52 protein-coding genes, 1 tRNA gene and 2 pseudogenes (2 of these 55 only partly in view) are annotated in these 57,139 nt (G+C 54.5%); 22 read left to right on the top strand and 33 right to left on the bottom strand.

What is annotated here, in order from left to right:
• Positions 1 to 331, bottom strand: the 5' portion of a protein-coding gene (locus BS640_RS09930) for an SDR family NAD(P)-dependent oxidoreductase (protein ID WP_084912494.1). Its footprint begins 467 nt before the window's first position; the window shows 331 of its 798 coding nt (coding positions 1–331); the start codon lies at positions 329 to 331; its stop codon lies off the left edge, out of view.
• Between the two features lie 98 nt (positions 332 to 429).
• Here BS640_RS09930 and BS640_RS09925 point away from each other — a divergent pair, with 98 nt between their 5' ends.
• A complete protein-coding gene (locus tag BS640_RS09925) occupies positions 430 to 798 on the top strand; it encodes a MerR family transcriptional regulator (RefSeq protein WP_084912493.1) in 369 nt (122 codons plus the stop codon).
• 1 nt (position 799) lies between these two features.
• Here BS640_RS09925 and BS640_RS09920 read toward each other — a convergent pair whose 3' ends face one another.
• The 4 genes from BS640_RS09920 to BS640_RS09905 are packed head-to-tail and all read right to left on the bottom strand — an operon-like array spanning position 800 to position 5,071.
• Positions 800 to 1,738, bottom strand: coding sequence for an ROK family protein (locus BS640_RS09920; RefSeq protein WP_084912492.1), 939 nt, complete (start codon positions 1,736 to 1,738; stop codon positions 800 to 802).
• Positions 1,735 to 2,601, bottom strand: a complete 867-nt coding sequence (locus BS640_RS09915) for an ABC transporter permease (protein WP_017490155.1) — start codon at positions 2,599 to 2,601, stop codon at positions 1,735 to 1,737. Before BS640_RS09915 ends, BS640_RS09920 begins: the two co-directional genes overlap by 4 nt.
• The gene (locus tag BS640_RS09910) at positions 2,601 to 3,521 is read right to left on the bottom strand and encodes an ABC transporter permease (RefSeq protein ID WP_017490156.1); all 921 of its coding nucleotides are present in this window, start codon (positions 3,519 to 3,521) and stop codon (positions 2,601 to 2,603) included. The genes BS640_RS09915 and BS640_RS09910 overlap by 1 nt, the downstream gene beginning before the upstream one ends.
• 8 nt (positions 3,522 to 3,529) lie before the next feature.
• On the bottom strand, positions 3,530 to 5,071 hold the full coding sequence (locus tag BS640_RS09905) for an ABC transporter substrate-binding protein (RefSeq protein WP_017490157.1): 1,542 nt from the start codon (positions 5,069 to 5,071) through the stop codon (positions 3,530 to 3,532).
• Between the two features lie 198 nt (positions 5,072 to 5,269).
• Here BS640_RS09905 and BS640_RS09900 point away from each other — a divergent pair, with 198 nt between their 5' ends.
• The 4 genes from BS640_RS09900 (at position 5,270) to hemB (ending at position 10,823) form a co-directional block, all read left to right on the top strand.
• Positions 5,270 to 6,409 (top strand): ROK family transcriptional regulator, encoded by a 1,140-nt coding sequence (locus BS640_RS09900; protein WP_084912491.1) that lies wholly within the window; start codon positions 5,270 to 5,272, stop codon positions 6,407 to 6,409.
• 9 nt (positions 6,410 to 6,418) lie between these two features.
• Positions 6,419 to 7,858: a M81 family metallopeptidase gene (locus BS640_RS09895; protein WP_084912490.1), complete on the top strand. Its 1,440-nt coding sequence runs from the start codon at positions 6,419 to 6,421 to the stop codon at positions 7,856 to 7,858.
• Positions 7,859 to 7,874: 16 nt separating this feature from the next.
• Positions 7,875 to 9,686: an ABC transporter ATP-binding protein gene (locus BS640_RS09890; protein ID WP_084912489.1), complete on the top strand. Its 1,812-nt coding sequence runs from the start codon at positions 7,875 to 7,877 to the stop codon at positions 9,684 to 9,686.
• 159 nt (positions 9,687 to 9,845) lie between these two features.
• Positions 9,846 to 10,823: a porphobilinogen synthase gene (gene hemB, locus BS640_RS09885; RefSeq protein WP_084912488.1), complete on the top strand. Its 978-nt coding sequence runs from the start codon at positions 9,846 to 9,848 to the stop codon at positions 10,821 to 10,823.
• A gap of 63 nt (positions 10,824 to 10,886) precedes the next feature.
• Here the strand turns inward: hemB and BS640_RS09880 are convergent, their stop codons facing one another.
• Entirely contained in the window at positions 10,887 to 11,441 is a 555-nt protein-coding gene (locus tag BS640_RS09880) for a shikimate kinase (RefSeq protein ID WP_017490162.1), read from the bottom strand.
• Between the two features lie 122 nt (positions 11,442 to 11,563).
• Here BS640_RS09880 and BS640_RS09875 point away from each other — a divergent pair, with 122 nt between their 5' ends.
• A complete protein-coding gene (locus BS640_RS09875) occupies positions 11,564 to 12,199 on the top strand; it encodes a hypothetical protein (RefSeq protein ID WP_084912487.1) in 636 nt (211 codons plus the stop codon).
• 67 nt (positions 12,200 to 12,266) lie between these two features.
• Here the strand turns inward: BS640_RS09875 and BS640_RS09870 are convergent, their stop codons facing one another.
• The 3 genes from BS640_RS09870 to dalD all read right to left on the bottom strand — a co-directional run bounded on the left by BS640_RS09870 (position 12,267) and on the right by dalD (position 16,514).
• On the bottom strand, positions 12,267 to 13,550 hold the full coding sequence (locus BS640_RS09870; RefSeq protein WP_017490164.1) for an MFS transporter: 1,284 nt from the start codon (positions 13,548 to 13,550) through the stop codon (positions 12,267 to 12,269).
• Positions 13,551 to 13,649: 99 nt separating this feature from the next.
• Positions 13,650 to 15,110 (bottom strand): xylulokinase, encoded by a 1,461-nt coding sequence (gene xylB / locus BS640_RS09865; RefSeq protein WP_084912486.1) that lies wholly within the window; start codon positions 15,108 to 15,110, stop codon positions 13,650 to 13,652.
• Between the two features lie 12 nt (positions 15,111 to 15,122).
• Positions 15,123 to 16,514, bottom strand: coding sequence for a D-arabinitol 4-dehydrogenase (gene dalD / locus BS640_RS09860; protein WP_084912485.1), 1,392 nt, complete (start codon positions 16,512 to 16,514; stop codon positions 15,123 to 15,125).
• A gap of 206 nt (positions 16,515 to 16,720) precedes the next feature.
• Between dalD and BS640_RS09855 the strand changes: the two genes are divergently transcribed.
• From BS640_RS09855 to kdpC, 5 genes are all read left to right on the top strand, one after another.
• Entirely contained in the window at positions 16,721 to 17,665 is a 945-nt protein-coding gene (locus BS640_RS09855) for a sugar-binding transcriptional regulator (RefSeq protein WP_084912484.1), read from the top strand.
• 452 nt (positions 17,666 to 18,117) lie between these two features.
• Positions 18,118 to 18,201, top strand: a complete 84-nt coding sequence (locus tag BS640_RS22370) for a potassium-transporting ATPase subunit F (RefSeq protein WP_139802805.1) — start codon at positions 18,118 to 18,120, stop codon at positions 18,199 to 18,201.
• Between the two features lie 45 nt (positions 18,202 to 18,246).
• The gene (gene kdpA, locus BS640_RS09850) at positions 18,247 to 19,974 is read left to right on the top strand and encodes a potassium-transporting ATPase subunit KdpA (RefSeq protein WP_084912483.1); all 1,728 of its coding nucleotides are present in this window, start codon (positions 18,247 to 18,249) and stop codon (positions 19,972 to 19,974) included.
• Between the two features lie 32 nt (positions 19,975 to 20,006).
• Positions 20,007 to 22,076 (top strand): potassium-transporting ATPase subunit KdpB, encoded by a 2,070-nt coding sequence (gene kdpB, locus BS640_RS09845; protein WP_139802802.1) that lies wholly within the window; start codon positions 20,007 to 20,009, stop codon positions 22,074 to 22,076.
• An 11-nt stretch (positions 22,077 to 22,087) separates the two neighbouring features.
• Positions 22,088 to 22,720, top strand: coding sequence for a potassium-transporting ATPase subunit KdpC (kdpC, locus tag BS640_RS09840; protein ID WP_017490171.1), 633 nt, complete (start codon positions 22,088 to 22,090; stop codon positions 22,718 to 22,720).
• Between the two features lie 84 nt (positions 22,721 to 22,804).
• On the opposite strand, the gene BS640_RS09835 is transcribed toward kdpC, so the two are convergent.
• Both BS640_RS09835 and BS640_RS09830 read right to left on the bottom strand, forming a co-directional pair.
• Complete coding sequence (locus BS640_RS09835) at positions 22,805 to 24,016, bottom strand: sugar transporter (RefSeq protein ID WP_376783531.1); 1,212 nt, start codon at positions 24,014 to 24,016, stop codon at positions 22,805 to 22,807.
• A 380-nt stretch (positions 24,017 to 24,396) separates the two neighbouring features.
• Positions 24,397 to 25,005, bottom strand: a complete 609-nt coding sequence (locus BS640_RS09830; protein WP_017490173.1) for a glutathione S-transferase — start codon at positions 25,003 to 25,005, stop codon at positions 24,397 to 24,399.
• Positions 25,006 to 25,194: 189 nt separating this feature from the next.
• Here BS640_RS09830 and gcvA point away from each other — a divergent pair, with 189 nt between their 5' ends.
• A complete protein-coding gene (gene gcvA, locus BS640_RS09825) occupies positions 25,195 to 26,082 on the top strand; it encodes a transcriptional regulator GcvA (RefSeq protein ID WP_084912482.1) in 888 nt (295 codons plus the stop codon).
• A gap of 80 nt (positions 26,083 to 26,162) precedes the next feature.
• Here gcvA and BS640_RS09820 read toward each other — a convergent pair whose 3' ends face one another.
• The 4 genes and pseudogenes from BS640_RS09820 to BS640_RS09805 form a co-directional block, all read right to left on the bottom strand.
• Complete coding sequence (locus tag BS640_RS09820; RefSeq protein WP_084912481.1) at positions 26,163 to 27,191, bottom strand: substrate-binding domain-containing protein; 1,029 nt, start codon at positions 27,189 to 27,191, stop codon at positions 26,163 to 26,165.
• 30 nt (positions 27,192 to 27,221) lie between these two features.
• Positions 27,222 to 28,631: a sucrose-6-phosphate hydrolase gene (locus BS640_RS09815; RefSeq protein WP_084912480.1), complete on the bottom strand. Its 1,410-nt coding sequence runs from the start codon at positions 28,629 to 28,631 to the stop codon at positions 27,222 to 27,224.
• The gene (locus BS640_RS09810; RefSeq protein ID WP_084912479.1) at positions 28,628 to 30,001 is read right to left on the bottom strand and encodes a sucrose-specific PTS transporter subunit IIBC; all 1,374 of its coding nucleotides are present in this window, start codon (positions 29,999 to 30,001) and stop codon (positions 28,628 to 28,630) included. The genes BS640_RS09815 and BS640_RS09810 overlap by 4 nt, the downstream gene beginning before the upstream one ends.
• A 76-nt stretch (positions 30,002 to 30,077) precedes the next feature.
• A pseudogene (locus BS640_RS09805) lies at positions 30,078 to 31,650 on the bottom strand (carbohydrate porin).
• Positions 31,651 to 31,900: 250 nt separating this feature from the next.
• On the opposite strand from BS640_RS09805, the gene BS640_RS09800 reads away from it, so the two are divergent.
• From BS640_RS09800 to BS640_RS09785, 4 genes are all read left to right on the top strand, one after another.
• Positions 31,901 to 32,842: an aminoimidazole riboside kinase gene (locus tag BS640_RS09800; protein WP_084912478.1), complete on the top strand. Its 942-nt coding sequence runs from the start codon at positions 31,901 to 31,903 to the stop codon at positions 32,840 to 32,842.
• A 92-nt stretch (positions 32,843 to 32,934) separates the two neighbouring features.
• Positions 32,935 to 34,037, top strand: a protein-coding gene (locus tag BS640_RS09795) for an IS3 family transposase (RefSeq protein ID WP_139802801.1) whose coding sequence is annotated in 2 segments (ribosomal slippage) — positions 32,935 to 33,196 and positions 33,196 to 34,037 — 1,104 coding nt in all. Because the reading frame shifts where the segments join, the coding sequence is not laid out codon by codon here.
• Positions 34,028 to 34,270: a hypothetical protein gene (locus BS640_RS09790; protein WP_017494208.1), complete on the top strand. Its 243-nt coding sequence runs from the start codon at positions 34,028 to 34,030 to the stop codon at positions 34,268 to 34,270. The genes BS640_RS09795 and BS640_RS09790 overlap by 10 nt, the downstream gene beginning before the upstream one ends.
• Entirely contained in the window at positions 34,267 to 34,542 is a 276-nt protein-coding gene (locus BS640_RS09785) for a hypothetical protein (protein WP_017494481.1), read from the top strand. Before BS640_RS09790 ends, BS640_RS09785 begins: the two co-directional genes overlap by 4 nt.
• Before the next feature lie 288 nt (positions 34,543 to 34,830).
• On the opposite strand, the pseudogene BS640_RS09780 reads toward BS640_RS09785, so the two are convergent.
• The 5 genes and pseudogenes from BS640_RS09780 to BS640_RS09760 form a co-directional block, all read right to left on the bottom strand.
• Positions 34,831 to 35,995, bottom strand: a pseudogene (locus BS640_RS09780) (IS3 family transposase).
• 149 nt (positions 35,996 to 36,144) lie between these two features.
• A complete protein-coding gene (locus BS640_RS09775) occupies positions 36,145 to 36,435 on the bottom strand; it encodes a hypothetical protein (RefSeq protein ID WP_017494405.1) in 291 nt (96 codons plus the stop codon).
• 16 nt (positions 36,436 to 36,451) lie between these two features.
• Positions 36,452 to 36,970, bottom strand: a complete 519-nt coding sequence (locus tag BS640_RS09770; RefSeq protein WP_084912477.1) for an S-type pyocin domain-containing protein — start codon at positions 36,968 to 36,970, stop codon at positions 36,452 to 36,454.
• 542 nt (positions 36,971 to 37,512) lie between these two features.
• A tRNA-Asn gene (locus tag BS640_RS09765) sits at positions 37,513 to 37,588 on the bottom strand.
• A gap of 213 nt (positions 37,589 to 37,801) precedes the next feature.
• On the bottom strand, positions 37,802 to 39,010 hold the full coding sequence (locus BS640_RS09760) for an aminotransferase class I/II-fold pyridoxal phosphate-dependent enzyme (protein ID WP_084912476.1): 1,209 nt from the start codon (positions 39,008 to 39,010) through the stop codon (positions 37,802 to 37,804).
• Between the two features lie 236 nt (positions 39,011 to 39,246).
• Here BS640_RS09760 and BS640_RS09755 point away from each other — a divergent pair, with 236 nt between their 5' ends.
• The gene (locus tag BS640_RS09755; RefSeq protein WP_206600923.1) at positions 39,247 to 40,449 is read left to right on the top strand and encodes a glutamine amidotransferase-related protein; all 1,203 of its coding nucleotides are present in this window, start codon (positions 39,247 to 39,249) and stop codon (positions 40,447 to 40,449) included.
• Between the two features lie 60 nt (positions 40,450 to 40,509).
• Here BS640_RS09755 and BS640_RS09750 read toward each other — a convergent pair whose 3' ends face one another.
• The 7 genes from BS640_RS09750 to BS640_RS09720 form a co-directional block, all read right to left on the bottom strand.
• On the bottom strand, positions 40,510 to 41,430 hold the full coding sequence (locus tag BS640_RS09750) for a dihydrodipicolinate synthase family protein (protein WP_084912474.1): 921 nt from the start codon (positions 41,428 to 41,430) through the stop codon (positions 40,510 to 40,512).
• Between the two features lie 30 nt (positions 41,431 to 41,460).
• Complete coding sequence (locus tag BS640_RS09745; RefSeq protein WP_038328010.1) at positions 41,461 to 42,645, bottom strand: M24 family metallopeptidase; 1,185 nt, start codon at positions 42,643 to 42,645, stop codon at positions 41,461 to 41,463.
• Between the two features lie 34 nt (positions 42,646 to 42,679).
• Entirely contained in the window at positions 42,680 to 43,777 is a 1,098-nt protein-coding gene (locus tag BS640_RS09740) for a mandelate racemase/muconate lactonizing enzyme family protein (RefSeq protein WP_017491831.1), read from the bottom strand.
• 4 nt (positions 43,778 to 43,781) lie between these two features.
• On the bottom strand, positions 43,782 to 44,948 hold the full coding sequence (locus tag BS640_RS09735) for a M20 family metallopeptidase (protein WP_084912473.1): 1,167 nt from the start codon (positions 44,946 to 44,948) through the stop codon (positions 43,782 to 43,784).
• Positions 44,949 to 44,994: 46 nt separating this feature from the next.
• A complete protein-coding gene (locus BS640_RS09730) occupies positions 44,995 to 45,738 on the bottom strand; it encodes an amino acid ABC transporter ATP-binding protein (protein WP_017491833.1) in 744 nt (247 codons plus the stop codon).
• Between the two features lie 10 nt (positions 45,739 to 45,748).
• Positions 45,749 to 46,462: an amino acid ABC transporter permease gene (locus BS640_RS09725; RefSeq protein ID WP_017491834.1), complete on the bottom strand. Its 714-nt coding sequence runs from the start codon at positions 46,460 to 46,462 to the stop codon at positions 45,749 to 45,751.
• Positions 46,463 to 46,546: 84 nt separating this feature from the next.
• Positions 46,547 to 47,365 (bottom strand): ABC transporter substrate-binding protein, encoded by an 819-nt coding sequence (locus BS640_RS09720; RefSeq protein ID WP_084912472.1) that lies wholly within the window; start codon positions 47,363 to 47,365, stop codon positions 46,547 to 46,549.
• A 188-nt stretch (positions 47,366 to 47,553) separates the two neighbouring features.
• On the opposite strand from BS640_RS09720, the gene BS640_RS09715 reads away from it, so the two are divergent.
• The 3 genes from BS640_RS09715 (at position 47,554) to nac (ending at position 50,519) form a co-directional block, all read left to right on the top strand.
• A complete protein-coding gene (locus BS640_RS09715; protein WP_017491836.1) occupies positions 47,554 to 48,465 on the top strand; it encodes a GntR family transcriptional regulator in 912 nt (303 codons plus the stop codon).
• Complete coding sequence (locus tag BS640_RS09710; protein ID WP_017491837.1) at positions 48,465 to 49,250, top strand: SDR family oxidoreductase; 786 nt, start codon at positions 48,465 to 48,467, stop codon at positions 49,248 to 49,250. The genes BS640_RS09715 and BS640_RS09710 overlap by 1 nt, the downstream gene beginning before the upstream one ends.
• A gap of 339 nt (positions 49,251 to 49,589) precedes the next feature.
• Positions 49,590 to 50,519, top strand: coding sequence for a nitrogen assimilation transcriptional regulator NAC (nac, locus tag BS640_RS09705; protein WP_017491838.1), 930 nt, complete (start codon positions 49,590 to 49,592; stop codon positions 50,517 to 50,519).
• A 1-nt stretch (position 50,520) separates the two neighbouring features.
• Here the strand turns inward: nac and lsrK are convergent, their stop codons facing one another.
• Positions 50,521 to 52,113 carry an autoinducer-2 kinase gene (gene lsrK / locus BS640_RS09700; protein ID WP_084912471.1) on the bottom strand — a complete coding sequence of 531 codons (1,593 nt, stop codon included), beginning with the start codon at positions 52,111 to 52,113 and terminating at the stop codon, positions 50,521 to 50,523.
• Between the two features lie 193 nt (positions 52,114 to 52,306).
• Here lsrK and lsrG point away from each other — a divergent pair, with 193 nt between their 5' ends.
• Together lsrG and BS640_RS09690 are read left to right on the top strand one after the other, a co-directional pair.
• A complete protein-coding gene (gene lsrG / locus BS640_RS09695; protein ID WP_017491840.1) occupies positions 52,307 to 52,600 on the top strand; it encodes a (4S)-4-hydroxy-5-phosphonooxypentane-2,3-dione isomerase in 294 nt (97 codons plus the stop codon).
• A 105-nt stretch (positions 52,601 to 52,705) separates the two neighbouring features.
• Positions 52,706 to 53,233: a DUF2867 domain-containing protein gene (locus BS640_RS09690; RefSeq protein ID WP_084912470.1), complete on the top strand. Its 528-nt coding sequence runs from the start codon at positions 52,706 to 52,708 to the stop codon at positions 53,231 to 53,233.
• Between the two features lie 22 nt (positions 53,234 to 53,255).
• On the opposite strand, the gene BS640_RS09685 is transcribed toward BS640_RS09690, so the two are convergent.
• The 5 genes from BS640_RS09685 to BS640_RS09665 form a co-directional block, all read right to left on the bottom strand.
• Entirely contained in the window at positions 53,256 to 54,485 is a 1,230-nt protein-coding gene (locus BS640_RS09685; RefSeq protein WP_084912469.1) for an MFS transporter, read from the bottom strand.
• 27 nt (positions 54,486 to 54,512) lie between these two features.
• Positions 54,513 to 54,947, bottom strand: coding sequence for a MarR family winged helix-turn-helix transcriptional regulator (locus BS640_RS09680; protein WP_017491843.1), 435 nt, complete (start codon positions 54,945 to 54,947; stop codon positions 54,513 to 54,515).
• Positions 54,948 to 55,220: 273 nt separating this feature from the next.
• Positions 55,221 to 56,066, bottom strand: a complete 846-nt coding sequence (locus BS640_RS09675; RefSeq protein ID WP_084912468.1) for an amino acid ABC transporter ATP-binding protein — start codon at positions 56,064 to 56,066, stop codon at positions 55,221 to 55,223.
• A gap of 15 nt (positions 56,067 to 56,081) precedes the next feature.
• Complete coding sequence (locus BS640_RS09670; protein WP_017491845.1) at positions 56,082 to 56,996, bottom strand: amino acid ABC transporter permease; 915 nt, start codon at positions 56,994 to 56,996, stop codon at positions 56,082 to 56,084.
• Positions 56,989 to 57,139, bottom strand: the final stretch of a protein-coding gene (locus BS640_RS09665) for a GNAT family N-acetyltransferase (RefSeq protein WP_017491846.1). It continues 398 nt past the right edge of the window; the window shows 151 of its 549 coding nt (coding positions 399–549); its start codon lies off the right edge, out of view; its stop codon occupies positions 56,989 to 56,991. Before BS640_RS09665 ends, BS640_RS09670 begins: the two co-directional genes overlap by 8 nt.

The following is a 57,139-nucleotide window of genomic DNA, read 5'->3' as shown; positions in this document are numbered from 1 at the left end:
GTTGGCGGTCCAGAGAAAGCGCATCGAATACGCCGTAGGTGGCAAAACCAGCGTTATTGATCAGAATGTCGGGGAAAATTTTGGCTTCATGCAGTTGACCCATGATGGTGGCAGTGGCGTCCACGGCGCTGAGATCTTGTGCAATCACCCGCGTTGTCACGCCATGCTGCTGCGTCAGCCTGTTGGCCAGCGCTTGCAGCTTGTTCTGGGTCCGCGCAACCAGAACGAGACTCACGCCACGAGCGGCAAGCTGTTCGGCAAATTCCAGCCCAATCCCTGAGGATGCTCCAGTAATGAGCGCCGTTTTTTCTGAATAATTGAAAGATTTCATGCCCGTTTTCCTGTTTGAGGTTATGCTGCAAACAGGGTAAACCGTGGACTTAGGTCTACGGTCAAGTCCATTTTAACCTTTCATCGGAGAGCTGAACGATGCGCATTGGAGAGTTGTGTGCCAAAGCTGGCGTCCCGCGCGATACGGTACGTTACTACGAGCGGCAGGGGCTGCTCGAACAGGCCTCACAGCCTAACGGCAGCAACAACTATAAAGTCTATTCGGCGGTTGACCTGCAGCGGCTGAAGATGATCAAGCATGCAAAAATGTTGGGCTTCACGCTCAGTGAAATCGCCGAGGTACTTGCGGTCTGGGTTGACAGCCAATTTTCTGTCGAACAGAAGAAGGCCAGCCTGCAACGCAAGCTGGTACAGATTGAAGAGAAAGAGCGGGCGCTGGCCGAGCTGCGCGTGGGGATAATCAACGCGTTGAATAAGGTCGGCCAGCCGTGTGACGATGCGTTTTGACTCAGCGCTGGCGGCCTAAAACCGAGGCACCGACCAGCCCGCCCTGATTCACGAATTTTCCGGGGACCACCAGCGGCTGCGGATACTTGTGCAGCGTAGACTCACGCACTCGCTGGTCGAGCGCGGCAATCAGCGGGATGACGCTGGCAAGTCCGCCGCCGACCACCACGCGGGTTGCCCCGAGAATGTTGACCATCAGGGTAAGAGGTTCGCTTACCAGCGCCAGCCATGCGTTGAGGGTCTGCACCGCCTGAAAGCTTCCCGCCTGCCAGCCCTCGATAATCTGATGACTGGTCAGCGTTTGCTGGTGCAGCTCGAAATGCAGGCGCTCGATGCCACGGGCGCCGCCGAGCATGTCAAGGCATCCGCTCTGACCGCAACCGCAAAGCAGACGAGGCACTCTGACCAATTTGTTGTCCAGCAGCAGCTCGGTGCGGGTAATCGCCCCATGACCCCATTCACCGGTGACGCCGCCGTGGCCGCGCACCAGTTGTCCGTTAAATACCAGCCCGCCGCCGACGCCGGTGCCGAGAATAATGCCGACTACAATCGGCAGTCCCAGACCTTCGCCGACGTGCGCCTCGGCCAGCGCAAAGCAGTCGGCGTCATTCGCCACGCTGACTTTGCGTTTGAGTATTTGCGTGAGTTCGGCGGCAAGATTGTGCCCGGCAAAGCTCGGAATATTGGTCGCCATTACCTCACCGGACTGTGGCGAAACCAGTCCGGCAGTCGAGATGGCCAACGGGGCATCCGCAGCAACCTCTGCGCCGTGCTCGTTCAGCAGCATCTGCATCGCCAGCACAAACTCGTCCCAGGACTGGGTTGGGGTGGCGACCTTCGCTAATACGGTAACCTCGCCCTGCTGGCGGGAGAGGCCAAATTTGATAAATGAACCGCCGATATCGGCACAAAAAACCGCAGTGCCTGTGTTTACCATCATGAACGCTTGTCCAGTAAGTCGCGCAGCCCATCGCCCAGTACGTTAAAACCGAGCACGGTCAGCATGATTGCCAGACCCGGGAACAGCGAGAGATAGATATTAATGCCGAGAAAGTTTCGACCATCACTCATCATTGTACCCCATTCAGGCATGGGCGGCTGCACGCCGAGGCCGAGAAATGACAGGCTGGCGGCGGCGAGAATGACGGTTCCGGCGGTCAGCGTCGACTGCACGATGATAGGCCCAACGGCATTGCGCAAAATGTAGTGCACCACGATGCGATACCACGACAGGCCCAGCGCCTGCGCTGCCTCTACGTATTCCATGCGCTTGAGGCCGAGCGTCAGGTTACGGCTTAGCCGTGCATAAACCGGAATGGCAAACAAAGAAATAGCGATCAGCAGATTAATCAGACCGCCGCCCAGAATGCTGACCACCAGAATCGCCAGAACGATACCGGGAAACGCAAACAGCATGTCCATCACCCACATAATTACCAGGTCAATGTAGCGACCGGCCATCCCCGAAATGACGCCGAGCGGGATGCCAATCAGCATCGCCAGCCCCACGCTCAGCACCACCTCGACAATCGAGATACGCGCGCCGTAAATCACCCGGGCGAAGATGTCGCGTCCATAGTCGTCGGTGCCGAACAGATGGTCAGCCGAGGGGGAAAGCAGGGTATTGAGCAGATCCTGAGTGTAGGGGTCGTGGCCGGTTATCCAGGGTGCAAGCAGTCCGGCGATGACGATAGCGGCAATGATTGCGCCGCCAAAGGTGATGCCAGCATGACGCCATAACCAGCGAAACACCTGGGCAGTTCGGCTCTTTTTGCGCGCAGAGAGTGCGGTTAGGGTGCTCATCATTCAAACCTTATTTTCGGGTTGAGCAGGGCTATCAGCAGTTCACCGAGCAGGTTCATGATAACCACGCCGCAGACCGCGACCAGCGCGACGCCCTGAATGACCGGATAATCGCGATAGCGCACGGAGTCGACCAACAGTCGGCCAATGCCCGGCCAGTTGAATACCGACTCGGTGACCACCGCGCCACCGACCAGGCTGCCGAAGTTCAGCGCCACAATGGTGACAATCGGGATAAGCGCATTGCGAAACGCATGGCTACAGTAGATGCTCATCGCCGACAGCCCTTTGGCCCGCGCGGTGCGGATATAGTCCTCGGAAAGCACGTCGAGCATGCTCGAACGGGTCATCCTTGCCATCACCGCCATCGGCAAAACCGCCAGCGTGACCGACGGCAGAATGTAGCTTTTCCATGACGATGCACCGAGCAGCGGCAGCCAGCCGAGCTCCACCGAGAAGGTGTTCATCGCCATCAGCCCCAGCCAGAAGTTCGCCACCGACGCACCCGCAATAGCCAACAGCATCACGCCATAATCGGGCCAGCGGTTGCGGTAAATCGCCCCCATCATGCCCGCCGGAACCCCAATCACAATCGCCAGAAAATAGGCCAGCACCGCCAGCGCCAGCGTGTAGGGCAGCCGCTCGCCAATCTCCTGGGTGACCGGCTGCTGCGACTGGAGCGAAAGCCCGAGATTGCCGTGCAGCACGTCGCGGGCGAAATGCGCATACTGGGTGACCAGCGGCAGGTCCAGTCCAAGGCGCGTACGCATATGATCGACGGCCTCCTGCGTCGCCTCGGGGCCAGCCATCATGCGCGCCGGATCCCCCGGCAGTGCGCGGATCGACACAAAAATCAGCAGCGATACGCCAATCAGGATGACCGGAAAGGCCAGCAGTTTTTTGGCTAGATAGGCTTTCATGCCGCTTCCTACTGTTTATGGGCGTCTTTGACTATCACGTTTCCACCGGGGATCATCCAGACGTTGGAGATGTTGGCCCCGGTGGCATAAAGATCGTTCTGGTAATACAGCAGCACCTGAGGCGCCTGTAGGTTAATCTCCTGCTGGGCCTGCACGTAGAGCTGATTGCGGGCGTTTTCGTCCAGCGTAGAGGCCGCGGTATCAAGCAGCTTGTCGAGTTTGGCATCGCTGAAGAACCCGAGGTTGGCCCCGGTTGGCGCAAAGCTGCCCGAGTAATAAAGCGGTCGTAGCTGCAAGTCGGCCCCGCTGACGCCGGAAGACCAGGAGGCCAGAATAGCGCCGGTGCCGTCGGCTTTTTTACCGGCCGGATCGGCGAAAGCGGCTTTGGTCCAGACGCCGCTTTCCATTTGACGCACGTCAAGCTTCACGCCAATTTTGGCCCACATGCTTTGCAGTACCTGACCAATACGCGCGTCTGCGCCCTGTACGGCGATAGACATTGAGAAACCGTTGGCATACCCGGCCTCTTTTAGCAGTGCCTTGGCTTTCTCGATATTCAGTGGGTAAGGGTTAAGCGATTTGTCATAACCGGGAGTGATGGGTGCCAGCGGGGAGTTGGCCGGTGTGGCGAAACCAGACATGATGGCGCGCACCAGCCCATCGCGGTCGGTCGCGAAGTTAAGCGCCTGGCGGACGCGCACGTCGTCCAGCGGTTTTAACTGGGTATTCAGCGCGACCCAGAACACTGACGCCCCTGGGCTTTCATGCAATACGAATTTAGGGTTGTTTTTCAGCATGCGGGCGAACTGCGGCGGAACGGGATTGATAACGTCGGCTTCACCCGCCTGCAGCGCCATATTCATGACCGAAGACTCCGAACTCCAGGTCCATTTGATGTCTTCGGGGCCGTCTGACTTGCCCCAGTAGCCCGGATTTTTCTCTTCCAGCACGTATTCACCGGTCTTGTACTGCACCATCTTGTAGGGGCCGGTGCCTACCGCTTTGCTGTCCAGTGTGCCGGCCTTGTCGGCGGTCGGGCTGACCATCAGGCAAGCTCCCGTGGTCAGCAGATTCAGAAACGCCGGGTAGGGTTTCTTCAGTTTGAACACCACCGTGCGGTCATCGACCTTGGTGACGCTGTCGATAAAGGTGCGCAGACGACCGCTAGCCGCCAGACCGCGTTTCACGTCCAGATGGCGGGCAAAGTTGGAGACGACTGCGTCGGCGTTAAACGGCGTGCCGTCGTGAAACGTTACGCCGCTGCGCAGCGTAAAGGTCCATACCAGCCCACTGGCGTCGCTGCTCCACGAGGTCGCGAGCGCCGGTTCGAGCTTCAGCGCGGGCGACATTTTCAGCAGCCCTTCGTACATCGGATCCAACACCGTGGCCGTGAAGGTTGCGGTCTGGTTGCCCGGATCCATGCTGCGCGGCGCCTCGTTTTGCATCACCGTCAACGTGGCTGAGTACGCGGGGGAAGCCAGTGCGCCGAGCAGCGCACAGCCAAGCAACGTTAAACGTCCCGGACAGCCGATGGTTCTGAAACCTTTCATAGATTTTCCTCTGCCAATGTTGCGGTGATGGCGAAAATTGCCTTTGTGGCATTTTCTACAATCTCTGGGTATTTATTTCATATGAAATGCTTATGTTTCATTATTTAGTAAATTTTGTGAACTAATTGGCATTGATATATTCATTTTATAAGTTTAATGTCAAGGCAGATTAGCCAAAAATGAGAGCGCGAAAACGGAATGCTGAGTTCACTACAACGGCAAATATTAGGGGCGATCAACTCTGCCGCAGGGCTGAGCCGTACCGAACTGGCGCAGGTGTGCGGCATGAGCAAGGCAGCCATAGGTGGCGTGGTCAGGGAGATGATCGACGCGGGCTATTTGCATGAGTCAGAAACCGTTAACGGGCCGGGGCAGGGGCGGCCATCCGTCAGGCTGATGCTGCGGCCCGAAGGGGCTTATTTCATCGGCGTTTCGCTGCTGCAAACGCCGGCGCAGATGGCGCTAATTAATTTACAAGGTGAAATTATTGCCCGCGCCGGTTTCACGCTTTCTCGAGAGCCTGAGGCGCTGGCGCAGAACATCGCCCACGCGTTACCCGACTTGTTGGAAGGGCACACTGACGCTGCCGCAAGACTCATTGGCATGGGGGTCACGCTCTCCGGTTTTATTGATGAAAACCAGTCAACCTGTGTGCAATCGGCGCTGTTGGGCTGGCGCGATGTGCCGCTGGCAAGTCTGGTCGCGGCGGCTACCGGCCTTGAGGTGTTTATCGAAAATGACGCCAAGGCGTTGGCGGTCAGTGAAAAACGCTTTGGGCAAGCGCGAGACCTCGACACCTTTACGCTGGTCAGCCACGGCGCTGGCATTGGCAGCGCGCATTTTATTGCCGGCAGGCTGCACCGAGGTCTGCACGGCGGCGCGGGGGAGATTGCCCACTGCACGCTGGAGCTAAACGGGACACCGTGCCGCTGCGGCAAGCGCGGCTGTCTCGACACCATCGCCTCGCTGAATGCCATCATGGAGATGGCGCGCGAAGAAAATCTTGGCCTGAGCAGTCTGGCGGAGCTGGAGCAGCTGGCGTCCGGCGGTTCGGCGGCGGCTATCCGCATCCTGCACCGTGCAGGCACGGCGCTGGGACTGGCTATCGCCCAGCTGATCCAGATTCTCGACCCCAGCCTGATACTCATTGCCCATCAGGCGGGTGCCTTCGGCGGGCTGCTCGGCACGGTGGTACAGCAGTCGATCGAAACTAACGTATTGCCCGGTTTTGCCGGATTGACGCCGGTGAGAACTTTCCCCATCGATGAAGATACCTGGGTGCGTGCAGCGGCAAGCATTGCGGCCCATCGTTTTCTTGATGGCCCTGACAACCCGTAGAGGTAGAAGATGCGTATAGCCGTTGGCGGTATTCATATCGAATGCAGCACTTATAATCCTGTTCTTAATGAAGAAAAAGATTTCCGCGTGGTGCGCAACGATGCGTTGCTGGCGGCACCGTATTTTGCCTTTCTGCAGGACTATCCTGCGACCTTTTTACCCACGGTTCATGCCCGGGCCATCGCCGGAGGGCCGGTATCCCGCGCCACCTACGACGCGTTCAAGGCGGAGATGCTGGCAGGGCTCGAGGCGCACAAACCCTACGACGGCGTTTATCTGGCGATGCACGGTGCGATGTACGTCGAGGGCATGGAAGACGCCGAGGGTGACTGGATTAGCGCCGCGCGCGAGGTCGTCGGGCCTGATATTCCGATTAGCGTCAGCTATGACCTGCACGGCAACGTTTCACAGAAAATCATCGACGCCATCGACCTGTTTTCGACCTACCGTACCGCGCCGCACATCGACGTCGAAGAGACCATGCGCCGTTCGATTTCCATGCTGGTCAAGAGCCTGCAAACCGGCGTCAGGCCGACCCTGCTTTGGGTGCCGATCCCGGTCGTGCTGCCGGGCGAACGGACCAGTACCGAGGATGAACCGGCGAAAAGTCTCTATGCCTGTCTGCCCGCGCTCGACCAGATTGAGGGCGTGTGGGATAGCTCGCTGATGGTCGGCTACGTTTGGGCCGACGAGCCGCGTGCCACGGCGGCGGCTATTTTTACCGGTACCGATCGCCCGCTGCTTGAACGCGAGGCCATCAAACTGGCGCAGGCGTATTGGGACGCGCGTGAAGACTTTGTCTTTGGCTGCAAAACGGACATGCCAGAAGCCTGCGTGCGCGACGCTATTGCCAGCCAGACGCACCCGGTGGTGCTGGCCGATTCTGGCGATAATCCCACCGGCGGTGGCGTAGGCGACCGCGCCGACCTTCTGGCCGAGTTACTCAAACAGGGCGCGACGGGCGTCATTGTTGCCGGTATTACCGACCAGCCTGCGACCGAGGCCGCCTTCGAGGCGGGCGTCGACGCGCGGATAACGTTATCCGTGGGTGCCTCTCTCGATCCGTCCAGTCCGCAGGTGCACGCCGAATTTACCGTGCTGCGTTTGCTAGATGCACCGAACCAGGCTGAACGACAGGCGGTGCTGCACGTCAACGGCATCGACGTGGTGGTCTCCGCTCGCCGCAGGCCTTATCACTATATTGCCGACTTTACGCAGCTCGGCCTCGACCCGCAGCAGGCCAACGTCGTCGTGGTGAAATCCGGCTATCTGTCTCCTGAGCTGGCGCCGATTGCGCGACCTAATCTGATGGCGCTCTCCGACGGCGTGGTCGATCAGTTCGTGGAGCGACTGCCGCGAAAGCGTAAAACGGTGCCGACTTTTCCGTTCGATAAAGATTTCACCTTTACCCCTGAAGTCAAAGTCTCTGCCCGTTCAACTTCTCTTTAATTAAAGGATAAAAAAGATGGCCACTGCGCAGCCGGTTTTAAAGGTAGAGAACCTGACCACCTCCTTTCAGGGGGACGACGACTGGCTGCCCGTGGTGCGCAACTTATCTTTTGAAGTCTATCCCGGTGAAACGCTGGCCATCGTGGGGGAGTCCGGCTCGGGGAAAAGCGTCACCTCGCTGTCGGTGATGCGCCTGCTCAAGGCGCGAACCAGCAAGATTGAAGGCAGTGTTACTCTCAACCAGCGCGGACTGCTCGGGCTTTCTGAAAAGCAGATGCGCGAGGTGCGTGGCAACGAGGTGGCAATGATTTTTCAGGAGCCGATGACCTCGCTTAACCCGACCTTTACCCTCGGCCGCCAGATTGCAGAAACGCTGAAAACGCATCGCGGCATGGGCAGCAAGGCCGCCCGCGAAGAGACGCTGCGACTGCTGGAAAAGGTCAGAATTCCCAACGCTAGCGCACGCTTTGACGAGTACCCCCATCAGTTTTCCGGCGGTATGCGTCAACGGGTTATGATTGCCATGGCGCTGGCGCTTAAGCCCAAGCTGCTGATAGCCGACGAACCTACTACCGCGCTCGACGTGACTATTCAGGGCCAAATCCTTGACCTCATCAAGACGCTGCAAGAGGAAGAGGGCATGGCGGTACTGTTCATTACTCACGACATGGGCGTGGTCGCGGAAATTGCCGATCGTACGCTGGTGATGTATCGCGGCGAAGTGGTTGAAAGCGGGGATACGGCAGATTTGTTCCGTGACCCACAGCATCCCTACACCCGCGCGCTGCTGGCGGCGGTCCCGCGTTTGGGGTCGATGCGCGGCCGCAGCCGTCCGCTGCGTTTCCCGACGATAGACAGGCAAACTGGGCTGGCGAACGAACCGCGCGAAAGTGCCATTCAGGTTGACGCCCGGCAAACGCCGCTGCTATCGGTCAAGAATCTTAGCGCACGTTTTCCGGTGCGCGGCGGCATTTTGGGACGACCGGTTGGCGCGGTGCACGCGGTGGAAAATATCAGCTTCGACCTGTTCGCGGGTGAGACGCTATCGCTGGTGGGTGAATCAGGCTGCGGGAAATCGACCACCGGCCGCGCCGTCACCCGACTGCTGAAGCCTTACGGCGGGCAGATCGACTTTGATGGCTTCGACGTCATGAATCTGAGCAAAACGGATCTGCGCGCCATGCGCCAGCGGATACAGATGATCTTTCAGGATCCCTTCGCCAGTCTGAATCCACGTATGAAAATTGGTGACGCGCTGATTGAGCCGATATTACAACACCGTCTGGCGAATAAGGCTGAGGCGCTTGAGAAGGCCGCCGCGTTGATGGACAAGGTAGGGCTGTCGCCGGACATGATGCGCCGCTATCCGCACGAGTTTTCCGGCGGTCAGCGGCAGCGAATCTGTATTGCGCGTGCGTTGACGTTGGATCCCAAGGTGATTGTTGCTGACGAATCCGTTTCGGCGCTAGACGTGTCGGTGAAGGCGCAGGTGGTCAATCTGCTGCTCGACCTGCAGGAGAGCATGAATCTGTCCTATCTGTTTATTTCACATGACATGGCGGTGGTTGAGCGGGTTAGCCATCGGGTGGCGGTGATGTATCTGGGGGAAATCGTCGAAATTGGGCCGCGCGCCGCGATTTTTGATAATCCGCAGCACGATTATACCCGCAAGCTGATTGCCTCGGTGCCGGTACCCGATCCCGCGCGGCGCGGCATTAAGCGCCACATTAAGGCAGACGAGCTGAAGAGCCCGGTGCGGCCGCTTGGCTATCAGCCCTCAACCCGCAACTATCGTCAGGTCAGCGAGGGACATTGGGTGCTGACGTAATATTTGTTGATAAACTTGCTACGTAAAGATAAATAATTCGTTTTGAGTTCAGATAAAATACTCCGCAGTTATTTTTGGTAGGTACTTCTTGTACCAACACCGTTTGCGAGCTTTTATAGCCGCAGAGAGTCTAGAAATCGCTTTTTTGCTGGAGTAGTCATGTCACAGTTCCCTAATTTACGCCCTCGTCGTTTAAGACAGTCTGATTCTTTGCGCGCGCTGTTTCAGGAAACCGAGTTCAGCGTTAACGATCTTGTATTGCCAATCTTTGTAGAAGAAGAGACTTCCGAATACGCGGTAATCGAGACCATGCCCGGTGTACTGCGTATTCCTGAGTCAAAACTGGCTTATGAAATTGAGCGTTATGCCAAAGCCGGTATTCGTTCGGTGATGACTTTCGGTATTTCGCATCACATGGATGCGACCGGCAGCGACACCTGGAATGAAAATGGCCTGGTGGCGCGTATGGCGCGTATTTGTAAAGACACCGTGCCGGAAATGATCGTCATGTCCGACACCTGTTTCTGCGAATATACTTCCCACGGTCACTGCGGCGTGCTGCACGACCACGGCGTGGATAACGATGCAACGCTGAAAAATCTGGGCCGTCAGGCCGTGGTTGCCGCCGCAGCCGGTGCCGATTTCATTGCACCTTCTGCTGCTATGGACGGTCAGGTGCAGGCAATTCGCAGTGCGCTCGATGAAGTCGGTTTTATCGATACCTCCATCATGGCGTACTCGACCAAGTTTGCCTCCTCACTGTACGGGCCATTCCGTGAAGCGGGCGGCAGTGTGCTGCAGGGTAATCGTAAAAACTATCAAATGAACCCGATGAACCGCCGTGAAGCAATTCGTGAATCCTTGATGGATGAGCAGGAAGGTGCCGATGCGCTGATGGTGAAACCTGCCGGGGCTTATCTGGATGTGATCAGCGACATTCGCGCCGCATCCCGTCTGCCGCTGGCGGCCTATCAGGTGAGCGGCGAGTACGCGATGATCAAGTTTGCCGCACAGGCCGGTGCCATCGACGAACGTAAAGTGGTGCGCGAGACCCTGGGTGCAATCAAACGTGCCGGTGCTGACATCATCCTGTCTTACTTCGCGATGGATATCGCCGAGAACGGCGTCGATTACTAAGCATTCCTGACGCCGTCTTCTTGCGCTTAGCGAGACGTACCGATAAAAAACCTGACTTTTATGTCAGGTTTTTTTTGCTGCGGCGTTTTGCAACCCGAGAGAGTCGATAAACGCCCGGGCCTGTTTGTGTGAACGCAGGCGAACAAACTGCACTTGGCTATTGGGCGGACTGATCATCATCTTTTGATACTGACGGCGGTTTTTATAGAACGTTTTCAGCGTCCACAGGATGATTGACTCGCGGCTAAAAAAGCTCTGGCGAAAAGTTTCACGATTACCGGTTCCGGCCCATAATTCTTGACCGTGGCTAGCCCGTTGCAGTGCGCGTTTGACCGCCTGATACAGCGTGCGGCCAAAGCTGTAATCCACCCAGATAATGATATCGACATCGCGCCATTTAATCGGCTGCGAGCGCTTATAGTTGCCATCCAGCACCCAGGACGGTTGGGAAATCGCCTGTTCGAGTTTTTCAAATAATTCTGCATCACTGCTTCCGGTCCAATGAGGTTTCCAGAACAGCGTATCCATCTCGATATAAGGAATAGCTAATTGCTGCGCCAGCGCTTTGGCAAAGGTGGATTTACCGCTTCCACTGGTGCCAATGACGTTAATTTTCACTGAAGCTCCCAACGTTTATTGATCGCGAAGAGTAGAATTTGATTGAAATCTTATAGATTAAAAAACGGCGCGAGTTATGTTACTGGCATCCTGATTATAATTAAATAAATTGAGGGAACGCTATGGATAATCGTCTGAACAATGCTGACGCTTCGCCGAGAATAACGAAATGGATCCCAGTTAACTTGCCGTGCGAGCAGACTAAAAATCCCGTTGCTATTACCAGTATCATGAATACCCCTCGGCTGCCGCAGAGCCTGTCGTTGGCCCGACCGGTTCGTCGCTGTCGCCTGCAAAAGCCTGAAATCACGCAACCTGTAGCAGATAGCGAGAGGCAATTAACTGCACGATCCACGACACAATCCACGACAGAATCCACCGCACAATATAGTGCCTTAACAGGCAGTACGCCCTATCTTGTCGTCGACGTCGTTAGCAGCTTTAATAAAGGCTATGCCGAAATTTTTCTTAATTTATCGCGGGAGAATCGCCAGCGGATATATAGGCAATTACAGATAGAGATCCAGGATTTTAAGGCGCGGCAGGGAGCAGGAAATATTGCTGTTAGCGATGAGGTGCGCCTTATTGGCGTGGCCTATGGAATGGGGATGCCGTTTTATGACCCGCGCGTGCTGCGAGATATGGGCGAGCATAACAAGGTTAATTTTGAAAAGTTAAGGAGCGCAGCGTGCCATTTTCTTCATGCCCTTCACCGGCGGCCGGAGTTTGTCATCCCCGACGGGTGGCAGCCGCGTTAAATCAGCGTAAGGCTTCACCGAGGGTCAAGGTCAAGAACCTTGTCTTGACCTTGACCCGTCAGAGGACTTAATACGGCTCTGACTCAATCTTGTGCTGTGTGGCAACCGGCACTTTACTGTGCCCCGGTTGGTCGACTTTCACTAGCAGCGTTAACACTGCCGCCACTAAATACAGTGCCGTATAGACCCAGACTACGCCGACGATGTCAAAAAATGGCAGCACCATTGAGGCGATAGCCGGTGCTACGAAGTTGCTCAAACCGGCCGAGAGGTTGTAAATCGAAATCGCTGCGCCTTTATGTTTGGGTTCGAGTACCGGGAACACGGCGGTCATTGGCACGAAGGCGGCAACGGTGATGCCTAGCATCACGGCGGGCACCAGCGCCATCCCGACGTTGTGCCCGAAATGCATCGGTAAATAATAAAATGCCAGGCTAGAAATGGCGCAGCCGATGCAACCAAACCAACGCACCTGACGCAGCCAGCCAATTTTCTCGCCAAGAATTCCCCACATGATGTTGGTAAAAATGGTCACAAAGAAGAATACCGCCCAGATTTGCAGCCATTCCGACATGCTAAACCCGAGACGCCCAACGAACAGCATTGGCATGATCACGGCGAAGCCAAACAGCGAAATCGTGTTGATAATGCGGATCAGGCACGACATAAAGATGTGCGGGTTGGTGAACAGGATAGTCACCGCGCGAGAAAGTTCGGTCAGTTTCTCTTTCGGCGTGAGGTTGGCCTTTTCACTAGGTGTGCCCACGTTACGCAGCAAGGTCAGGGCCATCATGCCGCCGACGCCGACCCAGGCAATCGCAAACCACAGCGTACCGGTTTCACCAAACAGTGGAATGGTAAAACTCGGCAGGTAGCTGCCGATACAGCCGATACCGATGGAGTACATTGCCCAGAACCAGCCCATCGCCGAGGAGAGCTGCTGTTTCGGCACCGTCTGCACTACCAGCATAACAAAGGAGTAGATGAACAACGGATAGGCAAGGCCGCGAATACCGTAAAACAGCAGCATCAGCGGATAGTTTTTCATGCCTAAGCCAAACAGCATAAACAGGGTATGCATCACCAGCCACAGAATAAAGCCGATGCGCATGGCCTTCTGTGGAGTGATGATTTCAGCCACTACGCCGGAGCTCCACGCCGCTACCGCCGCCGCTAGCCCATAGACCGTGAATACCAGCGCGGACTCGGCAGGGCTGAACCCCATATCGGTAATATGTTTCGACAGAAACGCCATTTCAAAGCCGTCACCGCTCATGAACACGGCGATGGCGATATATCCCCACAGCAGATTGAGCGGTAAACCAAACCAGTGGGCCTGTTTTTTTTGCATAGCATGCTCCTCTGGGGGAGCGTGGCTCCCTCAGTTTTTGGTTATCAATGAGGTGAATGGGGCGTGGCCGCCCTCGGGTTTTATTGTGATGTCAGGGGGTTATCGTCTTAGCTCTACCTGCTGTTGATACAGTTTGCGCCAGGTCGCCAGTCGGGACTGCAACACCTGATGGCGTGCGGTGTCCGGCGAGAAAGTCTTTTTTGTCAGAGGCTTGCGGCAGACCTTGCTTTGTTCACCGCCTGCGGCCAGCCAACCAAGACGGGCTGCGCCCAGTGCCCCCCCGGCCTCGCCGTCCTGATGGGTGGTGATGGTCAGATTAAGCGCGTCGGCAATCAGCTGCGCCCATTCGTCGCTGCGTGCACCGCCACCGACCAGCGAACACTGGCTCAGCTGAGTGCCCGACTGTTTGAGCACGCTCAGCCCGTCGGCCATGCCGAAGGCCACGCCTTCCAGTACGGCATACCCCAGCGCCGCGCGCTGCGTGCTGTGCGTCATGCCGTGAAAAGCCCCGACCGCCAAAGGGTCGTTGTGGGGCGTGCGCTCTCCCGACAAGTAGGGGAGAAACAGCGGTGCCTGCCTTTTTTCGGCCTGAGTGAGTTGGGCCACCTCTGCCAGCAGCGTCGTTTCATGGCTGCCAATCAGCTGGCAATACCAACGCAGCGCGCTCGCCGCCGTCAGCATGACGCTCATCTGATGCCAGCGGTCGGGCAGGGCGTGACAAAAGGCGTGCACCGCGCTGTTTGGATTAGGGCTAAAGCTTGGGTTTACCGCAAACAGTACGCCCGAGGTACCCAGCGAGATAAACGCATCGCCCGGCTCTACTGCACCAATACCTATGGCGCTGGCGGCATTGTCGCCCCCGCCACCGGCAATAATCACCTCACTGTTTAACCCCCACGCGCGGGCAATATCGCGATTGAGCACGCCCGAAACTGCGCTGCCTTCGACTAGCCGCGGCATCTGGTCGCGCGAAAGTCCACAGGCGTCGAGCAGGGTATCTGACCAGTCACGTTTGGCGACGTCGAGCCACAGTGTCCCCGCCGCATCCGACATATCGGAAACCTTGTCGCCGCTCATCTTCCAGCGTAGATAGTCTTTTGGCAGCAGTACCGTGGCTATCTGGCTAAAAATTTCGGGTTCATGACGCGCAACCCACAGCAGCTTTGGCGCAGTGAATCCCGGCATTGCCAGATTACCCGCTAACTGATGTAGCTGCGGGGCTGCTTGCGTTAGCAGCTCGCACTCTCTGGCGCTGCGCGTGTCGTTCCACAGAATAGCGGGGCGCAGCACCTCTCCCTCGCGGCCCAGCAGCACCGCGCCGTGCATTTGCCCGGAAAGGCCGATAGCAACAATGTTTGCCCACGCCTGAGGCACCTGGTCGCGCAGTCTGGCGACCACCTTTTGCGTCGCCTTCCACCAGTCGTCGGGACGTTGCTCCGACCAGTGCGGGCGCGGGCGCTGCACCTCCAGCGCTTCGCCCGCGCTGGCTATCACCTTGCCCTCGGCATCCAGCACCAACGCCTTGATTTCCGAGGTCCCTAAATCCAGTCCTAAATACATGCGCGACTCCTGTTAGCCCTGCTTCGCAGACTCAAGCCATTGATAAACGCCCGCAATCGATTCACGCAGCAGCGTCTCAAATTCGGGTTTAGACGCCAACTCACCGAAAAGTTTACTGTCATGCGCATACTCGGCGATGGGATCTTTGGCGGAAAACATCTGTTTTACGGCCTGAGAATCTAAAATGCCATCCTGATATTCGTAGGGCAGTTGATTCTGTGCCCAGCGTTGCATAAACACGAAGAACAACGCCGGCAGCTGGCTGGTGGCGCGGGGGACATCACCGCGCTGATAACACTCGACCAGGGTTGGGGTGATGAATCCTGGGATTTTCGAGAATCCGTCTGCCGCAACGCGTTGATTGGTGTCCTGAATATGTGGGTTGCTGAACCGCTCAAGGACCACGTCACGGTAGTCTTTCAGGTCAAGCGGGCTAGGGGAGAGGCTCGGAATCACGTCTTCGGTGACGTAGCGGTATGCCATCTGACAAATTGACTCGGTTTGAGTGCTCTGATGAATATACCGCTGTCCGAGAAGCGTACCGGCCCAGGCAATGCAGCTGTGGCTGGCATTGAGGATGCGGATTTTTGCTTCCTCATAAGGCACTACCGATTTCACCATCTCAACGCCTACCTTCTCCAGCGCAGGGCGACCGGCGATAAAGTCATCCTCAACGACCCATTGGATAAACGCTTCGGCCATCACCGGTGCCTTATCATCCTTACCGGTCTGCTCTTTGACGCGCACGGCGACCTCGGGTGATGGGCGTGGAGTGATGCGGTCGACCATGGTATTGGGACAGCGAGCGTTGTCGGCAATCCACTGCAACAACGCCGGTTGTTGTCTCAGGGTTAAAAACTGCTGTAGGCCATGATGGAAGCGGTCGCCGTTGTGGCGCAGGTTATCGCAGTTGAGCAGCGTGACGGGCCCGCCGTTGCTGCGCTGGCGCTGCTGCAAAATATGGCTGATAGCACCATAAACAGTGCGGCAGCCACCCTGTAGGTCGGCGCAAATGTCGGCGTTGTTCTGGTCAAGATTAAACTGGTTATCGAGATAATAGCCGCTTTCGGTGACGGTAAAGGAGATAACCCGCGTCGCGGATTTCTCGCCCTGCGCAATCAGCTGCGAGAGCTCTGCGTCCCAGGGGATGATTTTCTTGACTGAGGTAATGGTTTCATAGGCGCGCTCTCCCGCTGGGGTCACCGTTTCCAACACGTATTCACCGCCCTGAGCAGACAGATTATTCAGCAACGGCGTGGCGTCGTCGCGAATATTCCCCAGCGCAATCGACCAGTTATTATCACCGGCCTCGATCAGCCGATGCAGATACCACGCCTGATGAGCACGGTGAAACGAACCTGCGCCAATGTGCAACCAAACCGCTGAGTGCCAAGAAGTAACCATAGTTTGCTCCGAAAAGGTAGTGAAGGCATTTTGGGCATAAGCTCTTTGTGTGGGCTTTTGCCTGATTGAAGATCAGCTTAAATAAACTTTTGCCCATTAAATGGGCTTTAGCTCACAATATTGTTATCTTTTGCTAAATCGACATCACTCAGAATGATGAATCCCGATAAAATGCGCGGCATATACCGCCCGGATGGAGGTCAGAGATGAACAAGAATGATAAAAAATTGGATCAGGCCGCGCGCGCTGCGTGGATGTATTACGTGGCAGGACAAACGCAGCATGAGATAGCCGAAGCGTTGGGCATCTCACGTCAGGTTGCGCAGCGGCTGGTGGCCAGTGCGATTGAAAGCGGGTTGGTGAGCGTGCATATTTCGCACTCGGTCGGCAACTGCATGGCGCTCGAAGCCCGCCTGCGCGAGGCTTATGGCCTGAGTCTTTGTCAGGTGGTTCCTGCTCAGGGAATGAGTAAGACGGGATTGCTGCACGCCATTGCCGTCGCGGGTGCGCAGGTGATGACCCAGTTTATTCGCCGTGAAGCCTCTACGATTATCGGCGTGGGCTCGGGGCGCACCTTGAAGGCGGCTATCGATGAACTTGATGACATTGAACGCCCGCAGCACAGCTGCGTGTCGCTGATAGGCGCGATTGCCTATGACGGTTCCTGTACCCGTTACGACGTGCCGCTGTTGATGGCCGAGAAAACGCAGGGCCGCTATTTTATCCTGCCTGCGCCCTTGTTTGCCGACAGTGAGCAGGATCGCGAGGGCTGGTGTCATCACCGTATTTATCGCACCGTCAGCGAGAAAGCCAGCCAGGCCGATGTCACCTTTACCGGCATTGGCACTATCGGTCCCGACTGCCCGCTGCATCTCGACGGGTTCCTGTCGCTGGAACAGGTCGAAAAACTCAATGCGGTGGGCGCCGTCGGAGAGATGGTCGGGCATTTCATCGGCGCAGACGGGCAACGTATCGACAGCGAACTCAATGCAAGATTAACCAGCGTGAGCCTGCAACCGAAGGCGGATAAACCCGTCATCGCCATGGCCGGCGGCGCGGAGAAACATCTGGCGATGCGCGCGGCATTGCAGGGCGGCTGGGTGAGTGGACTCGTCACCGACGAACTGAGCGCAATAGCGATGCTCGAATAAATCCGTTCAGCCCTCAGGCCATTTGAATCAATACTGAGCCCCGCCACCCGTGCCGCTGCCTTTCAAGACTGTGCTGGCGTGGAGGCGGTGCTGCAACCGTGTTAAACACGTTGACGTCTGAAAGCCGTGACGTGAGGCAATAGATCGTTGATTTCATCCTTCGTTTTTCATGGTTTTTACATTATTTTTATCCCGCTAATTTGAACCTTTATAAAGCTTTTATCTGCCTGCTCCTATACCTATAGAGTCGTCACGATAACCCACACTATTTATCACTGCGGTATAAGGAGTGTTTTATGTGGTTAATATTATTAATGCCGATTGTGATGTTGCTGGCCTATGCCTCATTTGGCGTATTGATCTCCTTTGCAGGAAATGTCATCAAGGTTTCATCGGATGAAAAAATAAAGTAAATACGGCCCTCAAGTTATTATTTTTATGGAGAGTTAAATATGGCGATTTCCATATTGGTAACGATCACTTTCGCTGTGATTATTTATTTGTTTTATGCCGTAACCCATCCCGATAAGTTTTAAAGTGTCGGGATATCTCTGCTTACTTTATTCTGAAGGAGTCATAAGATGCTACATCTATGGCTGCAAGCTGGACTGGCTCTGTTGGCGACGTTTCTGCTGAGTATTGCAGCAGGTCGATATCTTTCGCGTGTTGTGACCGATCAGAAAACGTTGTTGGATCCTCTGTTTAATCCCATTGATAATGTTATCTATAGAATTGTGGGGAAAAACACCTGTAGCCAGCCGATGAACTGGAAAAAATACACTATCAATATGTTAGCCACGAATTTGGTTATGGCACTGTTGATTTATCTCATCTTAATATTACAGAACCATTTTCCTCTTAATCCGCTGAAATTAAGCGGTATGGAACCTTTGCAGGCATTTAACACGGCGATTAGTTTTATTACTAACACCAACTGGCAGAGTTATGCGGGTGAAAATACGCTATCAAACTTTAGTCAAATGGCTGCGATTACTTTTCCTATGTTTACCTCTGCGGCAACGGGGTTTGTGGTCGCCATTGCCTTTATTCGTGCTTTTTTGGTTCAGGGGGGAAACGATAATTTAGGGAATTTTTATCGCGACATGACACGTTTTATTACGCGTGTACTCCTGCCGGTGGCCATTATTGCTGCGCTGTTTCTCGTTTGGCAGGGGGTTCCAGAAACACTGAACGCCAGCACCGTTGTGAATACTGTTCAAGGGGGACATCAGACATTGATTCTCGGTCCGGTTGCCGCACAGGAATCGATTGAAAACTTTGGCACCAATGGCGGTGGCTTTTATAACGTCAACGCCGCGCACCCTTTCCAAAACCCTAACCCCCTCACGAATATGGTGCTGTTGTTGCTGATGGCAAGCTTACCCGCTGCACTAGTGGTGATGTTTGGTTGCATGATTAATAACCGACGTCAAAGCTGGGTTATCTATGGGGTCATGGCGGTGATGTTAATCGGTTTTTTGATTTTCACCGTACTCCCGGAGCAAGCGGGTACTCCTTTGCTTCAGCAGGCGGGGATCAATCTGCACAGCGGTGTCGGGCAGCCGGGCGGCAATATGGAGGGTAAAGAGGTGCGCTTTGGTATCGCGCTCAGTGGGTTATATGCCGCGTATACCACGGCGTTTACCACCGGTAGCGTGAATGCGATGCACGACAGTCTTACCCCTCTGGGCAGTCTACCGACAATGATACAGATGATGCTGCAATGCGTGTTTGGGGGGAAAGGCGTCGGTTTCCTCAGTTTCCTGATTTATGGCTTTATCGGCATTTTTGTTGCTGGGTTGATGGTGGGACATACACCCGAATTTATGGGTAAAAAGATAGAAAAACGTGAAATCATTTTGGTGTCGTTGGCGCTGTTGATCCACCCAATGGTGATTCTTATTCCGTCATCATTATCAATGATTTTACCTTTCGGCGTCTCGGCGTTGAACAATGCCGGCATGCATGGTTACTCGGAAGTGCTGTATGCCTTCACCTCCGCTGCGGCAAATAATGGTTCAGCCTTTGCCGGACTTAATGCCAATACGCCCTGGTATAACTTATCCATTGCGCTGGTCATTCTGCTTGGCCGTTATCCTCCGATCATTTTTCTGATGGCCGTTGCGGGGTCGCTGGCAGCAAAACCTACGCTGCCGCCGAGTGTGGGAACCCTACGCACCGATACTCTGTTATTCGGCGCATGGTGGCTGGCAATGATTTTAATCGTTGGGGCGTTGACCTTCCTGCCCGCGCTCCTGTTAGGGCCAATAGCTGAACACTTCGCCATGATCAATCACCAATTGTTCTAGGTCGCAGATTGACGTTCATAGGAGTTGCAGAAATGAAAACAACGTTTGCACTGACTCTGCCTTCCGACGCGGCTAAACACGGCGGATACAGCACTGCGCTTTTCCAGCGTGCATTGATCGATTCACTGAAAAAATTTGACCCACGGGTGCAGATCCGTAACCCGGTGATGTTTGTGGTCTGGATTGGAGCCTGCATAACGGCTGCACTGACCGTGGATCCGTTACTTTTCGGGCCGTCCCACGCCAGTTCGGGTTACAACGGCATCGTGACGTTAATTCTTCTTATTACCGTCTGGTTTGCCAATTTAGCCGAAGCGTTGGCGGAAGGGCGTGGCAAGGCCAAGGCGTCATCTTTACGCCATACCACCACCACGCTGAGTGCCCGTAAAATATTGGCGGATAACACCTGGGTCACTATTTCTGCGATTGACCTGAAATTAGGCGATCGGCTTAGGGTTGAAAAAGAAGAGCTGATCCCGATTGACGGGGAAGTCGTGGAAGGCGTTGCCTACGTAGATGAATCCATGATTACCGGTGAATCGGCTCCAGTAATCAAACAATCCGGATCGGATCTGGCTTCCTCTGTCACAGGGGGGACTCGGGTGTTGTCCGATTTCTTGATAGTCAAAGTGACGGCATTGCCAGGTAATACCTTTCTTGACCGAATGATCCGTTTGGTTGAAGGCGCTAAGCGCCAAAAAACGCCGAATGAGATCGCCTTGACCGTGCTGCTGTCCGTATTGACGCTAATTTTTGTGATTGTCGTCGCGGCGATTGCGCCTGTAGCCAGTTATCTGCATGCGCAGATTAACGTCGCCGATCTGGTTGCGCTGATTGTTGCTCTAATCCCGACGACGATTGGGGCATTGCTGTCAACGATTGGTATCGCCGGTATTGATAGAACGATGCGTTTTAACATGTTAGCGACTTCAGGCAAGGCTATTGAGGCGGCAGGGGATGTGAATACGCTGATTCTGGACAAGACGGGGACGATAACCATAGGCAACCGCCAGGCCACGGCCTGTTTAGCCGTGGCGGGGCAAAGTCAGCAGAGCTTGCTTCAGGCGGCCTATCTCGGCTCGCTGTTTGATTCAACGCCAGAAGGGCAATCAACGATAGCGTACGTGACCCAGCAAGGGGCCAGCGCGGAACCTCAGCAGGAACAGGCCGTAGGTACCGATTTCTCGGCTGAAACGCGCATGAGTGGGACTGACATGCCGGACGGACGGATTATCCGCAAAGGGGCGGTTGATGCGGTGATCAAATATGTGCAGCGCACCTACAACACAGACATTCCGCCCGACCTTCATGCTCTGGCTGAAAGCGTGGCCCTGCGCGGTGCGACCCCGTTGGCGGTCGCTGTAAATGGAAAGATATTGGGCATCATCGCCTTATCTGACGTACTTAAGTCGGGTATTCGTGAACGTGCAATACAATTACGCGAGATGGGGATCCGGACTGTGATGGTCACTGGTGATAACCCGACCACGGCCAGCGTCATCGCCGCCGAAGCAGGACTGGATAATTATATTGCGGAAGCCAAGCCCGAAGACAAACTCAAATTGATCCGTAAAGAGCAGGCGCTGGGACGACTGGTCGCGATGAGTGGTGATGGGACGAATGACGCACCTGCTTTGGCACAGGCGGACGTCGGCGTGGCCATGTATACCGGGACCATGCCAGCTAAAGAAGCGTCAAATATTATTGATTTGGATTCAGACCCGACCAAATTATTGGAGTTGGTCAGCATTGGGAAACAAATGCTGATTACGCGGGGTGCCTTGACAACGTTTTCTATCGCCAACGATGTTGCCAAGTATTTTGCCATATTGCCAGAGCTGTTTATTGTGGCGTTACCTGGATTATCTCATCTGAATATCATGGGGTTATCTACACCACAAAGTGCCATTCTCTCCGCGTTGATTTTCAATGCGCTGATTATTCCGGCATTAATCCCGCTGGCATTACGCGGTGTTCGATTTATTCCGACCAGCGCAGAGGCGATGTTTTATCGGAACCTGATGATCTATGGCATCGGTGGGCTGGCAGCGCCATTTCTGGGCATCAAGCTTATCGATCTGTGCTTGTCTCTCGTGATGTAAGAGGTGGCAAAATGTTGAGTATATTAAGCAGTTCTTTGCGAATTACCGCCGTCACCTGGCTTTTATGTGGCCTGGTTTATCCACTTCTGGTGAACGGATTTTCGCAAATAATTTTTCCAGTGCAGGCTAATGGCAGCATCATTACTGACAATAAGGGGAATATGATTGGCTCATCTCTGATTGGGCAGAATTGGAGCGGTAACCAGTGGTTTCACGGTCGCGCATCCGCTACCACGGATACTGACCCAAATGATGCGACTAAAACGATTGCAGCACCTTACAACGCAGGTAATTCGAGCGGTTCTAACTTCGGTCCGACGAGCCAGGCGTTAAGCGATCGCCTGACCGCCGATCGTAAAGCGTTAGAGACTGTGCAACCCGAATTGCAGGGAAAAGGATTACCTGCTGATATGTTGACGGCCTCAGCCTCTGGATTGGATCCTGATATCAGCCCGGATAACGCTCTCTTGCAGGCATCAAGGGTGGCGAAAGCGCGCGCTGTTTCACTGTCGCAAGTGCAGGCACTGATTCTTACCCATATTCAGAAGCCGACTTTCGGTATCTTTGGCGAACCCAGAGTTAATGTGTTGGCGCTGAATCTCGCATTACAAAACAGTTTCTCAAATGCAGAAGGGAAAAATTGAGGTTTTGGAGGGTGTCCGTCGTCCGGTATGCGCGATGAAACGCATACCGGGCTTTTAGGATTAACGCAAAGCGGTGCAGAAATATCAGTGCAGCACGCTGCCTTCGGTCATGGCGGAGTCGGCGAGCTGGCGTCCGTAGCGACGCAGGGTATACACCGTCAGACCCAACCCAATCAACGCAAACGCCCCACCGACGTAGCCGACGTAAGACATGTTCAGATCAAGGCTGACTTGACTGCCTATCAACGCGCCGCCACCGATGGCAATGTTGATAATCCCTGACAGCAGTGACATGGCAACGTCAGTGGCGTCAGGCGCCATCGACAGCACTTTCACCTGTAGGCTCAGGCCAATCATCGTCATCGCCATACCCCAGAACAGCGACATAATAATCAGGCTGTTGGTATTAAACGACAGCGGTAACAGCAGCACCAGACTCAGGAACAACACCGCGACAGAGGCGATTAATACGCCGGAGGGGAAGCGGTGGTTGATGCGCGTAAACAGATAGCTGCCCACAATACCCGCCAGTCCAAACAGCAGCAGCAGCAGGGTGGTAAAGTTCTCACTGACGCCCGAGACCTTCTGCAGGAACGGCTCGATGTAGCTATAGGCGGTGTAATGCGCCGCAAACAGGATGACGGTTATCGCATAAATCAGCACCAGCGCCGGACGTTTGAACAACTGAGGCACGCTTTTGAGAGAGCCAGAGTTGTTGCTCGGCAGCAGAGGGAGCAGCTTGACCAGCAGAATAAGCGTCACTAGCGCGCCTGCGCCGATAATCAGGAAGGTTGCACGCCAGCCAAGCAGCTGACCAATAACCCGGCCTAACGGCAGACCCAGAACCATCGCCAGTGCCGTACCGGTGGTCAGCAGGCTGAGCGCCTGCGCCTTTTTACCTGGAGGTGCCACGCGCAGCGCCAGCGACGCGGTAATCGACCAGAAGATGGCGTGTGAGAGCGCAATACCGACACGGGAAACCATCAGAATCATAAAGTTCCAGGCAAAACCGGACAGTATATGGCTGGCGATAAACACCACGAACACGCCGATCAGCAGTTTGCGACGCTCCATCTTACCGGTCAACAGCATCAGCGGCAGAGAGAAAAGGGCGACAATCCAGGCGTAAACGGTGAGCATTATCCCGGCCTGAGCCGCGGTCATCGAGAAGCTTTGCGCAATGTCCGTCAGCAGACCGACAGGCACAAACTCAGTGGTATTAAAGATGAATGCTGCCAGAGTCAAACTCAGTACTCTGAACCAGCCCTCTGAGCGTGAAGACATTGTTGTTTGCATAAATTAAAACCAGGAAAAAATGAGTGACCAGTAATCTGAACTCAGACCAGAAGACCAAGCTCTTCGATAACTTCTTGGGAAATTACGTTGTTTCTGTTCAGGATAAATAAAGAAAGAGCGTAGCAGATAAAATTGTGATCTAACGCACAAGTTGGGCATTCTACTCTCCCACCCAAGGTTTTGTCGTTCATTTTTTGCCTAAAACCGTCAATTTTGTTGATGAAATGGCCTCACCGTAGAAAATTGTAAGTATTTGGTTTTGTTCGTTGTTTATTTGTGAATTCAGTGTGAATGGTCTGTGCGGCGAGGAGGCAGAGGCGAGGGGCGGCAAGCGGCGTCTGGACGTTGACCTTCCAGACGCAGGCAGCAGGGATCACATTTTAATGCCAGGGATATTTCTGGAACGCCGGTTGGTTCTCCATTTTGTCGGTCAGACTCTGGATATGCGGGAAGTCATAACCTTCAAACACTTGCGGGATCATCGATTGGATAAAGCTCCAGACCACCGCGCTGGTGACCCCGACCTGATCTATTTTTTCTGAACCATGCTTGCGGTTCTTGAGCGCGGTCTCCCACCCCTGACAGGCTGCTATCAGCTGTTGGGTCACGCGGTCTATCCACGGTTGGTGCTGCTTTTCTTCAGGCCGCAGATTGTGTTCATAGACATGCTGCACCGCTTTTTCACTGGCGGCCAGCGACAGTCCTAAAATATTAAGACTTTCGGCCAGCGCTTCAGCGCCCTGCGGCAGTAATTTGTGCTCAGCTGTCGCCAGCGTTTCAAAGAAACTGATCATTAGCGTCGAGTCCATCAGACGTTGACCGTTATCAAGCTCCAGGGTCGGGGCTTTCACCACCGGATTAATCTCGCGGAAGGCCTCGACATGCCTGAATACCGAGAGCGGGAAGTGTTCAAACTTGACGCCATAGAGTTCCAGTGAAATCGCCACGCGCCTGACGTAAGGTGAATCCAGCATACCGATCAGCTTCATCTTTTTTTCCTGCCCTAAAAGTTATCTTGATTGATAATATTGCTAACGCATGGCGAGCCGCCATAGCCGTTTCTTCTTGAGAATAGTGAGAGATTACAGCAAGCTGTTGGCCTGAGATATTTCCCGTTTCTAACCGAAACTGTCAGTAAAGCTAACCTGTCTCCTTTCCTGCACGCTAAAGGTCGCCCTATGTCAGATTATCCTCCTATCGCCAGCCTGCGCAGTTTTGAAGCCGTCGCGCGTCTGGGCAGTGTCACACAGGCTGCCAAAGAGCTTCACGTTACACACTCGGCCATTAGCCAGCAGATAAAAGTGCTGGAAGATTTCATTGGGGTGAAGCTGTTTCTGCGCCAGGGGCGCGGCGTACACATCAATGAGGAGGGCCGTTTATACGCGCTCCACGTGCGTAATGCCCTCGGTCAGATAGCGGATGCAACCCGCTTATTGCAGGTCAAACCGCGGCTTGCCGAGCTGACGCTCGCGGTAGTGCCTTCCTTTGGCACACATTGGCTGCTGCCTCGTCTGGAACATTTTCACCGGCAATACCCGCATATCCAGCTTCGAATATTGGCGAGTCTCACCGTCACTAATATGCAGCAGGAGTCGGTTGATATTGCTATTCGCATGGGAAAGGGCGATTGGGAGGGGCTGGAGAGCCATTTTCTGTTTGAGGACCAGCAGTGGGTGGTCAGTGCACCCAATTTTAACGGCGGGTGTTTACCGCAAACGGCACAGGACATTGCTAACAGCAGGATCATTTTTTCGATGGAGTCCTGGAAGGCGTGGTGTGTCGAAGCAGGGCTTACACGGCACATTACCCCCTCAGGGCTGTGCTTCAATGATTCGAACATGGTGCTGGAAGCGGTGCGTTTAGGGCAGGGGATTGCGCTTGAACGCCGCTCGCTGGTGGCGGGGGCCATCGCGCGAGGAGAACTGGTGCAGCTCACGGAGCATGTGGTCCCTTACCCGTGGCCCTATTGGCTGGTCACGCCCAAGGGCGGTGAGAAAAAGCCTGAAGTCGAGACGTTTATTCAGTGGATTAAGGGCGAGGCGGCCGCGTGGGGAGGAAAGCCATAAATCACCGCCTAAACGACCCCAATGATCGCACCTTCAGCCCGCCGTTATCAGGCCCTGGATAAACGATGAAACATTTAATTTCAATCGATTGACTGAGTGGAATTAGCATGTCGCCACTGGAGTTTTGGCGAGAGATAAGACTGCATTTGTTCTACGGGTTGTTCATTGATAAGACTCGTCATCATGTTGAAGCAGTGTGTCGCCAGCTCTTTGCAGTCCTGCGCGATAGTATCAATGCTTACCGTGAGTGAGTCGTAGAGATAATGATCGTCAAAGCTACATAAATGGATATCACTCTCCAGCAGTTTATGTTGGCTCATGTAGCGCAACACGCCCTCCATCAAGCCACAGGAGGCAACATAAATCGCTTTCGGCGGTCGCCCCAGACGAGCACAAAGGTTAGCAAACATTTCGTAGCCTGAACTGGGATGATAATTGCCGTACAGGACCCATTCAGGGTTTGGGGTGACGCCTGCTCGCTCAAGCCCGCGTTGATAACCCGCGAGGCGATCGCGAGTGGGGGAGATTCGCGGCTGGCCGCCAAGAAAATAGAACTCATCCTGATGCTTTCTTGCCACTCTGGCGACCAGCTCTGCGGAAGACTCTATCGCCTCACACACCACCAGTGGCAATGACGTGTCCTGAATGTGGCGGTCAAACAATACCACCGGCAATTGCTGACTGATTTTCAGATATTCCGTATCGTTAAGCATGCTGGATGCAACAATCAGCCCATCCACCTGACGCTGGATCAGGTTATTCACCACCATGGTTTCCTGACTGGTATTTTCATCGGTGCAGGCAATAAGCAACTGCATGCCGTTCTCGCGACAAAGTGTTTCCAGCTCGTTTGAGCAGGCGGCAAAACCATAGTTGGTCATTTCCGGCACAACCAGCCCCAGCGTATAGCTGCGCTTTACGTTAAGCGATCGGGCATGAATACTCGGCTGATAGTGATGTTCAGCGGCGACGGCCAGTACACGGTCACGAGTCGCATCAGAGATACGAAACTTCTTGCTGTGTCCGTTGAGTATCTGGCTGGCGGTCGATTTAGATACGCCAGCCAGTTCAGCTATTCCGCTGATAGTGATACGTTTTGTCTTTTTCACTGCGCCATATTCTGTTGTCCGGAAAGATTTTTATTCTAACACGCAATCCGCCAACGGCCAGTAGCGCAACGTAATCTGACGATCGCCACGGAAGATTAATTGTGCTGGTAAAACAGGGAAATAGCGTGACGACATGACCGCACTCCCGTCGTTGATGAAAATTTCAATGCTGGAACTGTCACACATAATGGTCAGTTTGCGTAAGGCTCCTCGCCAGACGCGTTGCTCCGATAGCCCAGTGCGGCGATTTTTACGCGTCAGGCGCAGCCATTCACCCTCCCATTGCAGGAGCAGGCAGCCACCAAAATCAGCCTCGAAAGGATGTCCGGTTTCAAGTTCAATTTCAGCGTGCTTGATATCCCACACCGGCGCATCTCTGGCGATCCCCTGCCACGCCTCTTGCGGCCCTCTGAGCTGTTGCAGTTCCCGTGCCGGCCTTTGAATAATTTTACCGCTGTTAAGCTCCAGCTCTCGTGGACAGGTCAGGGTATGAATCCAGCCATTTTGCACGGTAGGTTGAAAAAGCTCATCGCCGTCCGGGACTCCCATCCAGGCAATGAGCAGCCTGCGTCCATCATCGGTGTGTGTCGTTTGCGGCGCATAAAATTCAAAGCCGAGATCTAACTCTGAGAAATCGCCATGCTGAAAATCCGCCTTGTCATAGTCAAGTTGGCCAACAAAATATCCAGACTGGAAAGTGTTCAGATAGCGATCGGACTGTGCCGCTAAGCCCTGAGGGCAACAAATCAGCACCTCGTGGTCATCCAGGGTAAATAAGTCCGGGCACTCCCACATGTAGCCGAATTCACCGAGTCCGTTAAGCCCCGTTCCGGCAATTTCTCCGAGCAGCTCCCAGTGCTGTAAATCGGGCGAACGCAACAACAGAACTTTCCCTTTAAGGTTCAGATCCTGAGCGCCCAGAACCATGTACCAGTGCTCTCCCTTACGCCACACCTTAGGATCGCGGACATGGCCGGTATAGCCGTCCGGCAAACCCATTACCGGCCCCTCTTTATCAAATTGCCCTGCGGCATTTTCACGTGCCAGGCACTGAAAGGCCGTGCGACGACCCTGCGAATATTTGACGTTACCGGTATAAATCAGCGTGAGTTGCCCATTATCTGCTACCGCTGAGCCGGAATAGCAGCCGTGTGACTCAAACGCCTCGGAGGGCACAAGCGCCACAGGCTCGTGCCGCCATCTGACCAAGTCGCTTGAACTCCAATGCCCCCAGAACTTGGCGCCGTGCGCGCAAGCCAGAGGATTCCACTGATAGAACAAATGGTAACGGCCATTGTGCTGGATAAATCCGTTCGGATCGTTTAGCAGTCCTACCGTTGGGGCGAGGTGCCAGCCGGGTCGGTAAGGATCCTTGGCTGCACGGAGCTGACCCGAGATAACGCTGTGCAGTGCCTGCTTCAGCAAACTAGATTCTGTCATGATTCACTCACCGTATTGTATTTCAGCAGCAGCGACAGCAGGAATGCGCTGCCAAAGGCGAGAGTTAACCCTATCAGATAGCTGAGGATTGAACTGGCCTGAACGATCGCTAGCCCTGGGATGCCGGTCAGACCCACCGCGGTCATATTGACATGCATGGCGACCACCCAGGCTCCACCGAGTGCACCGCCGACCAGTGCGGCTATAAACGGCTTCATGAATCGCAGATTGATGCCGAAAATCGCGGCTTCGGTAATGCCAAGCATGGCTGAAAAAGCAGAGGGCACGGCAATGGCTTTAATTTTCGCGTCGCGGGTTTTGAAATAAACCGCCAGGCAGGCACCGCCCTGGGCAACGTTGGCCATTGACCAGATTGGCAACAGGAAATTGACCCCAATATTCGGGTTGCCCAGTAATCCCGCTTCAATCGCGTGGAAGCTGTGGTGAATGCCGGTAATCACGATGACCGAATATAAACCGCCAAAGACCAGACCGGCCATCCAGCCTGTGTGCGAAATCAGTGTGCTGAGAATAAACGAGATGCCGTCCCCCAGAGCGCGACCCGCCGGGCCAATGACCAGGAAGGCGATAAAGCCAGAAATAATCACTGTCAGGAAAGGGGTAAGAATTAAATCCAGCGCGTCGGGAATCAGCTTACGAAGACGTTTCTCAATAAAGCTCATAAACCAGACCGCCAGAAGAACCGGGAATACGGTTCCCTGATAGCCAATCATGGCAATCTCGATGCCGAAAAAATTCATGGTATGGAAACCGCTGGCCACCCCCCAGGCGTTAGTGAGGGCTGGGTGCGTGAGAATGCCGCCTAAGGTGGCGCCAAGGAAAGGATTGCCGCCAAACTCGCGCGCTGCGGTGAAACCAATCAGTATCGGCAGAATGATAAAGGCTGCCGAACTGAACATATCGAGCATGATAAAAATGGCGCTCTCGGGATTGGCCCAACCGTAGGTTTTCACCATGCCGAGCAGCCCCATTAGGAGGCCCGAAGCAACAATGGCCGGAATAATCGGCACAAAGATGTTCGACAGAACGCGGGCGATACGCTGGAAAGGATTGAGTTTTTGTGCCGCGATATCAGCCGCTTCGGATTTACTCGATTCGCTGATACCCGACACTTTAATAAATTCGGCATGCACTTTATTGACCAGACCGGTACCAAAAATGATCTGGATCTGGCCTGCGTTACTAAAGCAGCCCTTAACGCCGTCAACTTTTTCAATGGCGCTTTTATTGACCAGGCTGTCATCGACCAGCACCAGACGAAGACGCGTTGCACAATGTGCCGCGCTGGCGATATTGTCCTCTCCTCCCAACAACTTAAGCAGCTCATTTGCGATTGCATTAATATTCATAGTGTCCCTTAATTTACATTTGCCGACGGCACCCGCGTACCCTGAGGGCGCCTCTGGTTGAATCAAATCCCGGCTATCAGAACCAGGTTTCCATCTGAATGCCAAAATTCCATTGCCCGCCAGCGGTAAAGCCGTCGGTACCGAATGAATCACTGCTGGAATAGCTGTCGAGCTGCTTGCTCCAGTCCATGTAGGTGGCAAAGAAGCGAATTTCAGGGCGGCTCAGCATGTTGCTGATATCACCCACCTTGAAGGTCGGCGCGAAGGTGAGTTTGTAGAAACCGCCTTTTACTTTGTTGTTATCGCTGTATCCCTGGGGATCCAAGTCCATGTACTGGTAGCTACCTTCATACGCCAGTTCGAAATTTTCGGTAATTTGTTGAATCAGGCGGGCGTTGAAGGTCACCCATGTGTAGTCATCGCCTGAGACATAGCGATTTTTACTCTGCTGGGCCAGAACCGCAGGGGCGATACTCCAGTTTTTACTTAACGGCGTAATGCCGTAAGTGGCGATACGCAGGGTGTTAGCTTCGTCGGTAAGGCGGCCATCGGAACCCAGCGCTTTGACTTCCGCACCCAGTCCGTGACCGTAGAGTAAAGCAGTCTTGGACGTGCCTTCGCGCAGGCCATAGAAGGTATCACCGTGATAAGCCAGCATGCTGTGGAAACCGACATCAGCAGCATTGCTGATCCCCTGACTTCCGGCGTTTTCGCGATCCTGATTGTTTTTAGCCCGCAGGCCGCTAAGCATCAATTGGAAAGGGCCGGCAAAGTTATTGGCGGTGACTATGTAATTCTCAATGCGGGTATCGTCGCGATTACGGTTTTCGAGACTGTCAAAGTTCCTGCCATAAAGAGAAAAGTTACTTTTCAGGTTATCGCCCCAACGAACGTCGTAAATCCCGCCGCCTGTCCCTGCGAGGAAGATAACGTCGGAATCAAGCCAGTGAATATCGAAGTTATCACGGTCAAAACGTTTACCGGCCCACAGCGTGGAGTCTTTCCAGGGGCCGCTGAAGGTGGGCAAAGAGCCCAACTCGACAAACGCCTGGCGGATATTTAACTCGCTGCTTCCGCCGGTCCAGTCATTGTAGCTGCGCTGCCCGTCGGCCAGCATGACTTTGTATCGAGAGGTTGCGCCGCTGGCCAGAGTCTGGTTGTGCTCCAGATTAAGCTCAACGTAAGTATTATTTTCGTTACCAAGACGCCCGACGGCCCCCCCCGGTCTGCCCGGCAGGAGTGACATAAGGACCACTTTCTGTCGAGGTGCCGGAACTGTTCATAATGACGCCAGAACGCGCATAGCCTGAGAATTTAAAACCGCTGCTGTCGTCACGGCTTTTGCTGGCTAATGTTTCGGTTCGTTTAGCCAGCTCAGCGGTATTTTGCTGAGTTAGTTCAGCATTTCTGGCGACCTCTCGGGTCTGTCGTTCATTGCTGGTGGTGCGTGTCTCAAGCGTTTTAACCTGTTGTTCTGCTGCATTAGCCCGCGCCTCGGCTTTGGCCGCGCGAGTTTCGGCAATCTGTATTCTTTTTTCCAGGGCATTAAGTCGAGCCTCTAAGGCCGTGGCAGAGGTATCGGCTCCCTGGGCGGTGCTCGAAAGAATAAGTCCTATAGCAACAGCAAGATAGCGAGGCTTCATTATCATTTTTATTACTCAGAGGGGTTTAATTATTATGTGAAACTTGTTTAGCTAAATTGCTAAACTGGTTTTTCTCAGCACAATAATCACCCACTCAGGGTTTAAGCAACGTTGTTTTGCTGTGTTATGGTGGAATTGTGATCTTGTTTGCAAATTATTGCTCGATGTGAAAAATCATTTGCTTTGAGTTAGCTAAACCGGTTCTTCTATATTTAGGTCATGTTGAACAACACAGAATTGAAGACAGGGAATGAAGATGAAGAACCGAGTTTGGGTGTTGGGAGATGCGGTTGTGGATTTAATTCCGGAAGACGATGGCCGCTTATTGAAATGTCCAGGTGGGGCACCTGCCAATGTTGCGGTGGGTATTCGCCGTCTTGGGGGAGACAGCGCATTTATAGGCCGGGTAGGGGACGATCCTTTCGGAAAGTTTCTGCTGGAGACACTGAATGACGAAGGCGTAAATACGGAGTTTATGCGGCTGGATCCCGATCATCGTACTTCAACCGTCGTTGTGGAGAATGATGCCGAGGGTGAACGTTCATTTACGTTTATGGTGCGTCCCGGCGCGGATTTATTCTTACGCGGCACAGATATCCCAGCTTTCCAGGCCGGGCAGTTCCTGCATTTATGCTCGATTGCACTGTCCGCCGAGCCTTCTCGCACCTCAGCGCTGCAGGCAATGGCTCAGGTGAAAGCGGCAGGTGGATACGTATGTTTCGATCCCAATATCCGCCAGGACCTGTGGTCAGACGAAAATAAGCTGCGCGAGTGCCTTGAACTGGCCTTGTCTATGGCTGATATCATAAAAGTTTCTCAAGAAGAGCTGGAATATCTGACCCGAGAGGCAGTGCTGTCCGAAGGAATATTGCGTCTTTGTCAGCGGCATAATCCCGAGCTTTTGCTGGTCACGCAGGGCAAGGAGGGTGTCTCGGTATATCGCAAAAAAGAGGCGTCCCTGGAGCAATATCCGGCCCCACAAGTCAACGTCTTCGATACTACGGGGGCAGGTGATGCCTTTGTCGCGGGATTGTTGGCTGGTCTGGCAGAGGATTGGCCGGTAAGTTCCGATTTCACCTGGCGCAAAATCGTCCGTCAGGCACTGACCTGCGGCGCGCTGGCGACCACGGCAAAGGGAGCAATGACCGCGTTACCCGACAGCGAAAGATTGGCAGAGTTTTACTCTCATCAACGCTGAATCAGCATGGGTGTGTAAGTATCCCTTCAAAACGGCCCATTCACTTTTAGAGATCTTCCGACATACTGATTATGTCACCTGAGGAGATCGCTATGCGTAAGATCCGATTCACCGAGCACCAGATCATTGCCGTTCTGAAATCTGTAGAAGCTGGTCGAACCGTCAAAGATGTGTGTCGTGAGGCTGCTATTTCTGAAGCCAGCTATTACAACTGGAAGGCGAAATATGGCGGGATGGAAGCCGCTGATATTAAAAATATCAAAGATCTTGAGGATGAGAATCGTCGTCTGAAGCAGATGTTTGCCGATCTGAGTCTGGAATGCCGGGCGCTGAAAGACGTCATCGAAAAAAAGCTTTAAAACCAGCGATAAAGCGTGAGCTTGTTAGCTACCTAACCACGCAGTTTACGATGAGCATACGCCAGGCATGCAGGACGTTATCGCTGAGCAGGACGGTGTTTCGTTATCAACCGGATACACGACGTGATGAAGCGCTGATCCTGAGGCTGACCGAGGCGGCTGAACGCTATCCCTGCTACGGATTTAAGAAGCTTTTTCAGGTAGTTCGCAGGCAGGGGTACGCCTGGAATCACAAGCGGGTACACCGGATTTACTGTCTGTTAAAACTGAATTTTCGTCGTAAGGGTATGCCAGTGCGCAATCCTGCCCCGCTGGCAACGCCTGAAGCACTCAACCAAAGCGGGTCGATTGATTTTATGTACGACGCGCTGACATGTGGCCGACGTTTTCGGACTATCAACATCGTGGACGACTTCAACCGCGAGGCTTTGGCTATCGAAATTGACCTAAATACCCCGGCGCAGCGCGTCGTGCGGGTGCTGGACAGAATAGTGACAAACCGTGGTTATCCGCTGAAGATGCGGATGGATAACGGGCCGGAACTGATATCACTGGCGCTGGCGCAATGGGCTGAAGACCATGGTGTGATGCTGGAATTTATCAAGCCGGGTAAGCCAACACAGAACGCGTTTATAGGACGGTTTAACCGAATATACCGGACCGAAATACTGGATTTTTACCTGTTCAGAACGCTGAATGAAGTACGGGAAATAACGGAACGCTGGCTGAATGAGTACAACAGTGAGCGACCTCATGAGTCCCTGAATAACCTGACACCGGAAGAATACCGGCTGATGGCTGAGAAACAGGAAATCTCAAAAAGTGTGTGGAACTAAAGCTGGGATACTTACACTTTTATACCCATGAGATAAGAGAACTAGAGCGTTACGGGACTCTGGGGCTGTCGGATGGTGCTGTGCCAAATAATCCTTCAATTGCTTCGGCAATCTGGAATAGTACCCATACTGCAACTTTGGAAGATTATAAATTGAAAGACGACATAACGCAGCTATATACCCCTGATGCACTAAAAGCGGCTGATGAGCAAGAATGGAGGGAGTATAAATGATTGATTTTAAATCATTAGTGCAAAAAGAGTCCGTTGAGGATGCTGTCGCATTTTTCGTTCGCTCACCCAATGGAATTGGTTATCCTAACTTGGACCGCTTTTATACACGTTACCGATTTGATGTAATTTCAGAGGGAGAGCTTTTATCTACGGTAATAAAGATGACTGATAAAGGAATAATCAAGGGTGGTGAGAGTCCCTTACACTACATTAAGGGGCCTAATTGGAAAGAACCAAAATTCGTAACTGAGAAAAAATACGGTATCGCATAATCGCCAGCGCTTTCTGATAAGTGCGTTTAAATCAACGTCCAGCAAACTAGGGTTTGTTGGACGTTTTCTTTGGCAGTGAAAAAGGGAAACCGAACCTAATTCTTACTAGGGTTTCGATCTATTCAACAAAGCATATAAGCGTATCAATACTCGACTATTTGGGGTTAACTACGTATCTATTTGAAGGATTTTAGATATTAAATGGAGTTAACATGCTTATATCTAGCCACTTTCGGTCGTTGTCGCTTTTAACTCTTTTATTCCTTTTTTCCTGTACGACTGTAGTGGTCAACATAAACTGGCCACCACTTTAGAGTTTTTCCAGTATCTATTTTCTGATTCGTTTGGTGGCAACCCACCGTTATAGTCGTGTGGTCTGAGTATGCTGTAATATCCCACGATATAGTCTGTTATTGCGTGGGCTACATCGCTGAAGCTTACGTAACCCGTCGCTGGCACCCAGTCGTTCTTCAGACTCCGGAAGAAGCGTTCCATTGGACTATTATCCCAGCAGTTTCCACGCCGACTCATACTCTGCCTGATCCGGTATCGCCACAGTAATTGCCGGAACTGCGTGCTTGTATAATGACTGCCCTGATCGCTGTGGAACATTACTCCTACGGGCTTGCCGCGCGTTTCCCATGCCATTTCCAGCGCTTTCATGGTGAGTCTGCTGTCCGGTGAGAATGACATTGCCCAGCCTACTGGTTTCCTTGCGAACAGGTCGAGAACAACGGCGAGGTACGCCCAGCGCTTACCTGTCCAGATATAGATCACATCACCGCACCTGGTTTGGTTCTGTTACGGCGAACTGTCGCTCAAGATGATTCGTGATAGCAATGTGCTCATGACCGCCACGCTTATACCGGTGAGCCGGCTGCTGGCAACTGACCAGCCCAAGCTCTTTCATGAGCCTGCCAGCGAGTCAGCGCCCAATCTGGTAGCCTCTCTGGGTTGCCATTGTGGCGATGCTTCTTGCTCCGGCCGAACCTTGGCTGATGCCATGTAGCTCAAGTACTTGACTGCGTAGTACAGCCCGTCTGCCGCCTGGCTTTTCAGGACGGTTTTTCCGGTATTTGTAGCTACTGCGATGGACCCAGAACACATAGCAGAGAGTGGCCACAGGATAACGTGCCCTGAGTTTCCCGATTATCGAGAACTGTTCAGGGAGTCCGACATCAAGAGCGCGGTAGCCATTTTTAATATTTCGTTCTCCATTTCAATGCGTTGTAGCTTTTTCTTAAGCTCACATATTTCGATTTGTTACGGAGTTATCGGGGGAGGCTTTTGGCGTTTTGCCCTGACGCTCATCACGCCGTTGTTTGACCCACTTCGTCATCGTGGAAAGGCCAACATCCATAGCCTTAGCAGCGTCAGATACGGTGTAATTTTGGTCGACAACCAGCTGAGCTGATTCGCGTTTGAATTCAGGACTAAAATTTCTTCTTTTCACTGGAGCACCTGTGTTGTTCTGAGGTGAGCATATCACCTCTGTTCAGGTGGCCAAATTCAGTTTCCCTTTTTAACTGCCAAAGAAAACGTCCAACAAACCCTAGTTTGCTGGACGTTGCTTAAAATGGACTTATCAGAAAGCGCTAGTGATTATGCGATACCGTATTTTTTCTCAGTCACGAATTTAGGTTCTTTCCAATTTGGGCCCTTCTTACAACCAGCACCATACGTTCTCTCTGAAAAGACTTGCCCACTATCCTTAAGTTTTTTTGTCTCAAGAAGTAATTTGATGTTATATGATTCATACTTTTCAGCAGCTTTATGCCTGCCAAAAAATCGGTCCATGAATGGGTACGCTATACCATTTTCTTCACGACCAACCAGAAATAAAATAACATCCGCCATACTTTCATTTTTAACCATTGCATCAAAATCAATCATTTATATATCCCGATATTTATTTCTGTGGATTCAATGCTTCAGGTGTATACAGAAGCGTCTCATCAGAACCTAGCTTGTAATCTTCCAAAGTCGCCGTGTGAGTATTGTTCCAGACTTCATCACCATTTTCTGGAACCGTATCATCTTTAACCCCCAGATTCCTATAACGTTCCAGTTCCCTGATTTCATGAGTATAAAAACGTTTGTCGGTATCGGTAACCTGCAACTCACCCTTAAGGATTTTCTCCAGACGGTCGATCATGACCTTGTTGTCAGGTGATTCGCCAAACCGTCCGGTATGTAGTTTCACCTTGTCCACTCCTGCGCGATCAATAGTGGCACTTTTCCAGTCCAGATTCTGGATGGGTCCGCCGGCCTTGTCTGTATTGTAATCACGCCCGCTGTACTTTCCCTTGGCGTTGGTTTCACCATAGATATCGCTGAACATGACATACACGGGCTCGACGCCGGTCCCCGTAGCATCCGGCTGCCAGTAGATAAAGTCCTGTAATCCTGCACCTTCATATATCGGCAGGGTTGTCGTGACGATTCAGACATTGGTAAACGAGAGGTAGAGAATTTTCTATCCCATTATCTGGCGAAGCCTTAGGCCGTATGGACATAACAAAACTGTATCAGCCAAAGGTCCGCTTTTCGCTCAAAGCAGAATGTCAGATTTGCGAGACTTCTATCTCAGAACACTGCTAGCTCAGGTCTAAACTGATAGAACTCTCAACCCATATCACTGCTGCGAACCGGGGCCTTCCCACAAGGCAATGCACGGGCAGATTTTTCTCCCCTGTATTCCTCGTTTCCCTTATCAGTTTCCGGTTAATCATTTGCCAGCACAACTCGTCCGGTAAGGGTAAGTAGCACGCATTCTGCGCCCTTGCGTGTTGGGCAAATGCCGGAAACGCGAGCTGTCAGGCTTCTCAAAAACACAACATTCAAACCGATATTTATCAGCTCATACTGACAACATCGTTATTTGATGGAGTAAATGTGATTCTGTTGAGAATAGAAAAAAGTAAAAGCAAAAAGCCCGCTTAAGTTTCCTTAAGCGGGCTTCTCTAAATTTGGCTCCTCTGACTGGACTCGAACCAGTGACATACGGATTAACAGTCCGCCGTTCTACCGACTGAACTACAGAGGAATCGTGTGAACGGGGCGAATAATAGCGACTGGCGCGGTGCATGTCAAAGGACAACTGCAAATTTGTGCACGACTGCTGTTACTTTGCTCAAGTTGTTGAAGGTTGAGCCAAAAAGTAGCGCGAGTGAGGCAAAAAAAGGCGTTACTCGCGCACACTAGGGCAAAACCCTTCCTCTTTCAGACAAGTCAGGGTATGTCTTTGCGTTCAGGTGACTTAACGTAATGCCGCGCAGGCGCGAACTATCCTTTCACACGCCTCGTCCAGACGCAGGTCGTCTATCGCATAGGCGATGCGCAGATAGGGCGATGCACCAAAGGCGGAACCCTGTAGCGTGGCAACGTGGGCGGCGTCGAGCAGGTATTCTACAAAATCGACGTCGCTGGCAAGCGTAGTGCCTTTCGGTGTTGTTTTGCCCAGCATGCCCGAACAGTTGGCGAAGACGTAGAAAGCACCTGGGGGCAATTCGGCGCTCAGGCCATCAATCTGATTGATGCAGGCCATGATTCTCCGTCGACGTTTATCCAGCGCTTCTCGCCAGTCGGCCAGGAATCCGTTGTCCTGTTCGAGAGCCACCACGGTCGCTGCCTGGGATATTGAACTCGGGTTTGAGGTGCTTTGCGATTGCAGGATTTGCATCGCAGAGATAAGCCACGCCGGGCCGCCAGCATAGCCGATGCGCCAGCCGGTCATCGAGTAGCCTTTAGACACGCCGTTGACGGTCAGGATACGCGAGGCGAGTCGGGGTTCAACCTGCGCCAGCGTAGCGAATTCGGCGGGCTGATGGCATAGGTGTTCATAGATATCATCGGCCATGACCAGCACGTGTGGGGCATCCAGCAACACTTCAGCCAGTGCCCGCAGTTCCCCGGTGCTGTAGACTGCCCCGGTCGGATTATTCGGCGAGTTCAGAATTAACCAACGTGTCTCAGGCGTTATTGCCGCTTTAAGTTCATCTGCCTGTAACTTCCAGCCATTATCCTCCGTGCAGGCTATTATACGAGGCTCGCCGTCTGCCAGCGCGACCATGTCAGGATAGGACACCCAATAAGGGGCAGGGATGAGTACCTCTTGGCCCGCAGAGACGGTCGCCAACAGCGCGTTGAAGATAAGCTGTTTTGCGCCGCTTCCGGCAATCACTTCGTTAGGCTGGTAGGTCAGTTGGTTTTCTCGGGAGAATTTATTGATAATAGCTTTTTTTAGTGCCGCAGTGCCCGCTACGGCGGTGTATTTTGTATCACCTTGTACAATCGCATCGATGCCTGCCTGCTTGATGTGATCCGGTGTGTCGAAGTCTAACTCTCCTTCACCAAGATTGATGACATCGACGCCGGACTCAGACAGTGCGCGAACTCGGTCCGAAATAACCGCCGTCGGTGATGGACGAACACGTCGTAGCCTTGGCGCAGTAAATTCAGCTGACATCTGTTACCCTTTTGTAAGATTAATGCAGTATTGTATTATATGAATCATATAAACCAATTTTAAATTATCATGGGCCTTCAGATATTGCTCATGATTTATTCACCCTTTTCTGAGACTTTACTCAGACTCATGGCATGAAATTTGCAGCTAATGACCCAGATTGTTGGGTGATTTTGTAAACCGGTTGCATTCATTTTCTTGTCCATTTTATTTTTCCATCAGGTTAAGTAGGAATTATGTCTCTAACATTTGTTGCACATAACACTTTGGAACCCGCGATATACGGCGCGATGGCCGGCGTACTCGCGTCCCAGCGCGGGGTTGAGCTAGCTCACCTGAACGTAGAATGGGACACGCAACGCTACGCCGATGCCTGCCAGCACGTAACCGCCGCAGGAGATTTAGTGACCAGCGGCCTCCTGTGGTACGAGCGCCTCAGCGGTAAATCGGCAGGCAGAGTCTGGAAGCTTGATGACCTCCTCAGCCTGCACGGCGCGAAAGACTGGATTATCCCGCTCGGCCCCTCGCAGCTTGCTTCGTTTACGCGGCTGGCGCGGGAAGTCAGAAACTACTCGGTGGACTATCAACTGGTTGAGGTCGAACACAGCAGACAGGGTTATCAGTTCCATCGACTAGACAGTCTCGACGGCGCGCCAAACACCTGGTGGCGCGACAGCTTCGGCCGCTTCACCCAGCGTCACCACACCCAGCAGTCTTCTTCTTCACGCCGACTGCGCATTGCATTAATTGGCACCTATCAGGATCAGCTTGAAAGCTATCCCGCCACGCTGGCCTCGCTGGGCGACGCCGCCGAAGCGCAAGGCACCTTGACTGAAATCGTCTTTATCCCTCCTCGTTCGTCCGAACACGTGTTGCAAAGTACGCTCAAAGATATTGACGGCGTTATCCTGCCTGGCGGCTCAGATATGCAAAATGTTGCCGGCCAAATCCGCGTTGCCCACTACTGCCTCAAGCACGGGATCCCCACCTTGGGCCTGTGTCTGGGGATGCAGACGATGGCGACCGCGGTTATTCAGCAGATGTCCGGTGATACGCAGGCTAATCTGGCCGAGGCCGATCCTCAGGCGGCAGTCAAGACCTTCATCCCTCTCGGTGAAACGGCAGGGCGTTCGTTGCACCGTTTAGGTGATAACGTGATGAAGATGCGCAGCGGCTCGCAGATGGCCTCGATCCTCGGTGAACGGTCTACGATTCGTTATAACCATCGTTTCCAGCTCAATCCGCAATTTAAAGACAGTCTGGAAAACTACGGGTTGGCTATCTCCGCAACCTGTCTCGACGGTGCCATTGCTGACGGTATCGAGTACGCTTCGCACCCGTTTTACGTAGCGGTGCAGGGGCATCCCGAGCTAACCTCAACGCCTGAAAAACCGCATCCTTTAATGCGTGCTTTCCTGCAGGCCGCGGCTGACGCTTAAGCCATAAAAACGGCCTCTCATCGCTGAGGGGCCGTATCAGGTCAGTTAATCCAAACCTGATTACTTCAGGGTCACGCCAGAGCGTGGGTCTTGCGCCAGGCGCAGCAGCTCAGCCTTCACTTCTTCTATTACGCCTCCTTCAAGGTCAATCAGCGGTGAGCGGACGTGATGACCGTCAAAACCGCGCAGGTTCATGGCGGCCTTAACCAGCTGCGGCTGCCCGTGGCGACGCGCCAGTACACGATACGGATACCACAGCTGATGCAGTTCACGCGCGGTAGCGGCGTCGCCTTTTTCCAGCGCCCGATAGGTGGCTAAAATCACCTCAGGCAGCGCGCCGCTGTTGGTGGTGCTGATGCCGTCAAAACCGCACATCATCGGTCCCAGGAACGCCAGGTCGGAGGCACAGAACAGACGCAGGCGACCGCCGAGACGGTTGGCAATCTGGTCAATCGCCGTTGGGTTCAGGTCGCCCTGTTTGATACCGACCACGCCCTCAATATCCGCCAGTTCTTCCAGCACTGCCGGTGGCAGCGTAATGCCGATGCCGGGTGCGTTATAGACCAAAATACCGGTTCGCGAGAGCGGGGTCATCTGCTTGAAGAAGCTGACGATTTGCGAATGGGTCACCTCGGAAACAAACGGGGGAGTGACCATCGGCAGACCGCCCAGTTCGCCCGCCAGCCGGGTGAGTTCGCTCACCGCGCGTGCGTCAGAACCGGCGCTGCACAGCATCACCGGCACGCGATCGCCGACCACGTCCATCACCTTGCGAAACAGTACCGCGCGTTCCTCTGTGGTCATGGTCGGGAATTCGCCGTAGGTGCCGCCTATCAAAATACCGTCGTAGCCCAGTGCAATAACGCGTTCAACGTTGCGCGCCAGACCGGCAAAGTCGAACTCGCCGCGGGCGGTGAACGGCGTTACTGTGATGTTGAAAATACCGCGTAACCGCGCCTGACTTTCATAGATATCTTTCATCAATCTTTTCCTTGCTGAATCTTTGCGTAATTAGAGTAAAAAGAGCGGGCGTTCGACTGAGCCTAAAACGCGATAACCGGTTTCCGTCACCACGATGGTTTCGCTGACGCCGACGGTGAACTCACCATAAATGCGCAGGGCAGGCGGGATGTGGAAAGTCATGCCCGGTTGGAGTTCGGTGGTAATGCCGCTGTAAAGGCTGAGGATCGCGCCTTCGCCCCAGTCGGGTGCGAAGGAAACACCAATCGAATAACCGGTGCGCTTCTTGAAATTGTCGGTATAGCCCGCACGGTCAATCACCCTCTGGCAGGCGAGGTGTGGTGCTTCACAGGTTGCCCCTGGGCGGATAGCATCAAGCGCAGCCTGCAACGCTTCCTGACAGGTTTTTTCCATTTCGGTTGCGATGGCAGGGGGTTTTCCCAGCCAGGCAGAGCGCATCAGCGCCGCGTGATAGCGGTCGTGTGTCGCGGCCATCTCAAGGAAGACTGGGTCTCCATCGAGGATGCGACGGCGACGCCAGGTGCCGTGTGGCACACCGGTGCGTGGACCGGTAGAGACCAACGGTTCCATGCCCATATATTCAGACCCGGCGGCAATCGCCGCGCCCATCATGGCGGAAACCAGATCGTTCTCGGTGGCCCCGGCCGCAATGGCGTTGCGGCCTGCCAGCATGCCTGCGTCGACGTAACGTGCCGCATGGGCCATTTTTTCCAGCTCGCTTGCCGACTTCACGGCGCGGAGCTGCTCTATTACCCCTGCGCCATCGTGAAGAGTGCCGAGCTCGGCCTGTAGCGCCTCGTAAACGGCAATCGGCAGGAACCAGCCGCGCTTGTCGATACCGATGCGTTTGCTGCTCCAGCCGCGGGTTTTCAACACCTCGAGCAGGAAGCTCACGGGATTATCGCCATCGGTGTAGATAGCGGCGTCGCGAATAAAGGTATTGGAGATGAAGTTAAAGTATTCGAGCTGGCGGATAACGAATACCGGATCACCTTCGACCGGCAATACCAGCGTCTGGAAGGTGTAATACCCCGGTGTTTGCTGGCCGGTCAGGTAGAAAATATTCTCCGGTCCGGTGATAACCATCAGATCCAGACCCGCCTGCGTCAGCAACTGGCGTGCACGCTCAATACGCTGTTTATATTCTGCTTCACTAAAGGCTGACTCTGCCCCAGGCACTACGCGGCCAAGATCTGGCAAGGAAGATTTATTCATCATGTGCTCTCACTCTCAGATTTAAATCATTTTTTTAAGACGAAAAGGTTTGAATTAATTCAGCATGAGCCGGATTAAACTCCACGCCCAGGCCGGAGCTGCCTCGGCTGCTGACTAATCCCTGGTGATAGGTCAAGCCAGAGACCGGGTCGTTGCCAAGTCCGTCTGCACCGTAAAGTTCGGCATGCGCCGGTTGGCAGGCGTGGGCCACGTGCAGCGCTGCCGCAGTGGCCGCCGCGCCTTCATTCATTTGGCCAATCATAAAGGGGATGCCCGCTGCGTTAAGGCGACGCGCTGCCCGCACCGCAGGCGCGATACCGCCCATTTTTACCAGTTTGATGTGTGCCCAGACTTTGCCCTCAAGCGCCAAAATACGCGCCAGATCGGCCTCTGAACTCATGCTTTCGTCGAGCATCAGCGGAACAGGACTGGCCTCGGCAAGCTGAGGGTAGTAATGCGCGTTTTCATCGGATATCGGCTGCTCGAGATAGCTGAGCTCAAACTTTTGCAGCGCCAGCAGATTGCTGCGCGCCTGCTCAGGCTGCCACTGCCCGTTGGCGTCGGCTGAAAGATGGACCTCATTGCCAAAACGCCGGCGCAGAGCGCTCAGCCTGTCGAGGTCCTCAACCCATGAGCCAATGCCAACGCGCAGTTTGAGATGGCTAAAGCCGCGTTCCATATAGGCCGTCGCCTGGCTCAGCATGCGCTCCTGCGACGACCAGAACAGCGTCTGATTCGTGGCGTAGCAGACCGGTTGTGGGAAGTCGGAGCCTATCAGCTGTGCGACGGTCACCCCCTGCTGGCGAGCTATCAGGTCATGCAGCGCCATGTCGAACAGCATGCGGCTCGGTGCCAGACAGTCTGCCAACTGCGTCTCGAGGGTGAGCAGGAGGTCGCTCGCCGACTGCTGTAGGTCGAGAGAGCGTAGGGTGCGGATAACGTCACTCAGCACCACTTCGGCGCTGTAGCCGTTGAGGTAGGCAATGTTAATACGCACCTCGCCCAGCCCGCTGACGGACTTCTCTTCGAGCAGCAGATACAGTTCATCCAGACCGGCAACGCTGCCGGAGGCGGCGGTAAACAGCTGCAAATGTGGATAGCGCAGGTCAGCGCGATAAAGCGTGGCTTTCACCGGATTATCCTCGCGGCATCATTTTCAGCGCCACGTCGCGATAGATATCGCTGGCGGCAATAAATTCGTCGACCGGCACGAACTCGTCCGGCTTGTGCGCCACTGACAGCGAACCAGGACCGATAACGATGCCCTTAGTGCCGAGGCTGCGGAAATGCACCAGGTCGCAGCCGCCCTGAAAGCCGAAGGGCCCCGGCTCGTCGAGACCCTGTGCGCGACAGGCGTCAAGACCGGCCTGAACGATAGCTTCATCGACGGCGGTCTCGGTCGCGCCACCGGTAGTGGGTTTGAAGGTGACAATCTCGCTGCGCACGCCAAATTTATCCTGAGCCAGCGCCAACAGGTCGCGCAGCTCCTGTTTGACCTGTTCTTCGTCTTCGCCGGGCACCATGCGGCGGTCGAGCAGCAGTTCGCAGCTGTCGGGCAGCACGTTATCAGCGTGGCCGCCGGAGATTCGGGTCACCGTCAGGCTGGCGGAACCGACCAGCGGATGACAGCGGCAGCGCACGCTGTGCTCGTGCTGCTGTTCAACCAGACCCAACAGCTGAGCGGCGCGGAAAATAGCGTTTTCGCCTAGCTCCGGCGTCCCTGAATGCGCCGTGACGCCGTGTACGCGAACCAGCGGTCGCAGGCTGCCTTTATGCGCCGAATACGTGGTATTCGAGGTCGGTTCGCCTATCACCGCGAAATCGATTTTTGCCGGTGCCTCGCGAACGTAAAATTTTGCGCCTTCGCTGGCGACCTCTTCGTCGGCCACGAAAATGCCCATCAGCGTGCCCGACCAGCTCTGCGGACGGCTGGCCAACATGCGCATCGCCTCAACCATTGCGACCAGTGGCCCTTTGGCGTCGCACGCGCCTCGGCCAAACAGTTTGCCGTCGCGCTCGGTGAGGGTGAAAGGATCCTGACTCCAGCCGGTTCCGGCCGGAACGACGTCGATATGCGTATTAAAGGCGAAGCACGGCCCTGCGCCGTTCTCCAGTCTGGCGATAACGTTGGTGCGGCCCGGCGCATACTCGCTGAGGCTAAGGTCAAATCCCGCCTCCTGTAGCCAGACGTTGATAAGCTCGGCGGCTTCCCGTTCTCGGCCCGGTGGGTTTTCGGTATTGATTGCCACGAGCGCGGCGAGGTCTCGTTTCATTCTGCTGATATCTGGCGATGATGGATTCATCGGTTTCTCCAATTAGAAGGCCCTGGTGAGGCGCAGAAAAAGTAACTCAGTGCAAAATCTGGTCGAGGAAACGTTGCGCTCTCTGGCTCACTGATCCCCCGAAGAATTCATCGCGGGTCGCGTGTTCGATAATTTCGCCGTTTTCCATAAACACGATGTGATTGGCCGCACGGCGCGCAAAGCCCATTTCGTGGGTGACGACGATGCTGGTCATTCCCTCGGCGCTAAGGTCTGCCATAACGTCAACCACCTCGCGGATCATCTCGGGGTCAAGCGCCGAGGTGGGTTCGTCAAACAGCATCAGTTTGGGCTTCATCGCCAGCGCACGGGCAATCGCTACGCGCTGCTGCTGGCCGCCGGAAAGCTCATCGGGGAAGCTGTCGGCCTTGTCAGGGATCCGCACCTTGCTGAGCAGTTCCAGCGCCTGAGCCTCGGCTTCGGCGCGGTTGATGCCCAGCACAGTCATCGGTGCGAGCATGATGTTTTCAGCCGCCGTGAGATGCGAGAACAGCTCATAGTTCTGAAACACCATGCCGATATCCTGACGCAGACGGTGAGGCTCGACGTTGGACTGGGTGATATCCGACTGGCGAAAAAAGATGCTGCCGCCCTCAATCGACTCGAGCAGGTTGACGCAGCGCAGCAGGGTAGACTTGCCGGACCCCGAGGGGCCAATCAGCACCACGGTTTCCCCCTGTTTCACGCTTAGCGTGCAGTTTTTCAGCACGTGCTGGTTGCCGAAGTGTTTATCGACACCAATGATTTCCAGCAGAGGTTTATCAGTTTTCATCCGCTTTCCCTTATTGAGGTGAGCTGCTGCGCAGCAGGCGTTCGGTCAGTGACAACGCGGGTTTTTTGCGTTTTTTCGGATCCAGCGCGCGTTCCAGCCAGGCCTGCCCAATCATGAAAACAGTGGTCAGCGCCAGATAGTAGATGCCGGCGGCGCAGAGTGCTTCGAAGTAGCGGAAGCTGGCGCTGGCGGTCTGATTGGCAATCAACAGCAATTCCTGAACCGCGATAACCGACACCAGTGCGCTGGATTTCAGCATGCTGATCATCTGGTTACCCATCGGCGGCAGCACAATGCGCGCCGCCTGTGGCAGAACGATTTTGCGCATGATCTGACCCTGAGTCATGCCCAGCGCCATACCGGCGGTGCGCTGTCCGCTGCGAACGGCCTGAAGCCCGGAGCGCAGGATCTCGGCCATGTAAGCCCCTTCGTTAAGCGAAAGCGCCATTACTGCACAGGTAAAGGCCGAGAAACGCAGGCCAAAACTCGGCAGCACGTTGTAGACGAAGATGATTTGGAACAGCACCGGCGTGCCGCGAAACAGCCATAAATAGAAGAAGGCCAGAACAGGGCCTGCCCGAAAGCGGGACTCTTGTAACAGGGCCAGAACCAATCCCATGACGACGCCAAAAAACAGCGAACATACGGTAATCAGCAAGGTCATGACTGCGCCCTGGAAGAACGCCGGTGACAACAGGTATTGCCAGACCAGATCAAGCGACATGATTTCTCCTCAATGTCAGGGAGCAAGACGTGCAAAAACGGTGACCTGATGTTTGCCGTGCTGCAAAAAATACAAAGCCTTTCATTAGAAAATCGAGACCGAGGCCGGGAACTGCCATTTGTTGATCAGTTTCTGATAACTGCCGTCTGCGACCAGATCGTTGAGCCCGGTTTCCAGCAGCGTTTTCATCTCGGTGTCGCCTTTGCGTACCGCAAAACCAATGTGGGTCTCGGCTTCAAACTCTGGGCCGGTGGTTTCAAAGGTGTCGCCTTTTTCACTCAGGAGCGCGACGGCACCGGGCGTAGACAGGTATTCCGCATCGGCACGTTTTTGCGCGACGGCGACGGCGGAGTCGGTGGCGGCTGGGAAGGTCAGCACATTGATGGCAGATTTTTTAGCGTCGAGGCATTTCTGATTGTCTGCGCGGGCCTGGCTCTCTTCGATACCGCCCAGCGTGACGGCAATATTTTTGCCGCACAGCGACAGGTCACGGCCGGTAATTTTCTCTGGATTACCCTTGGCAACAATCACCCGGCTGCCGATTTTCAGATAAGGCACGAAGTCGACCTGTTGGGCGCGCGTCGGGTTGATGTACATCGCCGAGTTGATGATATCCAGACGCTTGCCCTGTAGCGCGGGAATAAGCCCTTTGAACTCCATCGACATCGGTGCAGGTTTGAGTGCCAGTTTTTTCGACAGGGCGGTAATCAGGTCAATATCAAAGCCGGTCAGTTGGCCGTTTTGGGTGAACTCAAAGGGCATGAAGGTGGCGGCAGTCCCGTAGGTGAGCTGACCTGGGGTAACCAGCGACGGCGTGGCCGCCTGACTCAGCAAGGGAAGACTCAGGCAAAGGGCAGCCAGAGATACGGTGGTATATCGGCGCAAAAAAGTTTTTTTCGGCATGACAGACTCCATTTTCTCATGAGCAGGATTGCTCTTTGTGTATCATTAAATACAATTAAAGTTGTGAGTCAAGGCTCTTTTATGGTGCATAAATGCACGATTTGGGGGATTTACATGCAGGCTTCACCAATAATGAACGCTGTGATATTGTATATTCATTGCAATAAATACTTTAGGTGCCTGCTTTCATGACACAAACAGCGACCGCCAGTGGAAGGCGTCTTGCCAACCAGATCCTCGACCTGATACGTGAAGCAAAATTTGAGCCAGGCCATCACCTGCGCGAGCAACAGTTGGCCGATATGGCCGGGGTTTCCCGCACGCCGGTGCGTGCTGCGCTCAAGCTTCTGAGCGAGTTAGGCATCATCGAGGCCCGCCGCAATCAGGGTTTTTTTCTGCTCAAAGCCTATGACGAGCTACAGCGCATCAGCATCGATGTCCCGACCAGCAGCGATCAGGAGCTGTACGAGCAGCTGGTAAAAGACCGCATCGCCGGAAAACTGCCTGATTCATTGACCCAAATTGAAATTGCCCAGCGCTATGACGCCGATCGTGGCGTGATGTCGCGCACTTTGTTGCGCCTTGCTGAAGACGGTTTGATCGCGCGTAACAAGGGCCACGGCTGGTCGTTTCTGCCGACCTTGAACAGCGACGTCGCGCTGAGTAACGGTTACGGATTTCGCCTGATGATTGAGCCGGGTGGTTTGGTTTCTCCCGGTTTTCGCGCCGATAAAAGCGCACTTAAGCGCCTGCGCCTTCAGCATATTTATCTGATAAATCATCCGGATATTCTCAACGTGGACAGTCGGCAGATATTTGAAACCGACGCCACTTTTCACGAAATGCTGGCCGAGTTCAGCGGCAATATCTTTGTCCTGCAGGCTATCCAGCAACAAAATCGCCTGCGCCGTTTGCTGGAATTTGGCAGCTATACCAACAAGCAGCGCGTTCGCGAGTGGTGTCAGGAGCACGTCGCTATTATCGACGCCGTGCTCGAGGAGCGGTTAAGTGAAGCCGCCGAGATGATGCGTCAGCACCTGCAATCTGCGTATCAAATGGTCTTGAACAAAGTCAGTAAATCTAACGAAAGAGGATTGTGATGGATTTTGGAATTACAGGCCGCGTGGCGCTGGTGAGCGGTGCCGGGGGAGGATTGGGGCGTGCGATGGCGCTTTCGCTGGGGGCCGAAGGGGCCGCCGTGGCGGTATGCGGGCGTACGGAAGCGGCACTGATTGAAACCGCCGAGATGATTAAAGCCGCAGGGGGACGCGCAAAGGCGTTCGTCATGGATTTAACTCAGCCGGAAAAGTTTGACCAGGTGTTGGCAGGCATTCACCAATATCTTGGCCCAATCGGCATTCTGGTCAACAACTCCGGTGGCCCGCCGCCGACCAAGGCGAGCGGCGTCGCACCGGAATTGTGGGCCACGCAGTTCTCCACCATGGTCAGCTCGCTGATTCAACTGACCGACAAAGTGTTGCCGGATATGCGCAGCCTCGGCTGGGGTCGCATCATTACCAGCACCTCGTCGGGCATTGTCACGCCGATCCCGAACCTGGGTATGTCGAACACGCTGCGTATGGCGCTGGTTGGCTGGTCCAAGACGCTGGCCAGCGAAGTGGCCAGTGAAGGCATCACCGTTAATGTGATTTTGCCGGGACGCATTGCGACTAAACGACTGGGTCAGCTCGACGAAGCACGAGCGGGACGCGAGGGTATTTCGGTCGAAGAGGTGGCGAGCAAGAGTGCCTCAACCATCCCCATCGGGCGTTACGGCGAGCCGGAAGAGTATGGCGCAGTCGCCGCATTTCTTGCTAGCCGTCAGGCTTCGTATATGACCGGCTCCGTTATCCGCGTTGACGGCGGCATGATCCCTTCCGTGTAATGTTGTCCATTAAGCCTGTCACAGCGTGACGGGCTTTTTCGTAAACATAAGCTTGCATTATGATGGTGCAACACCGTGGGTGAGTTAATCTGCGATTCTTTTCTCTTTATTTATCCCTCTGTCAAAATCCTGCGCATTTTTTCTTATTTTATAGGCCATTAGACGGATTATTTCCCTGGGTATTTTCTATAACTGCCTGATTGGCCTTGATCTTGCTTTATCACTTAGCAGGTTCCGGCGGATAAAGTATTCACGGAAATTATGATAAATACATTTTGCTTCAGCCAGGGGCGACCCTTTTTACCCTTAATGCAACCACCAGGCTCGATGGAGACAGAGATGAATCTCAGACGCTTAAAGTACTTCGTGAAAATCGTCGATATCGGCAGTCTCACGCAGGCTGCAGATGTGCTGCATATCGCTCAACCGGCCCTGAGCCAACAGCTGGCTACGCTTGAAGGTGAACTGAAGCAGCAGCTTCTGGTTCGTACCAAGCGTGGGGTAACGCCGACTGAGGCGGGCAACATTCTTTATGCTCACGCGCAAACTATCCTGCGCCAGTGTGAGCAGGCGCACAGCGCAGTCAACTGTGCTGGCATGGCGTTGAATGGTCAGGTCTCGGTGGGCATGGCCCCCGGCACTGCCGCATCGTTGCTGGCGTTGCCGCTGTTGCAGGCGGTGCGGGAACAACATCCCGGCATTCTACTGTATTTAAACGAGAATTTTGGCAGTGAGCTTATCGACCAGACGGTCAATGGCCGTATGGACATGGCGGTGCTGTACGGCAACAAGCCGATCCCCGGTCTGTCCTATATGCCGCTGATAAAAGAAGATTTATATCTGGTGGCCACCCATTCGGTGCCGAATCCGGGTAAATTTGTCGAATTGACCGACGTCGCCAAGCTCAACCTGTTCCTGCCGCGCACCCATGACGTGCTGCGCAAGCTGGTGGACGACGCGATGGTGCTGAGAAGGCTAGCGGCGAAAGTGATCGGAGAAATAGAGTCGGCCAGCACGCTGACCGCTGCGATTGCCAGCGGTCTGGGAGCCACTATTTTGCCGGAGTCTGCGGCGCGCGCTATCGTTGGACCGGCCAATGCCTGGATGGCCTGCATCAGCAGTCCGTCGATTCAGGCTCCGCTTTCACTCTGTGTTTCTGACCATTTGCCGCTGTCACAGCCTGCCCAGGCGGTACAAAAAATTCTGCTCTCGCTGATGGCCGAAAGCCGCGAACGCGAAGAGGTGCGCCCGCTGCTGGCGGTGAGCTGATTTACAGGCCCGGGGCTTTCCACATCGAGGTGGTCAGCCCGCTGTCGACCAGCGTCAACTGATCGGCATAGACTGCCTGCCAGTGAGTTTTTTGCGCCATATAGCCCTCATGATGCGCAGCGTTGGGCTGATATTCCCGCTCCCAGCGCACGAGCGCCTCGCCGGTTTCCGCCAGCGACCGATAAAGCCCCGCCGCTACGCCTGCGGCAATCGCACAGCCCAGCGCCGTCGCCTCTTTCACCTGTGGCACTTTGACCGGTTTACCGGTGACGTCGCTCAGAATCTGACTCCACAGCTTGCCCTTCGAGCCGCCACCGGCAAACACCAGCGACGAGGCGTTTACCCCGGAAAACTCGGCGATAAGATCAAGATTACAGGCCGAGACAATCGCGGCATTCTCCTCCAGCGCGCGGAATAAGGTCTGCTTGTTGCACTTCTGCGGATCGATCGACAGGTTGATAAACGACGGCGCGGCGTGGTACCAGTTCTTGAAATGCATCGCGTCGGAGAAGATAGGCATTACGCCCCAGGAACCCGCCGGTACCCGCGCCGCCATTTCTTCGAGCAGGCTATAGGTATCTACCCCCAGGCGCTCTGCCAGCAGCTTTTCTTCGCTGCAGAAGGCATCGCGGAACCAGCGCATGGTTAATCCGGTAAAGAAACTGATGCACTCCGCCTGTGCCATACCGGGGATGACGTGCGGATTAATGCGGATATTCATCTGCGGGTCGGTCACGGGGCGCGGCAGGTTAACCACCTGCTGCCAGAAGCTGCCGCCCAGTACCGCCGTTTGTCCGGCGTGGACCAGTCCAAGCCCGAGCGAGCCAAGCTGCACGTCGCCGCCGCCCATGCCGACCGGCGTGCCGGCCTTGAGTCCACACTGTTCCGCGCTGAGGGCGGTCACGCTGCCCAGTCGGGTGCCGGTTTCCAGCACCGGCGATAATATATCGGCGCGCAGACCCGCAAGCTCGAGCAGTTCGGGGTGCCAGTTGCGGGTTTCCAGACTCAGCATACCGGTGGTGCCGGCATTAGACGGATCAACCGCAAGTTCCCCGGTCAGCATATAGGCAAGCCAGTCGCTTATCATGGTCAAGGTGGCGGCCCGGCGATAGATATCCGGACGGTGATGCGCCAGCCACAGCAAACGTGGCATCGCGCCGAGCGCCAGCGTCTGTCCAGAGTGCAGATAGGCCTCTCGCTCGAACTCTCCGTGATGAATCTCTTTCAGCTCGCTGACTTCACGGCTCGCGCGGGAGTCCACGTTGGCGCATGCCCACAGGGGTTCCCCAGATTTATCATAGAGAACAATGCCTTCGCGCATCGAACAGGCGGCAACTGCGGCGATGGCCGAGGCGGGCAGGTGAGCGGCGGCCAGCGCCTGTCGAATGCATTGGCAGGTGAGTTGCCAGTTTTTGTGCAAGTCGAACTCCATCGACCCCGGCACGTCTGCCAGCGGATTATGCTGCCATTCGGCCTGACCTACGGCTATCTGCTGACCCTCAAGAGAAAAAATGACCGCGCGAATGCTGCCGGTGCCGGCATCCAGAGCCATAAGATAAGACGCATTGCCTGACGAGGTGCTGGGTGAGTTCATACTCATCCTCTCTTGAGTGGAAACCTAGACTAATAGTGGGCGCTGTTTTGCTGTGATAACAATTATTTGAGCGGCAAAGTTTGCTAATTGTGATGTGTCTTGCATTTCCTTTAATGTGTCCACGGCCCGCGCGATACAGCGGCTAAACTCTTTCAGGTATCAATAAACCCAGGCCTGCCAAAAGGAGAGGATGATGGAAGTCACCCTGGTTGAAATTAACGTTAAGGCCGATAAGGTCGATGAGTTTTTACGCGTCTTCGAGTTGAACCATCTTGGTGCATTACAGGAAGCGGGAAATTTGCGATTTGACGTATTACAGGACGAAAAAGTGCCAACGCGCTTTTATGTTTACGAAGCCTATCGCGATATTGAGGCGGTAAACGCCCACAAGAAAACGCCGCATTACCTCGCCTGCGTCGATGCGCTGGCGTCGCTAATGACCGAACCGCGCAAGAAAACCAGCTTTAAGGGCATTTTCCCGCAGTAGCATTTATTGACACTAAAGGATGCGATAAAAACGCAGTCAACGCATTAACAGCTGCTAATCTCATCCCTGTACAGGAAATTCTTTCACTCTTTAGGGATGAGAATCATGGCGCTATTTCCGTCTTGCGAAGGCCGTATAAAATCGGCTAAACCCCCCGTCGACAGCCAGCTGACGCCGTATTATCAGCGTGCGAATCTGGTCGATGCCTTTACCCTCAAGCTGCTGCCTGAAGATACCCGCGATATCAATGCCTTGGCACAGGCGGTGCTCGGTCATCCTGCGCCGTGGTTCAAGGCATTGCTTGCCCTTCGCGATAAGGGAGCCGCCTCTTTTGGTCTTAAGACAACGCGCACGCTGCGAGCGGAAATAGACGGGCAGCAGGCCGAAAAAATCGACTTCTTCCGGGTATTAAGCCGTTCCGAACGCGAGATTATTTTCGGCGAAGATGACGATCATCTTGATTTTCGCCTGTCGATATTTCGCCGCGAGGGTCCCAACGGCGATGAGCTGGTTGCGACAACCGTGGTTCACTGCCACAACCTGCTCGGCCACGCCTATCTTGCCGCGATAAAACCCTTTCATATTCTGGTGGTCAGAGCCAGCCTGCACCGGTCAAGGAAGTGGCTGCAATAGAGCCTGCTCTGCGGGGCAATCATTAAATCGGCTGCGGATTTTTCTTCTGCTGCATGATGGCGTAAAGCCCAACCAGCGCGGCAAGAAAGCCTGCTGCTGCGCCGACTCCCAGCGACCAGCGCGGCCCGAAGTTGTCGGCGACCCAACCGACGATCGGCGCACCAATCGGCGTTCCTCCCAACGCAACGCCCACGCGTAGCGCCATCACCCGGCCACGCATCGCGGGTTCGGTCGAGAGCTGCATCAGGCTGCCGCTGGTGTTCATGAAAGTCAGAGCCGCGACGCCGATGACAATGAGCGAAGCGGCGAACAGCCAATAGGTCGGAGCCAAGGCGGCAAGCAGTCCGCCGAGGCCGAAAAAGGAAGCACCGACTATCATCAGGTTAAACCTGGGTTTGTCCCGTCCCGCCGCCAGCAGCGCACCCGAGATAGTCCCAATCGCCATAAAGGTCGAGAGCATGCCGTATCCTCGTGCGTCGGTATGGAACACGCTGACCGCCATGGTCGAAAGAAATATCGGGTAATTAAGGCCGAAGGTGCCAATCAGGAACAGCATAATCATCGATGCCTTCAGGTCGGGCCGCGCCCAGACGTAGCTAAACCCTTCGAGGAAGCTGCCTTTTTTACGCGCCGCGCGGGCGTTGGGGTGCAGCTCATCGAGGCGGAACAGCGACAGCGAGGTCAGCACCGCAATAAAGCTGATACCGTTAACGATAAATGCCCAACCGGTCCCGACCGAGGCGATAGTCAGTCCGGCAATCGCCGGTCCCACCATCCGCGCCGCGTTGAATGAGGTCGAGTTGAGCGCCACCGCGTTCGACAGGTCGGCGTCTCCCACCAGTTCGGCCACGAAGGTTTGCCTGACCGGCGCATCGAAGGCCGACACGCAGCCGAACAGAAAGGCGAACACATAAACGTGCCACAGCTGCACCACCCCAGCGACGGTCATGATACCCAGTACGATGGCCAATGCGCCCATCGTCGCCTGCGTAAACATCAGCATCTTGCGTTGGTTGAAATAGTCGGCGGCAAAGCCGGTCCACGGCAGCAGCAGCATCTGCGGGCCAAACTGCAACGCCATGACAATACCCACCGCCGAGGCGTTGTGGTGGGTGAGCTGGGTCAGTACCAGCCAGTCCTGCGCCGTGCGCTGCATCCAGGTACCGATATTGGAGATAAGCGCGCCAGCGGCCCAGACGCGGTAGTTGAAGATCCGTAGGGATCGGAAAACGCCTTTTGTAGTGGTGGTCATATTTTAGCGCTCTAAGAAGGTAATGACTCAGTAGTCAGCAAGTCGTTGTATCAGTTGTAACGTAGCGGCCAGCTGTTGCTGTTCGCTGGCCGTAAGCTGGTGTTGCAGTGCCTGTACCAGCCAGTCCTCCTTTGCGGCGCGGCTGGCGTTAAGCTTCTTACGAAAAGCGGGGGTCAGCGAAACCAGGGTCTGGCGTCCATCGGTGGGGTCGGGGCTGCCGCTCAGTGCGCCCAACGTCTGCAATGCCGCCACCGTCATGCGCATTGACTGCGGGCGCACGCTTTCTGCACGGGCCAGCGCCGACACCGTCGCTGGGCCGTCTCTGTCGATACGCAACAGCACCGACTTTTGCGAGGTGGTGAAATCACCGGGGCGCGACTGTTCACGCATTCTGCGGACCAGTTTTCCGGCAGAAATACGCAGTTCGGCGGCCAGCGCGTTGAGGGGCAGGGACTCATTCATCGTAGGATCTCTAAGCAGAGTAACTAACATGATGAAAGTGTAGAACTGTGCAGTTTAGCTGTACAGTTTACCTGTGTAACCGAGTGTGTACTTTTCAATCGAGAAGGGCGGCATGATTTATTATGATGCGGTGGTGCCGTTGGGCGCGTTGGATGTTCATCTGCAGAGGCGGATAGCGGGGCGGCGTCAGCGGCACTGTCTTATTAGCAGGGCGTCCAGGGCAGGCTTCAACGATTATCGAGCCTTGCCTGGATCGCCCTTTATTTCGGCGGTTTATAGCACTTTTTCGAGGAAGCGGCGGGTACGCTGATGACGCGGGTTGTCCAACACCTGAGACGCGCTGCCGGTTTCAACCACCGCACCGTCCACCATGAATACCACTCGGTCGGCAACCTGACGCGCGAAGCCAATCTCATGAGTGACCACCACCAGGGTAACGCCAGATTCGGCCAACTTTTTAATCACGTCCAAGACTTCACCGACCAGCTCCGGATCCAGCGCCGAGGTCGGTTCATCAAACAGCATCACCTTCGGGTTGAGCGCCAGTGCACGCGCGATGGCGATACGCTGCTGCTGCCCACCGGAAAGGTGGCGCGGCCAGGCGTTAGCTTTTTCGCGCAGACCCACGGTATCCAGCAGCTCATAGGCGCGCTCTATGGCCTGTTTACGGTTTAGCAGCCCGTGGACAATCGGTGCTTCAATGATGTTGTCCAGCACGGTCATGTGCGGGAACAGGTTAAAGTTCTGGAACACATAGCCGCAGTGGATACGCTGCTTGAGGATAGCTTTTTCCTTCAGCTCGTACAGCTTGTCACCTTTACGACGATAGCCGACGTAATCGCCGTCTATCTGAATAAAGCCTTCATCAACCCGTTCAAGATGGTTGATGGTGCGCAGCAGGGTCGATTTTCCCGAGCCGGAAGGGCCGAGGATCACCGTCACCGTGCCGGGCTCAATCGTCAGGCTGACGTCGTTCAGCGCCTTGTGCAGCCCAAAAGATTTGCTGAGATTGCTGATTTCAATTCGGCCTGCGGTCTGGGTGCGTGTACGCGGGGTGGCCACCGCTTCCGGCGCCGCCTGCCCGGGGCGCGTCACGTAGAGATCAAAAGCTTCTGACATAGTTCATCGCTCCAGTTAAGGCTTTGCGGTACGCCACAGGCGCAGACGCTGTAGCGGGGTTGGCGCAACCTGACGCGTTGCACCGCGAGAGAAATAACGCTCGACGTAATACTGCAGCACAGACAGAACGGTAGTGATGACCAGATACCAGACGGTGGCGACCATCAGCATCGGGATAACCTGCTGCGAGCGGTTATACAGAACTTGTACGGTATAGAACAGGTCAGGCATCGCCAGTACATACACGATGGACGTGCCTTTCGCGAGACCGATCACTTCATTGAAACCGGTGGGGATAATCGCCCGCAGCGCCTGCGGCAGAATGATGCGGAAGGTGCGACGATACCCCGGCAGGCCCAGCGCGGCGGCGGCTTCATGTTGGCCTTGCTCGACGCCGACGATGCCCCCGCGAATAATCTCGGCGGTATAGGCTGACTGCACGGCGGAGAGGCCAATCACCGCGACGGTGAACTGGTCCAGCAGGTCAACGGTCGGGTGTTTAAAGAACTCAATCGAGGTAAACGGAATACCCAACGACAGGTTGTCGTACAGGTAAGAGAAGTTATAGAGAACAATCAGCACCAGCAGCAGCGGCAGGGAGCGGAACAGCCAGATGTATGCCCAGGCCAGTGAGTTCAATAAATAGGATTTTGATAAACGCGCAAGGGCTAAAAGGGTGCCAAAAATGATACCAAATACGGTGCCGAGCAGCGTCAGCAGCAGCGTTCTGCCGAGACCTTCAAGGATAACCGGGTTGAAGAACCACTGACGGAATACCGCCCATTCCCAGCGAGGGTTGGTGGCAACCGACTGTACGATGGCTAACAGGATAAACAGGGCGAAAACTGCGCCGAGAAGGCGCAGGGGGTAACGAGCCGGAACAACCTTAAGCGGAGCAGAAGGAGTAGGGCGCGGGCTTGAATCAGTCATAGGCCTTTTCCTTCAAATCTTTGACCAGCGTGGTCTCTTTTACGGCAGCGGTCGGCGTTAGCGACTTCAGGAAACGCAGACGGCCGTCGTAGGGCGGTTTAGAAAATATTTCACGGTCCAACGTAATATCAAACTGTGGATCA

Origin of the sequence: Rouxiella badensis (assembly GCF_002093665.1) — a bacterium.
In the GTDB taxonomy this organism is placed as follows: domain Bacteria; phylum Pseudomonadota; class Gammaproteobacteria; order Enterobacterales; family Enterobacteriaceae; genus Rouxiella; species Rouxiella badensis.
The sequence above is the reverse complement of the archived record's forward strand: the minus strand, read 5'-3'. Positions and strand labels throughout refer to the sequence as shown.

Excerpts from the sequence above, each read along its gene's own strand:
- BS640_RS09760 (WP_084912476.1), bottom strand. The coding sequence starts at position 39,010 with ATGTCAGCTGAATTTACTGCGCCAAGGCTACGACGTGTTCGTCCATCA.
- BS640_RS09730 (WP_017491833.1), bottom strand. The coding sequence starts at position 45,738 with ATGAAAACTGATAAACCTCTGCTGGAAATCATTGGTGTCGATAAACAC.
- BS640_RS09910 (WP_017490156.1), bottom strand. The coding sequence starts at position 3,521 with ATGAAAGCCTATCTAGCCAAAAAACTGCTGGCCTTTCCGGTCATCCTG.
- BS640_RS09815 (WP_084912480.1), bottom strand. The coding sequence starts at position 28,631 with ATGACAGAATCTAGTTTGCTGAAGCAGGCACTGCACAGCGTTATCTCG.
- BS640_RS09745 (WP_038328010.1), bottom strand. The coding sequence starts at position 42,645 with ATGAATAAATCTTCCTTGCCAGATCTTGGCCGCGTAGTGCCTGGGGCA.
- BS640_RS22370 (WP_139802805.1), top strand. The coding sequence starts at position 18,118 with ATGGCGATTTCCATATTGGTAACGATCACTTTCGCTGTGATTATTTAT.
- BS640_RS09915 (WP_017490155.1), bottom strand. The coding sequence starts at position 2,601 with ATGAGCACCCTAACCGCACTCTCTGCGCGCAAAAAGAGCCGAACTGCC.
- gcvA (WP_084912482.1), top strand. The coding sequence starts at position 25,195 with ATGTCAGATTATCCTCCTATCGCCAGCCTGCGCAGTTTTGAAGCCGTC.
- BS640_RS09835 (WP_376783531.1), bottom strand. The coding sequence starts at position 24,016 with ATGCAAACAACAATGTCTTCACGCTCAGAGGGCTGGTTCAGAGTACTG.
- BS640_RS09720 (WP_084912472.1), bottom strand. The coding sequence starts at position 47,365 with ATGCCGAAAAAAACTTTTTTGCGCCGATATACCACCGTATCTCTGGCT.
- BS640_RS09855 (WP_084912484.1), top strand. The coding sequence starts at position 16,721 with ATGAACAAGAATGATAAAAAATTGGATCAGGCCGCGCGCGCTGCGTGG.
- BS640_RS09925 (WP_084912493.1), top strand. The coding sequence starts at position 430 with ATGCGCATTGGAGAGTTGTGTGCCAAAGCTGGCGTCCCGCGCGATACG.
- dalD (WP_084912485.1), bottom strand. The coding sequence starts at position 16,514 with ATGGTTACTTCTTGGCACTCAGCGGTTTGGTTGCACATTGGCGCAGGT.
- BS640_RS09755 (WP_206600923.1), top strand. The coding sequence starts at position 39,247 with ATGTCTCTAACATTTGTTGCACATAACACTTTGGAACCCGCGATATAC.
- BS640_RS09690 (WP_084912470.1), top strand. The coding sequence starts at position 52,706 with ATGGCGCTATTTCCGTCTTGCGAAGGCCGTATAAAATCGGCTAAACCC.
- BS640_RS09875 (WP_084912487.1), top strand. The coding sequence starts at position 11,564 with ATGGATAATCGTCTGAACAATGCTGACGCTTCGCCGAGAATAACGAAA.
- kdpA (WP_084912483.1), top strand. The coding sequence starts at position 18,247 with ATGCTACATCTATGGCTGCAAGCTGGACTGGCTCTGTTGGCGACGTTT.
- BS640_RS09870 (WP_017490164.1), bottom strand. The coding sequence starts at position 13,550 with ATGCAAAAAAAACAGGCCCACTGGTTTGGTTTACCGCTCAATCTGCTG.
- BS640_RS09895 (WP_084912490.1), top strand. The coding sequence starts at position 6,419 with ATGCGTATAGCCGTTGGCGGTATTCATATCGAATGCAGCACTTATAAT.
- BS640_RS09785 (WP_017494481.1), top strand. The coding sequence starts at position 34,267 with ATGATTGATTTTAAATCATTAGTGCAAAAAGAGTCCGTTGAGGATGCT.
- nac (WP_017491838.1), top strand. The coding sequence starts at position 49,590 with ATGAATCTCAGACGCTTAAAGTACTTCGTGAAAATCGTCGATATCGGC.
- BS640_RS09735 (WP_084912473.1), bottom strand. The coding sequence starts at position 44,948 with ATGAATCCATCATCGCCAGATATCAGCAGAATGAAACGAGACCTCGCC.
- kdpC (WP_017490171.1), top strand. The coding sequence starts at position 22,088 with ATGTTGAGTATATTAAGCAGTTCTTTGCGAATTACCGCCGTCACCTGG.
- BS640_RS09675 (WP_084912468.1), bottom strand. The coding sequence starts at position 56,066 with ATGTCAGAAGCTTTTGATCTCTACGTGACGCGCCCCGGGCAGGCGGCG.
- xylB (WP_084912486.1), bottom strand. The coding sequence starts at position 15,110 with ATGTATTTAGGACTGGATTTAGGGACCTCGGAAATCAAGGCGTTGGTG.
- BS640_RS09710 (WP_017491837.1), top strand. The coding sequence starts at position 48,465 with ATGGATTTTGGAATTACAGGCCGCGTGGCGCTGGTGAGCGGTGCCGGG.
- BS640_RS09900 (WP_084912491.1), top strand. The coding sequence starts at position 5,270 with ATGCTGAGTTCACTACAACGGCAAATATTAGGGGCGATCAACTCTGCC.
- hemB (WP_084912488.1), top strand. The coding sequence starts at position 9,846 with ATGTCACAGTTCCCTAATTTACGCCCTCGTCGTTTAAGACAGTCTGAT.
- BS640_RS09680 (WP_017491843.1), bottom strand. The coding sequence starts at position 54,947 with ATGAATGAGTCCCTGCCCCTCAACGCGCTGGCCGCCGAACTGCGTATT.
- BS640_RS09890 (WP_084912489.1), top strand. The coding sequence starts at position 7,875 with ATGGCCACTGCGCAGCCGGTTTTAAAGGTAGAGAACCTGACCACCTCC.
- BS640_RS09830 (WP_017490173.1), bottom strand. The coding sequence starts at position 25,005 with ATGAAGCTGATCGGTATGCTGGATTCACCTTACGTCAGGCGCGTGGCG.
- BS640_RS09715 (WP_017491836.1), top strand. The coding sequence starts at position 47,554 with ATGACACAAACAGCGACCGCCAGTGGAAGGCGTCTTGCCAACCAGATC.
- BS640_RS09810 (WP_084912479.1), bottom strand. The coding sequence starts at position 30,001 with ATGAATATTAATGCAATCGCAAATGAGCTGCTTAAGTTGTTGGGAGGA.
- BS640_RS09750 (WP_084912474.1), bottom strand. The coding sequence starts at position 41,430 with ATGAAAGATATCTATGAAAGTCAGGCGCGGTTACGCGGTATTTTCAAC.
- BS640_RS09775 (WP_017494405.1), bottom strand. The coding sequence starts at position 36,435 with ATGATTGATTTTGATGCAATGGTTAAAAATGAAAGTATGGCGGATGTT.
- BS640_RS09905 (WP_017490157.1), bottom strand. The coding sequence starts at position 5,071 with ATGAAAGGTTTCAGAACCATCGGCTGTCCGGGACGTTTAACGTTGCTT.
- lsrK (WP_084912471.1), bottom strand. The coding sequence starts at position 52,113 with ATGAACTCACCCAGCACCTCGTCAGGCAATGCGTCTTATCTTATGGCT.
- BS640_RS09920 (WP_084912492.1), bottom strand. The coding sequence starts at position 1,738 with ATGATGGTAAACACAGGCACTGCGGTTTTTTGTGCCGATATCGGCGGT.
- BS640_RS09685 (WP_084912469.1), bottom strand. The coding sequence starts at position 54,485 with ATGACCACCACTACAAAAGGCGTTTTCCGATCCCTACGGATCTTCAAC.
- lsrG (WP_017491840.1), top strand. The coding sequence starts at position 52,307 with ATGGAAGTCACCCTGGTTGAAATTAACGTTAAGGCCGATAAGGTCGAT.
- BS640_RS09800 (WP_084912478.1), top strand. The coding sequence starts at position 31,901 with ATGAAGAACCGAGTTTGGGTGTTGGGAGATGCGGTTGTGGATTTAATT.
- BS640_RS09725 (WP_017491834.1), bottom strand. The coding sequence starts at position 46,462 with ATGTCGCTTGATCTGGTCTGGCAATACCTGTTGTCACCGGCGTTCTTC.
- kdpB (WP_139802802.1), top strand. The coding sequence starts at position 20,007 with ATGAAAACAACGTTTGCACTGACTCTGCCTTCCGACGCGGCTAAACAC.
- BS640_RS09670 (WP_017491845.1), bottom strand. The coding sequence starts at position 56,996 with ATGACTGATTCAAGCCCGCGCCCTACTCCTTCTGCTCCGCTTAAGGTT.